We start from the raw sequence: 49,562 nt of genomic DNA on the forward strand, positions 1-49,562 counted from the left end.
CATGTCGCGCATTATGCCTCGCTGCAGATGGGCCGCTTCAAAAACAAATTGACGTACGCCGTCTCTTGCCCCGAAGAAGCCTACGACATCCGGATGCCGAAGATGATTTTGCAGCCTCTAGTGGAGAACAGTATCGTGCACGGGTTGGAAAAGGGGACGGGCTACGGCGAAATTCAAGCGGACATCGAGCTGAGCGATGCCGAGCTGCGCATTCGCGTCATCGACAACGGCAAAGGCTTTACCCCTGAAGAGATCCAAGCGATCCGGCATCGGTACCGGAACCAAAATCCGGTGGAGGAGCAGCGCGTCGGCATCGGCTTGACGAACGTATTGACGCGGCTGCAGCTGTATTACGGCGACTCCTTCGACTGGGACATTCGAAGCGAGCCTTACGCCAGGACGATCGTGACGTTATTCATTCCAAGAAACGGAGAGCCTCATCGATGAAAGTATTGATCGTGGATGACGAAGAGCATGTAAGAGAAGGCGTAGAGCTCGCGATCGACTGGGAAGCCTACGGCATTCGGAGCATTCTCATGGCCGAGGACGGAGTCAGCGCCATGGAGCTCGTCCGACGCGAAGATCCGGACCTTATTATTTGCGATATGAGCATGCCGAGAATGGACGGACCTCGGTTCTTAGAGCTGCTGCGGGAAGAGGGCTGGAACGCCAAGGTGATCGTACTGAGCGGGTATCAGGAGTTTCGCTACGCCAGAGCGACGCTGCTGGCCAGCGGGGTCGACTATTTGCTGAAGCCGTTCAAGATCGACGACTTGGATCGGGTCGTCGCGAAAGCCGTGGAATCGATCAAGGAAAGCCGACATCTCCGGACGGAGGATATCCACAAGAACTATCGGTTGAAGGAAGCCGATTCCCTCTTCAACGAACAGAAGATGGCGGCCTACCTGCAAGCCGACCCGATCCACGAAGAAGGCGTGCTCCAGCTCCTCCATGACGTCGGGCTGACGGAGAGCCCTTTTTTCACGCTCGTATATTTGCCGATCAACGGAAATCACGTCATCGAACGCTATTACCTCGGCGATGAATCGCTCTTCCTGTTTTCCGTAAAAAACGTGCTGCGGGATATCGTACAGCACGTCGGTCCGTATTACGGTTTTTCCTACGATTCGTTCTTCGTCGTGCTGCTCCAGGCCGAGCTCGACGAGGCCGAATTGGAGTTTTATCGCAAGCGCATCGCCGACGCTTGGGAGCAAGCGTTACGGCTGCGCACGATCTCGGGCGTCTCCCGTCAGCCGGGTACGGCGGGACAGCTCCAAACCTCGTTAAAAACGGCAAAGTCGGAAATACTACACGCGAATATATTCGGGCCAACGGAGAAAGCCGGAGAACCGAAGCCGTTCCTAAGCTTCATGGATCACGAGATGCTGCTGCTCGAGGCGATCCGCAATCGCGATAAGGTTCGGATTCGGCAGCTCGTACGTCAATTCGCGGAAACCTTGCGTTCGAAGGAAGTCGTTCCCGTCAAGGAGCTGCAGCATTACTCTGTGGAAGCGAACCTGCTGTTCATGCGCATTCATCATCAATTGCGCGAGCAAGCGCCGCTCGAAGCCATGCCGCTATGGTTGTCGGACCTGCAGGAGTGGGAGCGCACGTTGATCTCGATGTTCCAGAGCATTATCGACAACGCGAACGAGGACGCGTCGACGATACATACGATCTCGGCCGTCAAGCATTACATCGCCGATCATCTGAACGAGGACATTACGCTGTCCTCGCTGGCGGAGCGGTTTCATTTCAGCCCGCAGTACTTATCGAAGCGGTTCAAGGAAATGTACAACGTCACGGTCATCAATTATTTAACGCAATCGAGGATGGAGAAGGCCGCGGCGCTCCTTCGGCATACCGAGCTCCCCGTACAAGACATCGCCAGGACCGTCGGGTACGAGGACGACAATTATTTCGGCAAGGTGTTCCGCAAACACTACGGCGCCTCTCCGACCCAATTCAGGAAGGAGCGTAAATAAAAGATTCAAATTTTACTTATTTACGCGAGGATATCCCCTGTGGTCGGCGTCGGCGAAAAAATATAATAAACCTGTCAATGGCGCATGATACGCCAATACACATCCATTGGGGGTAAGACCATGAAACGATCCAAGAAGTTTATAGGAGCGGTTTCCATCAGCGTTCTCGCGCTTGCGGTAGCCGCATGCGGCGGCAACGGAGGCGGCAACGAAGCGACCGAGCCGAACGGCGGGGCAGCGGGAACCGAGCAGCTCGCGAAAATTTCGTTGTTCCAAAGCAAGGTCGAAATCGCGGAGCCGCTCGAGGCGCTCGCGGAAAAATACAAGGAAGAAACGGGCAACGAAGTCGAGGTATGGGGCTCCGCCGGCGACGCGTACATTACGCAGCTGCAGACGAAGCTGGCCGCGAACGAAGGTCCGACGATTTTCTCCGTCGCGCCGGGCGCGGAAGCCCAGAAGTTCTCCTCGTACTACTACGACATGAGCAACGAGGAGTACGTCAAGAACATCGCGCCGAACATGGCGCTCGAGATCGACGGCAAGGTCGTCGGCGTACCGACGGGCGTCGAAGGCTTCGGCGTCGTCTACAACCAAGATATGGTCGACCCGGCTACGATCACCGACGTCGCGTCCTTCGCCGGCGCGCTGGAGAAGTTCAAAGCCGAAGGCGTCAACGGCTTCAGCCTGTCGCAAGAGGCGTACTTCCTCATCGGCCACATCATCAACACGCCGTTCGCGCTTCAACCGGATCCGGCCGCGTTCCTCGAGCAGCTGAATAAAGGCGAAGTGAAGATGGCCGACACGAAGGAATTCCAAGAGTTCGCGCAAATCATGGAAGCGATTCGCACGCACGCGACGAATCCGATGGAAGTTACGTACGACAGCCAAATGGGCGACCTCGCGACCGGGAAAACCGCGATGGTTCACCAAGGCAACTGGAGCTACGGCATGCTCGCGGATTATGACGACGTGAACGTCGGCATGATGGCGCTGCCGATCGGCGGCAACAAGAAGATCGCAGTCGACATCCCGGCGGGCTGGGTTATCAACAATACGGCTTCCGCCGAACAGATCGAAGCCGCGAACGCGTTCCTGAACTGGATGATCACGAGCGAGACGGGCAAGAACACGATCGTGAACGAATTCGGCTTCATCCCGGCGATCACGACGATCGAAGCGGAAAGCCTCAATCTCGATCCGCTCTCTCAAGTCGTGTACGACGCGACGCAATCGGGCGAGACGATTCCGTGGGCGCTCAACCTGTTCCCGCAAGGCATTATCGTGAACGACTTGGCGCCTGTCACGTCCGCGTTTTTCCTGGACAACAGCATGACGCCTGAGCAATATCTCCAGAATTTAGACCAGGTTTGGGCGAAAGCGGCAAAATAAACGGAATTCGGCATCGGGATCGATAAGGAATACGGAAAGCCTAACTCTATCATGATGTTAGGCTTTCTTCTATATCGGGATCGGGGCTCGATCAGACTAAATCGATAGAAGGTGACCTGCGATGAATAAAAAGATGGATCGAGTGTGGTACGCCGTCTTTACGGTGCCATTGCTCTTAATTTTCATAACCGTTGTCATTATTCCGTTCATCATCGGAATCGCCTATTCCTTCATTAGTTGGGACGGCATTCCGGCCAATCCGAAAGTGTTCGTCGGGTTGGATAACTACGCGACCCTCTTTCAGGACGAACGATTCTTAACGTCCGCTTGGAACACGCTGAAGTTCACGGTGCTGGCGTTAATCTCCGTGAACGTCTTCGGGCTGCTGTTCTCGCTGATCGTGACTGCGGGCTTTAAGACCAGCAATCTGGCCCGGACGTTGATCTTCATGCCGAACTTGATCGGGGGTCTGATTTTAGGTTACATCTGGAAGTTCATCTTCACGGACGGCTTCAAGCAGATCGGGGCCAGCACCGGGATGGATTCCGTCTTCTTTAACTGGCTCATTAACCCCGAATTCGCTTTGTACGCCCTCGTGATCGTCTTCACTTGGCAAATGGCCGGCTACACGATGATTATTTATATCGCAGGCATCAACGGCATTTCGGAAGAGGTGATGGAAGCGGCGAAAGTCGACGGAGCGAATCTGTGGTACCGCCTCACTCGCATCGTGTTCCCTCTCTTGATGCCTTCGTTCACGATTTGCTTGTTCCTGACCCTCTCCGGCGCGTTCAAAATTTACGACGTTAACCTGTCGCTGACGAACGGCGGTCCGATGCATACGACGGAGCTGTTCGCGATGAATATTTTCAATGAAATATTCGGTTACGGCAATTACGGCTTAGGCCAAGCGAAAGCGATCGTCTTCTTTATCGTCGTCGCCGCCGTTACTTTGACGCAAGTCGTTATCACGAAGCGGAAAGAGGTGCAAATGTAATGAAACATACGGCCAAGACGGTTGTTTCCGTATTGATCGCGGTCCTTGCACTAGCTTTCCTGTCGCCGATCTACATTATGCTCGTCAACTCGTTCAAGACGCGGTCGGAGCTGTACGAGAACGCGCTCGCGCTTCCGTCCTCCTTCAGCTTCGAATATTACGCCAGCGCCGTCTCCAAGATGAATTTCTTCACCGTATTCGGCAACTCGCTTTACGTCACCCTGGCCACCGTCGTATTCGTCATCGTGCTGTCTTCGATGACGGCTTGGATGTTAGTTCGGCAGGACCATGCGCTCAGCAAGGTCATCTTCCTGTCGTTCGTCGCTACGATGTTGATTCCGTTCCAGACGTTAATGATGCCCTTAATGCAGGTCATGGACTGGATCCGGACGAACTTGCACATTCCGATGCTGAACACGCACGAGGGCCTGATCTTCATGAATATCGGGTTCCACGCCGGAATCGCCGTATTTTTGTACCACGGCTTTATGAAATCCATCCCGATCGCCTTGGAGGAAGCCGCCATCTTGGACGGCTGCACGAAATTCGGCGTATTCTGGAGAATCGTGTTCCCGCTGCTCAAGACGATCACCGTCACCGTCGCGATTCTGGACGTCATCTCTTCTTGGAACGATTACTTGCTGCCGTCCCTCGTGCTGTCCGATAAGGGCTTGCGCACGATTCAGCTGTCCACCTTCTATTTCTTCGGCGAATTTACGATCGTATGGAACCAAGCGATGGCCGGCTTGACGCTGACGATCGTTCCGATCGTACTGTTCTACGCGTTCGCTCAGAAGTACATTATTAAGGGCATTGCGGCCGGCGCGGTGAAATAAAGATCGGGAAATCAGATTGGGGAAGATCATCATGAACGGACAACAAGCGATCAAAGAAGGACCGTTGTTTTACGTCAGCGACGAACGGGGCGATCTCGTTCCGGATACGGAGCAAGGCCACGGCTTGTACTGGAAGGATACTCGCTTCTTAAGCCGGCTGCAGCTGTCGGTCGATCGCGAACGGCCGGCCCTGTTAGGGACGGATACGAGCAAGAGTTATGTATTGTCCCGAACGTTAATGAAGGAGACGAAGGATCGCGGCGCGATCGAAATCCGAAGAGAATCGTTCCTCTACGAAGGCGTCTTCTACGAACGGCTCGCCGTAACGAATTATTATCTCGAAAACAATCAAGTCGAGCTGTCGTTCCTTCTGGACGCCGACTTTCAAGATATGTTCCTCGTGCGCAAGTATCGGACCGGGGAAGTCGGGCACGCGCTGGAGCCCTTCGTCGAACGTCGATCCGTCGCGCTCCGCTACCTCGGGAAGGACGATCTGCATCGGCGGACGACGCTCGCTTGGGACGACGAGTCCGCCGCCGTTACCGAGAGCGGTAAGCGAGTAAGCTTCTCCTTCGAGCTGGAGCCGCGGCAGACGAAATCCATTCATCTGTATGCGATCCCGGCGATCGGAGAGCAAGCGGCTCCGTCGTTGTATTCGTTCGACGAAGCGCTGCAGAAGCTGGATGCGTCCTACGCGCAATGGAGCGCGAGCAATAGCGCCGCGGCCTCGTCGAACGATCGATTCGACCGTCTCTTCCGCCGCAGCCTGCAGGATTTGCGGATGCTGCAAGACGATATCGGCCACGGCGCCATCCCGGTGGCCGGCTTGCCGTGGTTCGCCACCCCGTTCGGCCGCGACAGCTTGATTACCTCCCTGTTCATGCTGCCGCTCCATCCGTCCCATGCCGTCGGCACGCTGCGGACGCTCGCGGCCTATCAAGGCGCGAAGCACGACCCTTGGCGCGACGAGGAACCGGGGAAAATCATGCATGAAATTCGGTTCGGGGAGCTGGCGAATACGAACCAGTCGCCCTTCTCCCCCTACTATGGCGGAGTCGATTCGACGCCGCTCTTCCTCATTCTGCTCGTCGAGTACGTCCGTTGGACCGGCGACACGTCGATCGTAACGGAGCTGCAAGCTTCGATCGACGCCGCGCTCCGGTGGATCGACGCGCATTCGGCGAGCAGCGAGTCGCGGTTCCTGACCTACCGGCAGGAGGCGAGCGAAGGCTTTCCCAATCAAGGCTGGAAAGATTCCGCCAACTCGATCGTTCACCGGAACGGCCGGTATGCCGCTTCGCCGATCGCGCTGGCGGAAGTGCAAGGGTACGTCTACGCCGCGAAGCGCGGACTTTCCGGCATCTACGAAGCCATGGGCGACGCGGAACGCGCCGGACGGCTGAAATCGGAAGCGGTAAGGCTCCGAGAGCAGTTCGAACGTTGCTTCTGGATGGAAGAAGAAGGGTTCTATTGCATCGCGTTGGACCAGAACGGGAACCAAGTCCGCTCGCTGACGTCCAACCCCGGACATCTGCTGCTGACGGGCATCTTGGACGCCTCTCGCGCGCAAGCCGTGGCCCGGCGGCTGCTAGAAGAGGATATGTTCTCCGGCTACGGCATTCGCACCATGAGTACGTCGTCCACCGGCTATTATCCGATGAGCTATCATAACGGCAGCGTATGGCCGCACGACAACGGCATGATCGTGCTGGGCATGGCCCGGCAAGGCCGTTCCGCGGAAGCGATGCGCGTCGTATCGGGCTTGCTGCAGGCGGCGCGCCAGTTTCCCGGCGATCGCCTTCCGGAGCTGTTCTGCGGCTACGACGCATCGGCGTCGGACGGCGTCGTGCCGTATCCGACGACCTGCTCGCCGCAGGCTTGGTCGGGAGCGACCGCCTTCGTCATGGTGCAGGCGATGCTCGGGCTCGATCCCGATGCCTTAGCCGGCACGCTGCGACTGCGGCCCGTTCTGCCTCCGGAGCTGGACGAGCTGACCGTCCATAACGTAACGGTCGGCCGAGGGACAATAAGCGTTCGTCTCGCCCGCGACGCAGAGGACCCCGCTGCGATTCATGCGGACATTTTGTCCAATACCACCGGTCTGACGACCGAAATATTTTCGCCATCTTGAGGAGTGACGAGCATGTCTTGGTCGATTCGAAGCGCAGAGCTTACGCAGGCGGAGCTCTTAAATAACGAAAGCATCTTCGCGTTAGGAAACGGATATATCGGCGTTCGAGGCAATTTCGAGGAAGGGTACGCGCCCGGGATGAACAGCATCCGCGGGACGTACTTGAACGCGTTCCATGACGTCATTACGATCCCGTACGGGGAGAAGCTGCACGGCTTCCCCGGCACGCAGCAGAAGCTGGTCAACGGCATCGACGCGCAATCCGTCACGATCCTTGTCGGCGACAAGCGGGAGCCGTTCAGTTTGTTTACGGGAACGGTGCGCTCCTTCGAGCGCGCGCTGAACATGGACGCCGGATCCGCCGTCCGTTCGGTGCATTGGGTGTCCCCGGAAGGGCAAGAGCTGAAAGTCTCGTTCACGCGTCTCGTCTCGTTCGCTGTGCGCGAATTGTTCGCGATTCATATCGAGATCGAGCCGATTTCCGTACAGGGTCCGATTACGATTGTTTCTACGATTAACGGCGACGTGGAAAATTATACGGCGGCGAACGACCCGCGCGTCGCGTCGGGCCACGCGAAGCTGCTGCGCACCGTATCGAGCGGCACGGCGCAGGACGTCGACTATGTCGTCGACGAGACGTCCGCGTCGGGGCTGCGAATGAGCTGCGCGACCGCGTATTCGCATTCCGACGCGATCGCGGTCGAGCGCGCGGCGGACGAGCGATCCGTCATGTACACGGCCCGGTTCGACGGCGGCCGGCCGCTCTTCTTCACGAAGCGGAACATCTATACGGATACGCTGCGCCACGGCGCCGATCCGCTGTCGGCCGGCCTTCGCATCGCCTCCGAAGCGGCGAGCGCACCGTTCTCCGAGCAGCTCGCGCGGCAGCGCGCGTACGTCGCCGACTTCTGGAAGCGGTCCGACATCGTCATCGGCGACGACGCCCGCCTGCAGGAGGGCATCCGCTTTAACCTGTACCAATTGCTCCAATCGGCGGGCCAAGACGCGCACAGCAACATCGCCGCCAAGGGGTTGACCGGCGAGGGCTACGAGGGTCATTACTTCTGGGATACGGAAATCTATATGTTCCCGGTCTTCTTAATGACGCAGCCGGCCATCGCGAAGCAGCTGCTGATTTACCGCCATGGGATTCTGGATTTCGCGAGAGCGCGAGCGAGAGAGATGGGACATAAGCAAGGCGCGCTGTACCCGTGGAGAACGATTTCCGGTACGGAATGCTCGTCCTTCTTCCCCTCCGGCACGGCGCAATATCATATCAGCGCGGATATCGCGTACAGTTATTCTCAATATTATATGGCGACGGAAGACAACGATTTCCTATGGCAATACGGCGCGGAAGTGTTGATCGAGACGGCGCGGCTGTGGATCGAGATTGGCCACTACTACGACGGCGCGTTCCATATCGACGAAGTGACCGGTCCGGACGAATACACCTGCTGCGTCGACAACAACTATTACACGAACGCGATGGCGAAACACAATTTGCGCTGGGCCGCTCGAAGCTGCCGGACGCTGTCGCGGTTGGACGCCGATCGATTCGGCGCGTTGGCCGAGAAACTCGGCGTAACCGAAGAGGAAATTCTTGGTTGGGATCGCGCCGCGGAAGCGATGCTGCTCCCGTATGACGAAGCGCTCGACATCAACCCGCAGGACGACACGTTCCTTCGCAAGCAAGTATGGGATTTCGACAATACGCCGGAAGAACATTACCCGCTTCTGCTGCACTACCATCCGTTAACGATTTATCGTTATCAGGTGTGCAAGCAGGCGGATACCGTTCTCGCCCACTTCCTGCTCGAGGACGAGCAGCGCCTCGACACGATCCGCAGCTCGTACGACTACTACGAGAAAATCACGACGCATGATTCGTCGTTGTCCACTTGCATTTTCAGCATTATGGCCTCGAAGGTCGGATACGCGGAGAAAGCCTACGATTACTTCAAGGAAACCGCTCGGCTGGACTTGGACAATACGCATGGAAATACGAAGGACGGCTTGCATCTCGCCAATATGGGCGGAACGTGGATGGCGATCGTGTTCGGCTTCGCCGGGGTACGGATCAAGGACACGCATTTGGCGCTCGCGCCGGCCATCCCTGCCGCGTGGGACCGCTACGAATTTAAGATTCAATACAAAGGCCGAACGATCGACGTCCGCATCACGAAAGCCGAAGCGCAGTTGACGCTTTCGGAAGGGGACGCGCTGCAGGTGCGTCTGTACGATCGAGACATTGCGTTGGAGCCGGGGAAGGCCTACGTGCAAGCGATTCAATCCTAAAGGAGCGGCAAGAACATGAACCCATCGCTGAAAGCCGTCGTCTTCGACTTGGACGGCGTCATTACGGATACGGCGGAGCATCATTACCTCGCGTGGAAGGCGATCGGCGACGAGCTCGGGCTGCCTTTCACGAGATCATTCAACGAGAACTTGAAGGGCGTCTCCCGCATGGAGTCCCTTCGCCTGTTGTTAAGCTTATCGAAGGAGCCGCTGCGCTTTACGGAAGAGCAATTGGAGGCGCTGGCGACGCGCAAGAACGAGCTGTACAAGCGGCTCATCATGGAGATTACGCCGCAGGACGCGCTGCCCGGCATTCCGGAGCTGCTCGACGAGCTGAAGCGGCGCGGCGTAAAGACGGCGATCGCCTCCGCCAGCAAGAACGCCTTCACCGTCATCGACAATTTGCGGATGAACGACCGGTTCGATTGCATCGTGGATGCGGCGCAGATTCGCAACTCGAAGCCGGATCCGGAAGTGTTCCTGAAGGCGGCGGAGCTGTTGGGCGTAGAACCGGAAGCTTGCGTCGGCGTGGAGGATGCGGTCGCCGGCGTGGAGGCGATTCGCGCCGCGAATATGGCGTCGATCGCGATCGGAGACGCCGCGGCGTTCCCCGAGGCCGATCTGGTGCTGCCTTCCACCGGGGAATTGACCGTGGAGCGGGTGCGGGAAGCTTGGGAGCGGAAAAGGAAGGCGTAAAAAGGTTATAGAAAAACAGGACACCACCGAGGTGTCCTGTTTTTCTATAAATTACCTCTTCTCTCCGACACTCTACGCATAAGAGCCTCGACGATATGCCGGAAATCCGGCAGGTCGACCAAATTCCGCTGCTCGGTCGGGTCCTCTTGCAGCGAGAATAGCAAATAGGGGGCGCCCTCCGCGTTTACCGCCAGTTTCCACTCGCTGGTCTGCAGCATCGCTTCGCCGTGAATTTCGACGAGCGCGTCTTCCCTGTGCGTCGATTCCGGCGCTTCTAGAACGGGGACCAACGATTTCCCGCATTGCGGGTAATGCAGTGCCGTCCCGGCCAACTCGCAAAGGGTAGGTCCGACGTCGATCAGCTCGACCAATCCGGGGTAGACGGTTCCCGCATGGCGGCTCTTGCGGATATGAGGCGTCCAGATCAGAAGCGGCACGCGCACGGCGCTGTTTAAGAAGCTTTCCTTATAAATCAGTCCGTGATCCCCGTTCATCTCTCCATGGTCCGAAGTAAACAGGATGACCGTCCGATCGAGAACCCCTCTTGCCTCCAACACCTCGAGAATGCCGCCGATTTGTTCATCGATTAACGTGACGTTCCCTGCATAATTCGCCCTCATGGCCGCGATTTCCTCCGGGGTTGCGGCGGGGGAATGCGCAGGATCTTTGAACAAAAAATCCAAATATCCGTTGGGACGCGCGCCTTCGGCCTCCGTTCTCGGAATGGGAAGCGGCATCTCCGAAGGATCGTACAAACTCGCGTAAGGTTCCGGAGTATCCCAAGGTTCATGCGGACCTCCGAAGCTGACCATGCAAAACCAAGGCTGATCATGCGCATAGTCCCGGAGGTATTCCTTCGCCTTCGTTCCGACGTACACATCGGCATACAGCTCTAATGGCAATACGGACGGTTTAGCCGTATAGGGCTTGTCTGCGAAGCGCTCCTCATAATCCTGAATGTACCGATCCCATTGCCCCGCCTTCTTCCATTCGTCGGTCATTTGGCTTCCGACATGCATACTGGCCCTTGGGCCACCGATTTCGTTCACGTCGTCGAATCCATAGGCATGCATAAAAGATTCGCGGTCCCGAAGGTCCCCCTTATGACGATGAAGATGCGTCTTGCCGATGATAGAAGTTCGATAGCCTTGATTGCGGATGGCTTGCATCCAAGTATCGCTGCGGACGGGGAGGTCGTATTCCATATTTCCCCACACCCCTGTCTGATGCGGGTACAAGCCGGTGGCCAGAGACACTCTTGCGGGAATGCAAACGGGCGCGTTCGTCACGCACCCGCCGAACAGCATCCCCTCCGCCGCAAGCCGATCGAGATTCGGAGTACGCACCCAGCCCCCCGTCTTCCCGAGAGCGTCCGCGCGCAGCTGATCCGTCATAACGAACAAAATATTCGGCTTCATCATGCGTTACCCTTTCACGGCACCGGCGGTCAGTCCATCGATAAAGAACCGCTGCGCCATAAGGAATAAAATCAAAATAGGCGCCGACGCCGCCACGACCCAGGCGAAGATATGACCCCAGTTTTCGCTGTAATCGCCGATCGCCGAGAAGATACCTACAGTAATCGTTCTCGCGCCCGAGCCTTGCAGCAAGTACAACGGCATCAAGAAGTCGTTCCAAATATGCATCCCGACGAATACGACCAACGTCGCCGTACACGGCGTCAGCAACGGGTAGATCACCTGCCAGAAAATCCGGAACGGCTTCGCCCCGTCGATGACCGCCGATTCCTCCAGCTCCGCCGGAATCGTGGAAATAAACTTCATGTACAAGAAGATGGATACGGCCAGCTTGGCGCCGATATAAAACAAGATCATGCCGTACAGCTTCCCGACGAGCTTCATCTGCACGAACATATCGACCAAGGGGATAATGGTCACTTCGTCCGGAATCATGATGCCCGTCATAAAGAAAATCAGCAGCACGGACGTCCACCGCGACGGGCTTCTGGCAATGTAGTACCCCGCCATCGGGGCGAGGAGCAGGATGAAAAACAACGAAATGCCGGTAATCGTAATCGAGTTGCCGTACATCTGGAGAACGTTGTTCTGCGCCCCGAACACGTGTTTAAAATTATCCAACGTAGGTGTCGTGATGCGGAACGGCGTCGAGATAATATCCCCGGAAGATTTCACCGAATTAATGATGACGCTATATAAGGGTACGAGGGTGATCAAAACGAACAAGGTCGTAAAGCTGTGTTTGGCAACGGCCATCGCCCGTCTCATTAGTACTCCACTTCTTTCTTCTTTAGTATCCAATGTTGAAGGATCGTCACTGTGAGGATGCCGAACAACAACACAAAGGAAATCGCCGAAGCATACCCGCTCTCGTTGTAACGGAACGCGTCCTGAATAATCTTAATCGACAGTACCTGGGTCGAGTTGACCGGTCCGCCGCCCGTCAGCACCGCCACGAGATCGTATTGCTTCAAGCTGCCGATCGTCGCCAAAATGACGCTCACCGTCAGTCCTGGCGTCAGAAGCGGGAGCGTTACGGATTTGAACTTCTGCCAAGCGTTGCAGCCATCGATGTCGGATGCTTCGTACAATTCTTTCGGGATCGTCATCAGAGCGGCAAGGATGATCACCATATGAAACCCGGTGTTGCGCCAAATATTAACGATAATGACGGAAAGCAGCGCAAGCTTCGTATCCGTCAACCATCCGATATGCTGCGTGGTAATCTGCAACGCATGAAGCAGGTAATTCAACAGCCCGTCGTAAGAATACATCGATCGCCAGATGAAGGCGACGGCGACCGGGCTGACGACGATCGGCAAGAAGAAGACGCTGCGATACATTCCGGTCAGAGGACCTGCGGCCTTCAGCAGTACGGCGAAGAGGACGGCGAACGCGTTAATGACCAATACGGACGAAATTACGAAGATGAGCGTTACGACGACCGAGTTCCCGACCGTAGGATCTTGAAACAGCCTGACGAAGTTTTTGAAGCCGATAAACTTGACGTCGTCGGAATACCCGTCCCAATCCGTAAAACTGAAATAGAACGCCTTAAGCATCGGAACGATCCGGACAAAGCAGAAGGCGACTAAAGCCGGTAGTATAAACAAAAAAGAGACCTTCCTTGCGATGACCTCCACCCGCTTTCCTATATTCCGGAAGGAGGGTCCGAAGACCCTCGCTACCGGAGTGACGATCGTTTCTATTCACATTCGTTATTCGAGCAATTGTCTAAATTTGTTTTCCAATTGGTCCAGCGATTTTTGCACGTCCGCGCCATAGGCGATTTCCTGCGCGGTGCTGCGGAACGCCTCGGTCGTTCCGGACGGGAACGATTCGATCTTCATGAACGAGGTGAGCGGCTTCAGCTGCGAAGAGATCTCGTTCATGCTCGTCGAAAGATAGTTCTGTTCGTAAGTGATTGCTTCTTTCGTCGTATGCGTCGCGCTCATCGGCGCGATGAGGCTTCGGTATACGTCGCTAGAGAATAAGTACTCGACCAGCTTCCAATCGGCTTCCGGATGCTTCGATTCGGCGCTAACGCCTACATCGTCGCCATACATGACCGGATACGTGTCCGCGGAATTCACCGCCGGGAGCGGGAACCAGCCTACTTCGAAGTTGCTGCCTTCCGCGTATTTCGCGGCGTTGAATTGCCCGTCGACGACCATAGCCGCCGATCCCTTCATGAAAGCTTCTTCCTTCTGCGGCGCCGTGAACGAGAGGGAGCCCTCTTGGTAATACCCTTTGTTCCACAGCTCCTGGAATCTAGTCGCGATCTCTGCGATTTCGGGGCCGTTGAACTTCAGCTCGCCCGAGACGAGCTTCTGCGGATAGTCGTTCGCGATCTCGTTCAACATGACTGTCATCATCGGATTGTGCAGGATATATCCGGAAACGCCTTGCCCCGCTTCGACCATCGGATTCATTCCGTTATCCTTCAGGGTTTGGCAGAGTGCAAGGAATTCCGCCCATGTCTTCGGAGGCGTCAGGTTGTATTTCTTAAAAATTTCCGTGTTATAGAACATATCGAGCATGATGTACTTTGCCGTCGGCAGCGTATACACCTTTCCGTCGCGCTTGGAGAGCGCGTTCTCGTCGAAGAGGGAAACGATATTCTCGGGAACTTCCATAAACACGCCGTCGATCAGTTTGATGTCTTCTAGACCGGCTAACGTCACGTCCGGCAGCTGCCCCGTGGCATACAACGTCTTAATGTAATCGCCTTTCTTCGCGACGTCGGGATAAGACATTCCCTTGATCTTGATGTTCGGATTTTTCGATTCGAAGTCGGCGATCAACTCGTCCCAATACGGCTGCGTGCGCTTATCGTCCATTTGATACAAGAAAGATATTTCGACCTTCTCGTTGGAGTTGCCCGAGTCCGAGCCGCCGTTTCCGCCGGCCGGTTCCGTCCCTCCGCCGCATCCGGCAAGGACTCCTAACGCCAGAATACTGCTTGCTACACCGGTAAGCCACTTCTTCACGTGCGTATCCCCCTTAAGGTGACAACTGTTTTTGACAGCGTTTACAATATTAATTGTAGCGCTTTCGCGATCCGGCTCAAGACAAATAATCCTACTTTTGCTACAACAATTAAACGAATTCCCCATAGTCCTCGCAGCCCTGCGATTTCGGATTGATTCCGCTTCCGATCTCAAGGTACAATGGCTTCAACAAGAACGACCTTGGAGGGACTTATGAGGAACATCTTCGCATTTCGCTTTCCAAGTCGATACTTCAAGAACGCTCTCTTGCTGAAGCTTGTCCTCGTCTACTCCACTATCATGCTCGTCCCGCTGCTGCTCACGATCTATATCATCACGAATCATGTCGACGAACAAATGGTAGAAATCGAAATCGACAGGCAGGACGATCTTACGACCAAGATGAGCGAGTACGTGGACGAGCAATACAGTAAAATCCGGGATATCGTATTTTGGTTTTACAATTCCGGCGCGAACACGCAGCCGGTCGTAGATATGTTAGTCGAGTCGGGGAAAAATGACAGCGCTTTCCAACCGCATATCATTAAAAACCGCATTACCAGTGAATTGAATAAGGTCGTTATGTGGGACAAAGAAATTCTCGATATCGTATTGATCAACTCCAATAAGGACGTCTTCAGCACGTCGAAGCGCTCGGTATCCCTCGGCTACGACTTCGTGGGCAACTTGCCGCTCGGCCGATTGGATGCCTCAGACAAGCGAATGCACAAATACCCAAGCGGCAATCTCGACTATATTCTCGAGGGCGACGTCCCCGTCATCTCGCATGTGGGAAATCTATACGATCTTACCAACTTATTGAACATACGTCATACCGGTCGTTATATTATCAATTTATCCTCCGTCGAGGTGATGAATCATTATCGAAGCTTTGCGGGTACGAGCGACGCAGATTTGTACGTCATGCTCAACGACGGCACCGTCCTGTTCAGCAACGAAACCGACGCGATCGGAAGCACGTACCCTTTTCTCGAACAAGTCTCGAAATTGCCGGCGCACGAAGCGGATTTAGGCGGAGAAACCTACATTCTGAATAAAGCCGACCTTAGCGACTATGGTCTGTCCATCGTCGTCCAGACTCCGAAGAACGCCATCACCTCGAGTACGAAGATGCTCATCCGGCAAATCTTATCGATCTTCGTCGTCGGCGTCGTCATCGTTCTTGCCCTCACGTCTCTATTCTCCACGAACATCGCGAATCGGATCAAGAGGCTGTTATCGGCCATGCGTCAGGTCGAGAAGGGCAATTTCGACGCCCGCGTCCACTACGAGAGCCGGGATGAAATCGGGCAGCTGGCCGCCGCCTTCAATCGGATGTGCGAGCGCTTGAAGGGACATGTCGACATGGTTTACCTTGCGGAAATTAAAACGAAAAGCGCCGAACTTTCCTCCCTGCAGTCCAAGATCAACCCGCACTTTCTGCTCAACACGATCGAATCGATCCGGATGAAGGCCGTGGAGGAAGACTCTCAAGAAATCTCGCATATGCTGTATACGCTAGGGCGATTATTCCATTGGAAGGTCCGATCCACGCAATACATTATCACGGTGGAGGAAGAGCTCGAATATATTTCCTCTTACCTTTATCTCATGCAGTTCCGGTATCAAGATCAATTAGAAGTGAAAATGAACGTCGACGAGGATCTACACGAGCTGGGGATCCCTATCCTGCTGCTGCAGCCGATCATCGAAAACGCCAGCCAACACGCTTTATTCCATAAAGATCAGCGCTCCATATTGTCGATCCGCGGATATCGCGATCAGCATCATATCGTCTTCGATATCGTCGACAACGGCATCGGGATGGACGAGCTGCAGGTGCGAGTGCTCGAGGAGAAGACGAACCATGCGCACGGAGCCTCCCAGATCGGTCTAAGCAACGTGCAGCAACGCATCCGCGTCTTATTCGGCGAGCCTTACGGTCTTTCCATCGCCAGCAAGAAACATTACTGGACCCGAGTCCGAGTCACGATCCCTGCGATGATGAAGAAGGAGATGGACGTCCTTGTACCAGATTTTTATCGTTGACGACGAGATTGCGATCCGCACCGGCATGAAGCGCATCATTCCTTGGGAAGAGTACGGTTTGGAGATTTGCGGAGAAGCTTCGAACGGCCTGGAGGCATTCCGTTACATTACGGAGCATCAGCCGGATCTCGTTGTCTGCGATATCCGCATGCCCGTGATGGACGGCCTCGAGTTGATCCGGCAAGCGCATGCGAAGGGCGTACGCTCCCGGTTTATCGTCTTAAGCGGTCATAACGACTTCGACTATGTGAAGGAAGCGATCCAGTATCATGTAGAGAACTACTTATTAAAGCCGGTAAACGTAGACGAGTTAAAGCAAACCGTTCGCCAGGTGACCAAGAAGCTCGAGACAGAGCAGCTGCGGCACGTCATCGACATCGAAGGAAAAGAGATGATCAAGCATAACGTCTTGAATCGGATCGTCCATCAACAGATCAGCTCATATGAGTTTAAGAATAAACTGGAACTGTTCCAACCGGATATGCGCCTAACCGACGCCGACGCGCAAGTCGCGGTCATCGACTTCTCCTCGGACGATCCTGACGGCCGGTGGATGGCGCCTGAGATGCTTCGCGAGGTCGAACGGATGTGTCTATCGACGATCGATCCCGCACAGGCGATCCCTTTCATCGATTTCGCCGGACGCGTCGTCGTTATCTATATGCTTAGGAACGGCGCGCCCGGCCAAGCGCGAATGCAACGGGATTTGCAGAACGTCTATGACCGCTCCGCGAAGCCCGCCGGAATTCGCTGGATGATGACTGTCGGGAATGCCGTAAGCAGCTATAAGCTGCTGCATGAGTCCTATCGGAACGCTTTGGACGCTCAGCCGGCGCGGCTGTATTACAACGAGCGGGACGTTATCTTTTACGAGGAGGTTCAGCGGAAGCGGACGCCGGACAAGCCGGCCATGTCGATGGACTACCGACTTATCGAAGAGTTGACGCTCGAGTGCAAAGGGGATGAGCTTGTAGCGTACATCCGGGACGGCTTCGATAGGTTCGGCCGGGAAGAGGCGGATCCTCATTCCGTTCGGTTCGTAGCTTTGGAAGTCGTGATTTCCTTGCTCCGGGTTCTTCGCGCCGAAGGGGTCGCGCCGTCGCAGGTGTTTGAAGACGAGCATCGACTGCTGCACCTGGTCAACGAGTTCAATGACATGGAACGGTTGCTTCACTGGCTGCTGCTGAAGACCGATAAGACCGTCCTGGCCATCGAAGCTCGGAAGGCGTCCAGCCTAAGCAAGGTGACGAAGGATTTGCTCGCGTACATCGACCGGTATTATCATGAAAATTTTTCGCTAAAGTCGCTTGCGCAAGAGATGCATTTCAACGCCGTCTACATGGGCCGTCTGTTTCGCAACGAAACCGGCGAGGTGTTCTCCGAATACGTTACCCGGGTCCGAATCGATAAGTCTCTCCACCTGCTGCGAAGCACCAACAAGAAGGTTAACGAAATCGCCAGAGCGCTTGGGTTTAACAACGCGAACTATTACTGCGCCGTGTTCAAGGAGCGGATGGGGGTCACTCCTACGGAATACCGGAATCGCAAAAGGGCCGTCCCAAGGTAGGAATGACTTCCGGGACAGCCCCTAACGGCCTGCGTACGGCTACACCGTCAGCAATATTTTCGCGATCTTCCCCGGCCCCGCGACGAGCTTCTCGAAGCAGCCTCCCCCGTCCTCCAAGGGGGCATGCACGGTCCAAGGCAACAAGCGATTCTTCCCCTCGCCGATCCACTGCAAGGCGAGACGGAAGTCATATGGGGTATACGCGAACGCCCCTCTCATCACGATCTCGTTGCGAATCGCGAGATTGACCGGCAGGCGGCTGTCCGCCTCGTGCAGGCCGGTGAAAACCACCCGGCCTGCCGATTTCACGGCCGTCATGCAGCCGTTCCTCGTGACTTCCATGCCTACGGCGTCTACGGCGGCGTCAAATCCGCCGGGCAGATGCTCCGTCTTCCATGCGTCGATTCCGCCGGCGATCGCGATGCCGCCTAGCTCGCGGGCGATTTCGAGACGTTCCGGGTTGACGTCCGAGATCACGATGTCACGCAAACCGTAACTTTGCGCAGCCTGCAGCGCGAAGAGACCGATCGGCCCCGCTCCGGCGATAAACAGCCGATCCTCCGGCGACAGGCTCAAGAGCCGGCATACGTGAATCGCGCAAGCGAACGGTTCGACGAAGGCGCCCTCGTCGAAACTCATCCCGTCCGGCAGCGGATGTACGTTACGCTCCGGTACGGCAACGCGTTCGGCGAACGCGCCGGGCCGATGAGCCCCCAACAGCTGCCGTTCCCGGCACAGATGCGGCGCGCCCGTCTTGCAATCCATGCATCGTTCGCAAGAAACGAGCGGGTTCGCGACGACGCGATCGCCGATCTTCGTCGCGGTCACGCGTCTTCCGATCTTGCTGACGACGCCCGAGAACTCATGCCCCATCACTAAAGGCGGCTTCCGCAGCGAATTGTGCCCCAGATATCCGCCAAGCTCCGAACCGCATATCCCCACGCGCTTGACATCGACGAGCACCTCATCCTCCCCCGGTTCGGGAATGGGGACGTTCCTCATGTTCATCTGCCGAGGGCCCTCGTAGACCAGCGCTTTCATCGCAGCGATGCTCATCCTACGCCTCCTGACGGGACGGCGCGACGAGTCCCGCCCGCTCGGCTACTCGCATCAATTGGTCGTATTGCCAATCACCCGCGAAGCTCGGTTTCGGCTGCCGGACGTCGTTACCGGCGATGACGCCTCGCTTCACCAAGATCTCCTTCCATACGCAGCGATTCGCCACGTCCTTCTCGTAGGCCGCCAATCGGGAAAACGGCGTAAAATAGGCGACCGCTTCTTCCGCTCGTCCCTCTTGCATAAGGTCCCATGTCGCACGGAACACCTCCGGCATATAACAAGCCGGCATCGTGCCGGTGCACCCGGACTCCATCTCCTCCGGCATGAAGATGCCGCTGTTGCCGCCGAAGATGCCGAGGAACGGCTGGCCTTCCGCCTTCAACAGCTGCTGCGCTTTATAATTGATATTGCCCGACTCCAGCTTCATATATCGCACCCGCGGCCACTTCTTCGCCAAGTCGACCAAGTACGATACCGGCAACTGAATGTCGCTGAGGACGTGGTCCTGCACGACGATCGGAATCGTAACGGCATCGTTCAACGCGCCGAAGAAGCGGGAGATTTCGTCGGGACCTGCCCTCCATCTGCCGAAGAACGGGGGCATCGCCATGACGGCCGCCGCGCCGTTCGTTTCGGCGAAACGAGCGAACTCCGCCGCCGCTTTAGCCGAAGGATGGTTGACGGTTACGATGACCGGCACCCGACCGGCGATCGTCTCCATGCAAAAGACAAGCAGATCCCGCTTCTCCTGATCGGAGAGCAGATGGCCTTCCGATGCGTTCGCCATTAAAACCAAGCCGTGAACGCCGCCTTCGATACAAAACTCGATCAAACTGCGCTGACTGTCATAATCGATCTCGTCGTCGGCGCCGAAGCACGTCGCCAAGATCGGATATACGCCTTGCAGAAGCTTCGTCTCTTGAATCGTCATGAGGAAGTCCTCCCTATAAGTATTGGAAAATGGAGCCGCGTCCCGCTACGTCCACTTGCTGGTCAATGAAAGTCCGCCGTCCGTCAGAACGACGCTGCCGGTCATATTTCGATTTCGCGGATCGCATAGCTGAGCGACCTGCCATGCGACTTCCTCCGGCTCGATCCAGCCGCCGACCGGAATCTTGGCCCGGATAAGCTCCTCGCCCATCGACTGCAAATTCCCCGAGGATAATCCTGCGTTCACGGCTCCGGGAGCCACCTCGTTTACGGTAATGCCGTGTTCGGCCAGCTCGAGAGCCATCACCTGGCCCAACATGCGCAGCGCGGCCTTGGACGCGCAGTACGCGGGAATTTTGGGATTCGGCCGATGCGCCGCCCAGCTTCCGACGAGGACGATCCTCCCGGTCAATCCCTCGCGAATCATCCGCTGCGCAGCCGATCGGCACATGGATAAGGCTCCGACGACGTTGACCGCGAACTCGTTATTCCACTGTTCGACCGAGATCGTCAAGAACGACTCCCGCGTCGCAATGCCGGCATTGGATATGACCAGGGTAGGTATGCCGATCGAATCGGCCGTGCGATGGATCCATGCCTCCACCGCAGTCGGTTCGCGAAGATCCGCCTGCGTATAAATCGCCTTGCAGCCTTCGCTTTCAAGCCGTTCCAAGAACGCCTCCGCCTCGTTCGGCGTCTTCACGTCCGCAAGCGACAGGCTTACGCCTTGTTTCGCAAGCTCCAGCGCGATCGCGCGGCCGATATCCCCGAGCCCGCCGCTGATGATCGCCGTTCGTCCTTTGCAGTTCATGCCTTCACGCCCTCATGCCAGAATCGTTGTACCGCCGAATGGACGCTTCGTCGATGTCCACGCCTAATCCGGGAAGTTCCGGTACCTTGAGCGTCCCGTTCGTAACCGTCCATGGCTTGCGCTGAAACCGGTTTGCCATCTCGAACATCGCCGGATTCATTTCGAGCCAAAGTAAATTCGGGACGGCGGTCGCGACATGCGCCGATGCCGCCACATAGACGCATTGCCCGATCGCCATATGAAGCGCGGCGGGAATGTTGAATGTCTCGGCCAGCGTCAAGATCCGTTTCCCTTCCGAGATGCCGGTTCGTCCGATGTCCGGTTGAATGACGTCCAATGCCCTTTCTTTTAAGTAAGGGAGGAACTGATACCGGGTTCGCTCGGTCTCCCCTTGCGCTACGGCTAAGGACAGCGACCGCGTCAGATCGACGTGCCCCGGGACGTCCTCCATGACGGTGGGGGCTTCCAACAGCGCGACGCCCAACTTCTCCAGTTCGACGCCGAGCCGGATCGCGTCATGAACGCTGTACATCCACAGCGCGTCCGCGAGCAGCGTGATCTCGTCCCCCACCCCTTCTCGAACGGCCCGCATGACGGCGACGTCCGCCTGTATCCCCTTGCCGATATAGATCTTGATTGCTCGATACCCTTGCTGCACCGCATCTTGCGCGGAGGCGACCTTCTCTTCGATCGAGTTGCCCGACAAGCCGGATTGGTAGAGCGGGATCGCGTCGCGGAACGAGCCGCCCAGCAGCTTGTAGACTGGCTGGTCGTAATATTTGCCGGCGATGTCCCATAACGCCGTGTCGACGGCCGCTATGGCATCCATCATGAAGCTGTCCCGGTGTCCCCTGCCGCGTAAACTGTTGTACATGCGGTACCACAATACTTCCGTCTGGAGCGGATCCTCGTTTAGAAGAAGAGGCGATAACACTTGACGAACCAACGCCTCGGGCGCTTCAGGGCCGACAGGGACTTGAGCCTCGCCCCATCCCGCGATGCCGGCGTCGGTCGTGATTTTCACTAGCAGGCTTTCGATTTTCTTGGAGTACAAGGAAGAATATTCTTTCGTCCATCCGTAGTCGGAGTCGACGGCCGACGACACGAACGTCCCCGGCGTTCCCGCCGTCCCGCTGAAACTTTGCAACTTCCGATCGACCTTCACGACGATCGCTTCTATGCTCATAATTTTCAGAACGGCACCTTCTTCCGGCAAAGTCGCATCACAATTTCGTTTGAAATGATGCATCATGCATGATATATTGTTAACTGTAAAACGCTTTCATGTTTTTGTCAATTTCTTTTCCTGCGATTTCCGAATTGATGAAATAAGGAGTGGTGGCCGTGTGGTAAAGTTGGATCTCCAAATCAGCAACAACGAACGAAGCACAAGTCAGAAGGTCGCAGAGACGCTGAGGAAAGCGATCTTCCGCGGGGATTTGAAGCTTGGAGAGCGGCTCGTGGAAGCGAACGTAGCCAAGACGTTAAATGTAAGCATCACCCCCGTTCGTCAAGCGTTCGGTCAGCTTGCTACCGAGGGACTTATTAACGTAGTCCCCTACAAGGGCACCAACGTCGTCAACATTACGCCGGCCTTCATCGAAGAGGTGTACAGCATCCGCAGCAAGCTCGAACTGATGGCTGTGGAGCTCGCCTTCCCGAACCTGCAACCATCCGATTGGGATAAGCTCGAGGCATATGCCCGGAAGATGGAGCTGCTGACGCAGGCCGGGGATTATCAAGAAGCCGCCGAGGTCGATATCGATTTCCATCGTATGTTTTACGAACGCAGCGAACACGGGCTGCTGCTCGAGATGTGGAGCATGCTGCAGTCCCGCATCCAACTATTCCAATCCTATGGAAGAATCTATTCTCCCCCTTCCGAGAAGGGCGAAGCGGAAAACCGTCATCTTGCGATCGTCGACGCCGTTCGGCAAGGCGACCGGATGCTGCTGCTCCGATTGACCGAGCAGCATATCGAAGCAGGGAAGCGGATGGTGATGCACCCTTACGCCAAACGGGATGAGTAGATGGAGACGTACGTATTTCTGTTCGCCGTCATCCTGCTGTCGTCCGCGTTGCAAACCGGTACGGGCTTCGGCTTTTCGATTGTAACCGTACCGTTTCTACTATTCGCCTTCGACGCCCGGGATGCCGTTCAAATCAACATCCTTCTTTCGCTTTTGTTGTCCTTGCTGATGTTCGCCAAAGTCCGCAAGGACATCGACCGCGGATTGCTGAAGCGGCTGCTTACTGGCAGTCTCGTCTTCATGACCCCGGGATTGCTGGTGTTCTTATACATGCCTTTCGGCAGGTTAAAGTTGATCGTCAGCCTGTTCATCCTATTATTCACGGTTCTGCTGGCGTTTCGGTTCCGAATGACGCAAACCCCGGCGAAGGATCGAGCCGTCGGCGGCCTCTCCGGCTTTCTCTCCGCCGCCGTGGGCATCCCGGGACCGCCGTTGCTCGCCTATTTTTCGGCGGTCGACTTGGATAAGGATGTCTCTCGAAGCACCACGCTGGCCTTCTATATTTTCATCTATGGGGTCAGCGCGGCGCTGCAGCTTCTTTTCGCCCCGACGTCCGGGGAAGCGTGGCTGTCTGCCGGCGCCTCCGTTCCGTTCGTACTCCTCGGTATGTGGATCGGGCAACGGTTGTTTCGTTACGTCAATCAACGCTCGTTCCAACGCATCTGCATTGTGATCTTGTTCTTCACCGGCATCCAACTTTTGTATTCCAGCATATAACGCTCACGATTAGGGAGGAATTCGCATGGAACAGCAATCATTCTTGGAAGACGTACTGCAGGAGACGCAACAACCGCTTCGGCCCGGCGTACCGGGCAAGAGTCCGTTCTGGAACAAGTACGCCAAGCGGTTCGTCTACGCGCCGGCGTTCGATCTCCCGCTCGTACCCGGGGCATCCGCATATCGCTTTACTGTCGTCGGGAGAGACGGCCTCTCCCGTTCGTTTCATGCGGATGTGCCATGGGCCCCGCTTTCCCCTGTATGGAACGACATTCCGCACGGACTTACGAAGCTGACGGTCGAAGGCGTCGACGCTTCGCGGGAGAACGCGGTCGCGAACTCCGGGGAAATCGATTTTTACCGCGCTCCCGTCTTTCACGGCCCTTACCACGAACCGCCGCCGATCCCGTACGCGGAAGCGGGGAAACGGGGGCTGCGGGGATTATTTCTGCATTCCCGCTTCCAGCATTGGCTGACGGAAGGAAGGCCCGATCCGTACATGTTCCTGAACTGCTTCGCGTCGAAGGAGATCGGCGCTTCGATCCGAGCTATGGCCGCTTATTCGAAGCTCACGGAGACGAAGCAGGAAGTGGAGGACGCGATCACGATCGCGCGCCGCATGGCGGACTTCTTGATCGAGAAGGCCGAGCCGCCGGGCGCGCCTTTGGAGCACTTCACCCCGGTGTACTGGGTCAATCCCGAGAACAAGATCGACGATTGGCACTTTCGAGTCGCCGTGGACAACGTGGATAAGATGATGATCAGCGAACCGGTCCGAGCCGGCTTCGGATTATTGGACTTATACGACGTTACTGGAGATGCGACCTATTTGGAAGCGGCGTCTCGCATGGCGCGAACGTACGTCAAGATTCGTCGCGAAGACGGCACATGGCCTCTGATTATCGAACGGGAAACCGGCGCCGTGCTCGAACCGAAGCCGGTCGTTCCGACCTGGATTCTTTTCTTCTTCGAACGGTTAGGAAAGCAATACGGACTCGCCGAGTTCGCGGACATTCCCGGTCAGATCGCGCAGTGGCTGCTCGAGCATCCGGTCGAAGGCTTTCATTGGGATTCGCAATTCGAGGATGTGAAGATCAAGGTTCCATATCGGAAAATGGCCTACGAACAAGCTGCCGATACCGCCTTGTATTTGCTGTACAACCATGGAGGGGACAGCGAAAAAGTCCGGACCGCCGAAGAGCTGCTTCGATTCGTGGAGGATCAATTCGTCGTGTGGGAGAAGCCGAACGAAGGATGGAAGACCCTGAAGTTCCCTGGCGGACCGACCAAATATTCGCAATACGACGTCGACACCTGGTTCGCTCCCGCCGTCATTGAACAGTTCGGATTCGTCATCGTCGCGAGAGCTACCGCGGTTGTGATGAGGGTGTATGCGAAAGCGTACGAAGTTACGGGAAATGCGATCTATCTCGCCAAGGCGCGCTCCTTGGCTAATACGCTCGTGAAGACGCAGCAATTTCACGGCGGCGGCGAAATCCCGAGTTTCCCGATGTCGTCGAAACAAATCACTTGGACGAACAACAGCGTATATATCGCGCTCTTCCTCCTCGAGCTCGGAAGCCGCGTGGACGCGAATCCGGCCGTAAACAACCTCGAACTATCTCTTACCGGATCGATCTAATCGCCGAACCGCCGAACGGATTACCAGTCGGCGGTTTTTTCTTTTCCTCGCTTTAGGTGGCTGGGAGCTACGCCGAGGACGGCCTTGAATTGCTTAGAGAAGGCGAACGGATCGGTGAAGCCTAAAGCCGACGCCACGTCCTTCACCTTGTCGTCCGTCTCGAGGAGCAGTTCCATCGCCCGCTTCATGCGAAGCTCCGTCATATAATCATAGGGATTTTTACCGAATCGCTTCTTGAACATCGTTCGGAAATAATTGACGCTCAACCCGCTGCGCGCAGCCAATTGTTTCACGGAAGCCGGCCGATCGACGTGCTCATGCATCCATCGGATCGCTTTCTCCATTCGGAAATCTCCGAGTACGTCGGCGTCTCCCGCAGCGACCAGCTCCGCGTAAATTTCGATCAACAGCTGTACGATCAAGCTTCCGTACATGGCTTGCGTCAACTCCGAGTTCGGAGGTCGACGGGCCAACGATCCGAACAAGGAATGAAACACGGCGCCGTTCCTCGGTTCGAAAGCGAAGGCGAAAGGGGGTATCGTCCATTCTAAAGGAGCTTGGGAATCGTTGCGAACGAGACTGAACCGCACGAGCGACATGCTCGGCGGCTTCAACGGATTCAAGTGCCGACTGTGGCGGTACCCCGGGCTAACGAAGAACACCTTCCCGCGCGTCAGCTTCTCCACCCGGTCTCCGAATTCGTAAGATCCGTCCCCGGAGCGAACGTAGGCCATATGGAAATTGATATTGACCCGATCCCGGAACCCCCAGTTCGGCGGAAGGATGAAATCGTTCGTCACATCCAACCGCACGTGACATTCGATAGGCACCCGGGCCGCTATCGAGGAGATGCGTGCCGCATAACCTTCGGCCGACAGAGTGTTTTTCGACATGCTTTCACACTCCTGCACATGGAGTCGCTTACATATCAAGCATATAATATAATCAAAATTAATGCTATTATCCATATCCCGAACCGAGGTGCGAAGCGAAATGAAGCAACCGAACATCGTAATGATTTTGATCGACGATATGGGTTGGAAGGATTTAAGTTGTTACGGCAGCGATTTCTATGAAACGCCGAACCTCGACCGATTCGCGGAAGACGGCGTCCGTTTCACCGACGCATACGCTTCGTGTCCGGTTTGTTCCCCCACACGAGCCAGCGTTATGACCGGCCGGTATCCGGCGTCGGTCGGCGTCACCGATTGGATCGACTTCGGAAGCGGGATTCACCCCTGCAGAGGGAAATTGGTGGACGTTCCCTATTTGAAGTACCTACCGTTGGAAGAACGCACGATCGCATCCGTGCTGAAAGAAGCAGGGTATCGAACCTGGCATGTCGGCAAATGGCATCTAGGCGGGGAAGCGTATTCCCCTGACAAACACGGCTTCGACGCGAACGTCGGCGGTTGTCACTGGGGCATGCCGATCAACGGATTTTTCAGCCCCTACGGCATCCCCACGCTGGATGAAGGACCTGAGGGCGAATATTTGACCGATCGGCTCACGGACGAGGCGATCCAACTCATTCTTCAGAAGGATGACCGTCCCTTCTTCCTTAATCTTTGGCATTATGCGGTCCATACGCCCATACAAGCGAAGCCGGAGGATATTGAACGGTTCGCGAGGAAAGCCGAAGCGATGGGACTGGATTCTGTCGATCCGTTCGAGGTAGGCGAGTCTTTCCCCATGGAACACAAGAGGCATCTGAACGTCATCCGGAGAAAGCTGCAGTCCGATCCGGTATACGCCGCTATGGTGTATAACTTGGATTGGAACATCGGCAGACTGCTGAACGCGTTGGAACAAGCCGGGGCAGCGGAAAACACTTTGATCGTCTTCACCTCGGACAACGGCGGTTTAGCGACCTCCGAGGGATCGCCGACGTGTAACTTTCCCCTCCAAGAAGGGAAAGGTTGGATGTACGAAGGCGGCGTGCGCGAACCGCTGCTGATTCGCTGGCCAAGCGTCGCGAAGGGGGGAAGCGTATGTTCGGAGCCCGTCACCACCCCTGATTTGTTTCCGACGTTCTTGCAGGCGGCCGGAATCAAGTTCGTACCGGAGCCCGATCGACCGATCGACGGCGTAAGTCTCGTGCCGCTGCTGCAAGGCGGAGCGCTGGAGCGGGAAGCGATCTACTGGCACTACCCGCACTACGGCAACCAAGGCGGCACGCCGGGCTCGTCCATTCGCATGGGAACATACAAGCTAATCGAGTTCTTCGAGGATGGCCGATTGGAGCTGTACCATCTCGGCGAGGATGTGGAGGAGAAGCACAACCTCGTTACAGAGCGGCCTGACATTGCCGCACGCATGCACCGTCTGTTAACTTCATGGAGAGAATCCGTGGAAGCCAAAATTCCGCAAGTCGCGAATTCCTGAAAAACGAACAAGAGGGCTGGACGCACCAGCCCTCTACCTGTTCGTTTATCTATCGTAGCGGACTACCCCCGCTTCTTGCGCGTCATGACGTCGAAGATGACCGCCGCCGCCAAGACGCCGCCGCGAATCATGTACTGGTACGAAATTCCGACGCCCAGCAGGTTCATGCCGCTGGAGAGCGACGCCATGACGATCGCGCCGATAATGGCGCCCGTCACCTTGCCGACGCCGCCGGCGGAGGAGACGCCGCCGACGTATGCGGCCGCGACCGCGTCCAGCTCGAACAGCGTGCCGGCCGTCGTCGTCGCCGATTGCAGGCGGGACGTAAACAAGATGCCGCACAGCGCGGAGAGCATGCCCATCGAACCGAAGACGATATAGGTAATCTTCTTGACGTTAATGCCGCTCAGATGCGCGGCTTCCGGATTGCTGCCCACCGCGTAAATATGGCGGCCCGTGACCGTCTTCGTCGTGAAGAAGTGATAGACGACGACGACCAGCAGCATAATCATAACCGTCCAAGAAAATCCGTTGTAGCCTGCGAGAATCCAAGTAATATACGCGATGATGGCCGATACGAACGCGACCTTCAGCACGAAGATCGGCTTGGAGACGACTTCGAATTGGTACTTCAGCTTATTTCGGCGATTCGATACTTCGCTCCACACATACAATGCGATACCCGCCAGTCCCAAAATGAGCGAGAGCAGGTGCAGCCCGTTCACGACCATCAGCGACGGAATGAAGCCGTTGCCGATCGCGTTGAACGCTTCGTCTTTAATGATGATCGTGCCCGACTTCTCGGTAATTTGCAGCAAGGCCCCCCGATAGAAGAGCCATCCGGCCAACGTCGCCACGAACGCCGGGATGCCGATCTTCGCCACGAGCACCCCGTTGATCAAGCCGAGGACGACGCCCAGGACGAGAATGATCGGAATCGTGACCGCCACCGGCACGCCCATCTGCGTCAGGAGAATCGCCGCGATCGCGCCCATGAATCCGGCCGCGAAGCCGACGGACAAGTCGATGTGGCGGATGACGATGACGAGCGTCATGCCGACGGCCAGCACGGCGATATACCCCGTCGAATCAAGCAGGTTGCTTATATTTCGGGAGGACATGAACAGTCCGTCCGTAAGAACCGTAAATGTGAGCATAATAACGAACAAGGCGATGTACATGCCGTAGTCGCGAATATTCGTACGAATCAACGTCCGGGCTTCTTGGAAGAAGCCTGCCGGCGTTCCGGCCCTGACGGCCTCCGGCGCGCGATTCAATTCCATGGGGGATCCCTCCTATTGCGTCGCAAGCTGCATGATTTTTTCTTGATCGGCGTCGGCGATCGCCAGTTCCCCTTTGATCTCGCCTTCGGCCATGACGTATACGCGATCGCTCATTCCGAGCACTTCGGGCAGCTCCGACGATATCATGATGATGCTCATGCCTTCCCGAATCAGCTTGTTCATGATCGAATAGATTTCGAATTTAGCCCCGACGTCGATGCCCCGCGTCGGTTCGTCCAAGATCAGCAGCTTCGGCCCGACGAACAGCCACTTGCCGAGCGACACCTTCTGCTGGTTGCCGCCGCTTAATTTTCCGACCAATTGCACTACGGACGGCGCCTTGATATACATCGAGTTCTTGTATTCCGTCGCGACTTTCACTTCTTCGTTCTCGTTGATGATGCCGTTCGAGGCGATGCCGTACAGGTTCGCCGCGGAGATGTTGCTCTTAATGTCCTGGGCCAGGAACAGCCCGTTCCCCTTGCGATCTTCGGTGACGTACGCGATGCCCGCGCGAATCGCGTCGCTCGTATGCGCGAAGGCGCTCGGTTTGCCGTCGAGCAGCAGCTCGCCTTGCAGCTTGTATTCTTTGGGATTTCCGAAAATGCTCAGCGCCAACTCCGTCCGGCCCGAGCCCATCAAGCCCGCGATCCCGACGATCTCGCCTTTGCGTACGTGCAGGTCGACGTTCTTCGCGACCTTCCGGCCCAGCCCCGGATCGTATGCGCTCCAGTTCCGCAGCTCCAGAATTTTGTCGCCGAATTTCGAATCCGTCCGCTTGGGGTAGATGTCCTCGATTTCGCGGCCGACCATGTTTTTAATGATCGCGTTCTCCGTAATCTCGCCCTTGGCGCCGTCCAACGTGCAGATCGTCCGCCCGTCGCGAAGCACCGTCGCGGAATCCGCGATCGAGATCACTTCCTTCAACTTGTGGGAAATCATAATGCATGTGATGCCTTGCTGCTTCAGCTCCCGCAGCAGCTGCAGCAGATTTTCGCTGTCGTCCTCGTTCAACGCCGCCGTCGGCTCGTCCAAGATGAGCAGCTTTACGTCCTTGCTGAGCGCCTTCGCGATTTCGACGAGCTGCTGCTTGCCGACGCCGAGATCCTTCACGAGCGTCTCCGGATTGACGTTCAGCTTCACCTTCCGGAGCATCTCCTTCGCTTGAACGACCGTCCGGTTCCAGTCGACGAGCTTGCCTCGCTTCACCTCGTTGCCGGCGAAGATGTTTTCGTATACCGTCAGATCGGGGAACAACGCCAACTCCTGATAGATGATCGCGACGCCCGCCTTCACGCTGTCCGTAATTTGATGGAACTGCTGCACGGCGCCTTCGAACACGATATCCCCTTCATACGTGCCGTAGGGATAGACGCCGCTGAGCACTTTCATCAGCGTCGATTTGCCCGCGCCGTTTTCCCCGACCAAGCAATGAATTTCGCCCTTCCTCACTTTGAAATTCACGTCGGCCAGCGCCTTCACTCCCGGAAATTCCTTGGAAATCTGTCGCATCTCCAATATCGATTCGCTCATGGTTCGCCGAACCCCCTCTCCCCTGCCGCTTTCGCAAGAGCGGAATAGCGATAGAAGTAAGGCTCTACCGCTATTCCGTGCAGCGCTATAGTATTACAACCCGGTGAACTCGCTTGCTTCGTAATATTCGGAATCGATCAGTTCGCTCTTTACGTTCGCTTTGTCGACGACGATGACGTCGGTTTGCTTCGCTTTCACTTCGACGACGCCGTTGTCGTAGGAGCCCGTCGTCTCCGGCGTATTGCCGTCGAGGATCGTCACCGCCATGCCCATCGCGTCTTTCACGAGCGTCCGTACGTCCTTAAATACCGTCATCGATTGCTTCTCGTCGATGATATATTGGATGGACGCCTTCTCCGCGTCTTGACCCGTCACGACGAAGCTGGATACTGCGCTGTCGGAACCGAATACGTCGGCGATCGAACGAGCCGTGCCGTCGTTCGGCGCAAGAATCGCGACATCGCCCTTCAGTGCCGCGCTTGCCGCCGTCAAGTGCGTTTGCGCTTTGTTTTTCGCTTCGCTCGGATCCCAGTTCGTCGTCACTTGGCCGATGATCTTGCTCATCTCGTCGCGGGACAACTCGGCCTTCTCCTTAAGCGCTTCCGCTTCGCTCGAGTTGGCGATCTTGAACGTGCCGTCGGCGAGCTTCGGCTGGAGCACGCTCCATGCGCCTTCGAAGAACAAGAACGCGTTATTGTCGGATGCCGCGCCCGCATACAAGTACAGCGGTACGCCGGAGCCTTGCGCGTTGTCGATCAAGTATTGCCCCTGCGCCGCGCCGACCGCGACGCTATCGAACGTAACGTAGTAGTCCACCGCGTCCGTGTCGGTGATCAAGCGGTCGTACGCGATGACCGTAACGCCTTCCTTCTTCGCCGCTTCGACGGCCGCCGCCGCGGCCGCGCCGTCCTGCGGGCAGATGATCAAGACGTCGATGCCTTTATTGAGCAGCGTCTCGACGTTTTCCTTCTCCTTCGCGGACGAGCCTTGGCTGAACAAAATTTCGGTCGTGTACTCCGTGCCGGACAGCGCTTCCTTGAAGCGTTGTTCGTCCTGCACCCAACGCGGTTCGTCTTTCGTCGGCAGCACGATGCCTACGCTTACGTTGCCGCTCCCGCTTTGCCCGCACGCCGCGACGAGCGCGGAAACCACCATCACGAGTAACAATAATGCCACTGGTTTCATAAATCTTTTCATTCGACTTACCCCTCTCGGTCTAGTTCTTTTGTGTTGCTACACCGTAACTATATCACCGGGCGAGGGGGTTGAAAGCGCTGTCGTATAGCACTCTTTTAATATCGTCTTCACTTTTTTAACCTGGGCTCGACGGCGAAGGCGGCAGCAGTCGGAGTTGCTCCGACTGCTGCGGGTTGAGCGGCCGGCTGCGGCCCATTAGTCGGAGTTTCTCCGACTGCAGCAGGCCGAACGGCCGGCCAAGGCCCATTAGTCGGAGTTGCTCCGACTGCAGAGGGCCGAACGGCCGGCCAAGGCCCTTTAGTCGGAGTTGCTCCGACTGCGGCAGGCCGAACGGCCGGCCAAGGCCCATTAGTCGGAGTTGCTCCGACTGCAGCAGGCCGAACGGCCGGCCAAGGCCCATTAGTCGGAGTTGCTCCGACTGCAGCGGGCCGAACGGCCGGCCAAGGCCCATTAGTCGGAGTTGCTCCGACTGCAGCCGGCCGAACGGCCGGCCAAGGCCCATTAGTCGGAGTTGCTCCGACTGCAGCGGGCCGAACGGCCGGCCAAGGCCCATTAGTCGGAGTTGCTCCGACTGCAGCGGGCTCGACCGCTACAGTTCATAAAAAAACAGCGCCGGATTCGAAAACCCGACGCTGTGCGCTTCGTAAGCCGTCATTCTTTTACGTTCTTATACACGTCTTCCCTCGAATGAAAGCCGTCCGCGATGATCGTGTCGTCGATCGTCGCCCGGTCGACGGCGATCGGCGCCAGCAGGAGCGCCGGCACGTCGGCCTTCCCGTTCGGGATCGACCGGTTCGCCGTCACGGCGGCGCCCGACGCCAGCTTAACCGCCAGTTCTGCGGCCGCCTGCGCCAACGACTGGATCGGCTTGTAGACCGTCATCGTCTGGGTGCCTTCGACGATATGCTGCGCCGCGGTCAAATCCGCGTCCTGGCCGGCGACCGGAACCTTGCCCGCCAGCCCGCGCGTCGCGAGCGCCTCGATGACGGCGTCCGCCGTCGCGTCGTTCGCGGCGATGACCGCGTCGATGGCGTTGCCGTTCGCTTCCAAAGCGGCTTGCATATTCTCGAACGCGTTCGCCGGCTCCCAGTTTTCCGTCCATTGGTCATACACGATTCGAATGTCCCCGCTGTCGATCCGCGGCTGCAGTACGTTGAACACGCCCTGCTTCAACAGGCGCGCGTTATTATCCGTCTCCGCGCCCCCAATGTACGCGTAATTCCCCCGCGGCGCCAGCTTCGTGATCGCTTCCGCCTGCAGCTCTCCGACCCGTACGTTGTCGAACGACACGTACATATCGACGTTCGCGTTGCGCACCAACCGGTCGTACGCCAGCACCTTCACGTCGGCGGCATGAGCTTTCTGCACGATCGTCGCCATCGCCTCGGCGTTGTGCGGCACGATGACGAGCAGGTCGACGCCGCGGCTGATCAGCGTCTCCGCCTGCGCGATCTGCAGCGCGTCGTCCCCATCCGCCGCCAGAATGTCCACTTCCGCGCCAAGCGCCTCCGCCGCCGCTTTGAACAAATCCCGGTCCTTCCGCCAACGCTCCTCCAGCAGCGTATCCATCGAGAAGCCGATCTTTACCGGGCCGTCGGCCGGCGGGCTTTCGCCGTCCGTCGGACGCTCCGCGGTCGGCGCCGGCTCCGAAGCGGCACCGCCGTCTCCGTTCTCTTCGCAGGAGACGAAGAGACAGGCCGACGCAAGCAGGAGCAGCGCAAGCCACGCCGTCCCGCCGCGAACGCGAGAACGATTCACGGTCCGGCCCCCTTTCATTCTTTCGTCCCCTGCAGCAGCGCCTTCCGATATTCGGTGGGCGACAGCTCGCATAGCTTCTTGAACACCTTGCTGAAATAATTCGGATCGTGATACCCGACCTCGAACGTAATTTCCTTCAGGCTCTTCTCGGGGTCGGCCATCAGCTTCTTCGCCTTCTCGATGCGGCATTCCGTCAAGTAGTCGATGTAGTTGACGCCGAGCTGCTCCTTGAACATCTTGCTGATATAAAACGGGCTGAGTCCGACCCGCCTGCCGATCGCCTCCAGCGAAATATCCTCGTGGGAATGCTCCTCGATATACTGCTTGATCCGATAGATCGTATCCGGCGCTAAGCGATTATAATGCTCCGCATACGCCTTCTTCATTCGTTCCAGCAGGTGTCCGGTTTCGGCGCGAAGTTGCCGGAAATCTTGCGCTTGGAACGTATACGTCGGCGCTTCCGCCTCGATGCCGAGATCGTTCAGCGTGCGAGACGCGATCCACAGCAGCTCCAGCATGCGCTGCTGCGTCAGCACCAAATTCGCGCCTTCCCGCTCGTACCGTCCGATGACCTCCATTACGTTCTCCTGAACGGTATCCCAGTGCCCGAGCCGGATAGAGTCGAGCAGCTGCCTCTCCCGCTGCTTCGCGGCCTGACCGACGGAGAGACTGGCCGTTCCCTGCGCCGGAATGTCTTCATAGAATCGGTATTTAACGGCCATCGACGGGTCCATCGATGCGAGCAGCGATTCCTGATACGACTGGCGGATTTGGCCGAGCGAAGCGTACGGATTGCCGATCCCGACGAACCATCCCGATCCGGCGCCCGACGCGGCCGTCAACAGGCTCCGCGCCAAGGACATCGCCTGCGAGCGGAACGACCGATCGCTCTCGCGAAAGACGATGATCGGGATGCGCCTGCCGTTCATCGCGCCGACCCAGCCGCTGCCCGCTTGCCGCACCTTCTCCTTCACAGCCGAATACGACGATTCGGAGCCAGGGGGCAGCAGCACGCTCATGACGAACATCTCGTTCGCGGTCCGAATGTCCAGAAGACCGAGCAGCTCCTCCAGATGCACTTCGTGCACATGATCGAACAGCAGCTGCGTCACGACGTCGGTTTCGACGAGCGGCATCGCCTTCCTCAGCGCCGCCTGCTGCTTCTCGTTCCGTTCGAGCGACTTCCGCTCCTCTTCGATCTGCTTCCTCGCCTTGTCGACCGTCTCCACGATTTCGCGCGCCTTGCTAGGCTTAAGCAAGTAATCCTTCACGCCGAGCTTGATCGCTTGACGGGCGTAATCGAACGTATCGAACGCCGTCACCATAATAAACCGAATGTCGGGAAAGTCGGCCGCGATCCGCTCCACCGCCTCGAGACCGTTCATCCCCGGCATCTTGATATCCATTAAAATCAAGTCCGGCCGGAACGCCGCCGCCCGCTCCACCGCGATCTTCCCGTTCGACGCTTCCTCGATCTCGAGATCGGGACAGCCGTTCGATAAGATCGCGCGCAGCCCTTCCCGTTCGATCCGCTCGTCATCCACGATCAGGACCTTGAACATACGCTTCGCTTCTCCTTGTTTTCGGTAATTTCAAGACGATTTTCGTTCCCGCTCCGACGCCGCTCTCGATGTCCAGCACGTCCTCGACCGCATAAAACAGGCGCAGCCGCTTGACGACGTTGGCGAACCCGATGCCGGTCGAATGGCTTTCCGCTTCCGGCGACAGTCCTTCCAGCATTCTTTCCACGACGGACGGGGCGATGCCCGGCCCGTCGTCCTCGATCTCGACCGTTACCCGCTCCGGGCCGTCGGCGACCCGGAACCATATGACGCCCCCGTCCTCCCGGGGCTCGACCGCATGAATGACGGCGTTCTCCACGATCGGCTGCAGCGTCAGCCCCGGAAGCTGCACGTGCAGGCACGAGTCGTCGATGTCCGTATGAAATCGCAGCCGCTCCGAAAACCTCGCCTTCTGAATCTCGATATACTGCTGCAGCACGCGCACCTCGTCGTATAACGTCACCGAGCGATCCAATCGCTTCAGATTGTAACGCAGCAGGCTGGCGACGTTGACGAGCAGATCGCTCGTCTCCTCCGAGCCTTCCAAGTAGGCTTTCTTGGAGATCGTATCCAGCGTGTTGAACAAGAAGTGCGGGTTGATTTGGCTTTGCAGACTGCGCAATTGGCTTTCTTGAAGCAGCAGCTTGCTTTGCTGGAGTTCCTTTTCCAATTGAGCCTTCTCTTGGATTTCTAGAAACAGATGGTTGATGTTGATCCGCATGCGATCGAACATCTTGGCGAGGAACGACATCTCGTCGTTCGACGCTACCTCGATCTTGAGGTCGAACCGTCCCCTGGACAGCTCCTTGGCCGCTTGGATCAAAGTGAATACCGGCTTCGTGATGCTGGACGAAAACCAATACGCGAACAGCGCCAGCGAAAACGTGATCAGCAGAAGCAGCCACAGACCTAGCCGCTTTAGCGCCTCCGACTGCTCGATAATCCCGCGGTAGAACCGTTCGTACGTCTTCAACTCCTTGTCGATCAAGGCGAGCGTCATCTCCGAAATATACTTCGAGATGCGCGTCGCCTCCGAGAACGTCCGACCCGACGCTTCCGCGTCCTTCAGATCGTGGAACAACAACGTTCGATCCGTCGTCTCGACGAGACTGTCGATCAGATGGAGATAACTGCTCATCTCGAAATCGTTGTCCGCGTTGCGGAGACGGCTCGCTTCGGACTTCGCCCGGAGCATGGCGTCTCGGCCCGCCTGCAGCTGCGCCAAGCGATCCGTCGTCGGCGACAACAAATAGTTGTTTAACGAAGCGACCAGCTGCTGACTCGCGACCGTCGCTTCGTTCATGCGCAGGTAGCGCTGCAAAATGTCGTTGTAACGGTCCTGCGTCTTCTGGTTGTAATAGGTCAGCGCGCCCCAGATGACCGCCATGATCGTAAGGACGACCGAGGCGAGAATCCATATTTTTTTCTGTATGCTCGTCGTCATGGGGCGTCCGTCGCCTTCCGCATGCGAACGTCGGTGAAATAGCCGTTCGTATCGAGCGGCACCGTCTCGCCGTCCAGCCAGCGCACCATCAGTTCGACGCTGCGACTCCCCATCGCTTCGGGCGACTGCTCGATCATGCCGTCCAGCTTCCCTTCCTTCAGGAGCGATGCCGATTCCGGGCCGTCGTCGAACGTATAGATATGATAAGGCTCGATTCGCGAGCGCTTCCCGATTTCCTGTATCATGCTCTCGGCGATATTGGCGTTGAGCGCGACGAAGGCGTCCGCCTCGGGGTGCCGGTTCATGACGTCTCGCGTAGCGGCGATGACCTGCTCCCTCGGATCGGCCGTCTCCGTATACACCGTGACGATCTCAGGGTATTCGTGAAGCGCGTTCAGAACGCCGTCCAACCGCTGCTTCTGGTAATGCTGCTGCCGGCTGCCGCCGAGCAGGACGACCGTCCCTTCCGGCCCCATGTCGGCCGCCAGCTCCCGGCCGATCATCCGCCCTGCCGCATAATGATCGGACCCGACGTACGTCCTTCTTAGGCTTTCCTGCATCGGCACGTCGTTCGCCACCGTAATGACCGGGATGCCGTACAGACCCGCTTGGATTTTCGTCAGCGCCTTGAACTCCGCCGTGTCTAATCCTTGTACGATGATGCCGTCGACCTTCGAGGCGATGGCGAGTTCGATCCGCTTCAGGAAATCGTCTTCGTTCTTGCCGTAGCTTCCCCATACCTGCAGGCCGACGTCGTCCTGCGCCGCCCGCTCCAGCGCTCCTGCGCCGACGCGATCCCAGAACGGGGTCTCGAGCTCTTGCGTAATGAGCAGCAGACGATAACGAGCTTGCTGCTCGTCCAAGGCGCGCGGCAGCGGCCAGCCGGCGCGGAACGCCTGTCCCGCCGAGACGAACGTAAAATAGCATAGGACGAAACCGATCAATCCCAACAGGATGACAGCGGTTTTGCGCAAAGCGACGCCCTCCTTCGACTGGATGACTTAGCTTCATCATATCATCTTCGGACGAATTCTCAATTCGATACGAAGGACACGTCTTCCCGTGTGGGAAAACGTGCCCTTCGGTGCGTGCGCCCGCCCGACCTCGAAACCGTTACGGCTGCGGAGGCGTCGGCCGCTCGCCTAGAGAAGGTCGGCGGCCGCCGCCGCCGAATCCGCCGGGTCCGCCGGACTGGGCTTCCGTCGCGCCCGTCTCGTTCAACCAAGTGACGGACTGCGAAACTTCGAAAGATACGATCTCGCTGCCCCCCGAATAGAGAATGTAACTTTCGCCTAGCTTCATCTCCGGCGAACTGACGATGATCGTCCGGAACTCCTTCGTCGGCGCGACCGCCGCGATCTCGTTGCCTGCGGCGTCCTCCAGACGAACCGTCGTACCGGCGGCTTGCGTCTGCGGGAACGTCATAAGAATGGACGCTTGCGTCGAAACGTCGGACGGCGCCGAAGCCATGCCCGAGCTTCCCGCGGCGACTAACGTGCCGCCCTTCAGCTCGAAGGAGCCGTTATAGTCCAAGGCTCCGTTGCCGGCGGAGGTCGGGCCGTATACGACGACGGCGCCGCCGCTCATCTCGATCGAGCCGTTCGAATCCAAACCGTCCCCTTCCGCATCCACGATCAAAGCACCGCCCGTAATGACGAGCTTGTAGTCTCCGGTCTCGGCGAACGTATCTACTCCCGGACGCCCGCCGGCCGAAGAACCGTCGTTACCGCCCGCGACGTTCACGCCGTCGTCGTCGGCCGCGACGCGAACGTCGCCGCCGGCGATCGCGACGACCGCGCTCTCGATTCCCTCGTAGCTCTTCGCGATGACGAGGCTCCCGCCTTCGATAACGATCGAGGCGTCGGCATGGAGCCCGTCGTCGCCGGAGGAGACGCTCAGCTCCCCGCCGCCGATCGCGATCGTTCCGTTGCTGTGGATCGCGTCGTCGGCCGAATCGATCGAGAACGTACCGGCGGTCGCCACGATATGGGACGCCGCTTTGATCCCCTTCATACTTACGGCGTCCGTTGCGGTCGCGGACGGCGCCGCCGATTCGGCCGGCTGTCGAGCTCCCATTCCTTTGCCCCAGGCTTGATCATCCGTATGCGCCTCGCCGTTCGCGCTGCCGCCCCCGGAGACGATGTCGAACGAGCCGCCGTCGACCCTTACCGACGCGGCCGCCTGCAGCCCGTCGCCGCCGGCGTCGATGACGAACGCGCCGCCTTCGATCGCGATATTCCCTCTTCCTTCTTCCGCATCGTTCGTCGACTTCAGCCCGTCGCCTCCCGCTTCGACCGTCAGCGAGCCGTCTTTGACCGCCAACACATCGCGTCCTACGACGCCGTCGTCGGCTGCGTGCACTTCGATCGCGCCGCTAACGATTTTCAAGTCGTCTCGGCTCGATAAGCCGTCCTTGTAATTGCCCTGTACGACGAGCGATCCGGTCCCGTTCACGACGAGATCCGCCTTGCTGTACACGGCGGCGTTCGGCGCGTCTTCGGCCATATCGGCATACGTCTCGCCGTCCGACACGACGTTCTCCGTCCCTTCTTGTAACGTCAAGAACACCTTCTCTGCCTCTACGATCCGGATCGCCGCGCCGTTCTCGTTATGAATGTCCGCGCCGTTCAAGACGAGCCGCACCTTCTCTTCGTTCGAAACCTCGACGACGATGCCGCCGTCGCTTAGCTTTCCGCTTAACGCGTACGTCCCTGCGGCCGTAATTCGCACCGGCCCCGCTTCGGCATTCAAGTCGATCGCAGTCGGGCTTTCCGCGCTCCAATCCGCGGCGAGATCTTCTTCCTCGTATGCCGCCTGGGCGGGCAGATCCGCAGCGACGACCGCCGACGTTTCGGCGCTCCCGTTCGCTTGCGCCGCCGCGGTCTCCGCAACCGCGGCCGCAGCCGACGTCGACGTCGGATCCTCGTCGCCGCCGCACGCGGACAACGCCGTGGCGAAACATAAGAGTAAAGCCCATAGCTTGAACCGTTTATTTTCCATTTTCATATCGTTCGTCCTCTTTTCGTATCGATTTAGATTTCGTTCGCCGTCGGCGTCATCGTCAACGTAATGTCCAAATTCCCGTTCCGGCACCGGATAGCGTCCAGAAACTCTTTCTGATTCGTTGCCTGGTCCATCGCGACGGCGTACACCAACTCGTATAAGCTGCCTAACTCGGTCGTCCGGACTTTCCTCAGTTCATAGGCGATGCCGAACGTGCGGAACACTTCGGCGAACGCCTCTTCGTATCCCAAATCCTCCGGGATCGTCACCTTCAAGAGTCGTTGCGTCGTCTTTCGTTCGCCGAACTTGAAGAAACTCAGAAGGAACATTAAAGCGCAGAGCAGCACGGTAAACAGAACGGCGTAACCGAAGCTGCCTACGCCGACGGCGAGACCGGCCGCCATCGTGAACAACACGTACGCGATGTCCTTCGGGTCTCCCGGCGCGCTTCGGAACCGGATGATGGAGAACGCGCCGGCCAGACTGAACGCTCTGGCGATATTGCTGCCGATGAGCAGGATAATAATCGCGACGATCGCAGGCAGCAGCATCATGGTCAGCGTGAAATTCGGCGAGTAGGCGTTGCGGTTGCTGGTCTTCATGTACGTAAAGCTGATCGCGCCTCCTAGTAAGATAGACACCAGAATCGTAGTCAACGCATGGGACAACGTCAGCGCCGGCGTCGTCGCGGCGGCGGCGGACGAGAATAGGGATTCGATAGATTCAAGCATAAATGGCGGCCTCCTTAACGATCTTTCCGTTCGCTGCGTATTTCTTGTATTCGTTGCCGTATTTCGAGAAGCTTGTCCGGAACATCCGATGCTCGGACAACATCCGCGACAGCCACATCGGAATCGTCTTCTCCGCTTTCACTTCCATCAACCAACGTCCCGGTTCGAGCAGCGGCTCGCCGTAATCCCCGTCCTCGAGCCTCAGGTCGTACCGGCGCGACCGAATATTCGTGTCGAACGTAATGCGCAGATCTCGGTTGCCGATGCAGAACATCGCCTTCCGTTCGTAGGCCAGATACACCTTCGGCTCAAGCTCGTATCGCTGCAAGAAATAATGAATCTCGTGCAGCACTTGCGTATTCATGTAATCCTTGTGCTCCGGCTCGACGCCCGTGCGTACGAATTCGAACGCTTCGTCGAGCGTTAAAGACGTCCTTCGCTTGTTGACTAAGCCGAACACCTTCTTCTTAAGCTCCAAGTAACCCTTGGCGCCCGGCCTCGGGACGCCGTAAGCCCGGAGTCGAAGCTTCTCCTTGTACTTCGGTTTGGAGAGGCTCTTGCGAATCAGCGCGTCGTTCGAGGTGTCGAAATAGATGTTGCCGATCGAATAATACGGATGCCGCTTGTTATATTCGTCGAGCTCCATATATTCGAGCAGCCGATCGTACACGCGCCGATAGGCCGCGTCGTCCAGCAAATATTTGTTTTCGTACCGGTTAAACACTTCGATCGCCATCTTGGGCTGCACTCCTTCGTTTCATTTACATAACGGATTGTAGCCCCCTTGCCTGAATCGACCCTGAACCTTAGTTGAACGTAAGCTGAACGTTTGAAGCGCTCATTCGCGATGTAGCCGCGACGATGCCAAGGCGCGCGAGAACGCAAAAAAGCGGGGTTCGCATCGACGCGAATCCCGCCCTCTTTTCGAAGTGCCGTATATTTCATAATGAATTCCATAACATAACGTTAACCTATCGACATGATACACATTCCAACATCGGGAGAGACCGCAATGAAGACAGCAACGATCGATCGAACCGATACGCGAACGAAAAAGCTCACCGCTGCGGAAGCATCCGCTCTTTGGCTCCAATACCTAGGCGATAGCATGTCGGTATGCATGTATAAGTATTTTATGCAAATCGTCGACAACCAAGAGATCAAACCGATTTTGTCGTTCGCCCTGCAGTTGTCCGAAGACCATATCAAGAAAATTAGCGCATTTCTGGAGGGATCGAACTTCCAAGTTCCCCTCGGATTCACCGAGAAAGACGTCAATCTTGAGGCCCCGCGTCTCTTTTCCGACCAATTTTTACTTTTTTACTCCTACATCATGACGATCCATGGATTGACCGCCTATAGCTTAGCCTTAACAAGCTCCGAGCGGGAGGATCTCCAAAACTACTTTTTCGAATGTACCGTAACGGCGAAACAATTGTTTCAAAAAATCATGAAGGCATCGACTTCTCAGCCGCTGTATTCGGGATTTCCTTCGATCCCTTCGCCTTCAGGAATCGAATTTATCGAAACGACGGGGATCGTCGCGAATTTATTCGGGGATAAGAGACCGCTCAATTCCTCCGAAATCAGCAACCTCTTTTTCAATTCCAAGAAAACCGGCTTCGTCCGGTCGTTAAGCAAAGCGTTCAGCCAAGTGGCGGAGCATGACGACGTTCGCCAATTTATGTTGAAAAACGTGAAATTAGCGGGGAAGGATGCCGACAGCTTCGACGAAATCCTTAAGCAAGACGGCCTGCCGATTCCCAAGAAATGGGATGGGGAAATCACGGACTCCACGGTCAGCCCGTTTTCGGACAAGCTGATGATGTTTCATGCAGCCTTCTTAGTAAATACGGCGCTTACCTATTATGGAGCGGCCATCGGCGCCAGCTTGCGATCGGATATGATCTTAAACTACAAGCAAGTTTTTAACCACGCGATGCAAGCCGGCGCTCTTTGCTACAACCTCATGGTCAAACACGAATGGTTAGAAAAACAACCGGAAGCGACGGGCGAGTAATCCCCTGCGAAGCGAGGAGTCAGGACGGCGTTAAGAAAGACAGCTTCGAGACGACGCCTTCGTCGACAAGGAGTGCCTCATGAACGCTTGCTTCGCGGTTCGCATCTGTTGCGCGGAGGGCTGGCGGAAGAACGCGTCCGTCCGGTAAAGCTCCGCCAGCGCATCCTTCGCAGCCTCGGCCGCCGACGCTTCGTCCCCCAACAGGTACATCGCAATCCGGTACCCGTACACCTCGTACTGCTTCAGCACGTCCGCTTTCGCGGGCAACGCTTCTGTTCTCGTGATCGAGTCCCTCCTTCCTCTCCTCGGTCATACGATAAACCGGTACCCTGATCCCCATACCGTCCCGATATATTGGGGTTTGGAAGGGTTGTCTTCGATCTTCTCCCGGATTCGGGCGATGTGAACGGTAACCGTCGACGCATCGCCGAGCGCATCCATGCCCCACACCCGTTCGAACAGCGCTTCCTTGTCGAACACGCGGTTCGCATGCTGGAGAAGAAACAACAGCAGCTCGTATTCCTTCTGCGCCATCGCGACTTCCTTCCCGTTCACGAACACTCTTCTGGCTTCCTTATGAATTTCGAGTCCTCGCACCGTCAGCTTGGCGCCTTCTCGTTCTTTCCCGAACCGTTCCTTCATTCGCTCGTACTTATTCAAGTGTGCGTTCACCCGCGCCACAAGCTCGCCGGAACTGAACGGCTTTGTAATATAATCGTCGGCGCCGAGACCGAGCCCGTTCACTTTATAAATTTCTTCCGCTCTGGCCGAGACGAGGAGGACGGGAATGTCCTCCTTCTCCCGAACCGCCTTCAGCACCTCGAAGCCGCCGACGCCGGGCAGCATAATGTCCAGCACGATCAGATCGAACCGTTCCCGTTCCATGAGCGCCAATCCGTCCGTTCCGTTATCGGCGATCGTGACGGAATACCCGCTTAGTTCCAAATAATCCTTCTGCAAATTCGCGATACTCGGATCGTCTTCTACGATCAAGATTCGTTTCACGATCATCACCGGCCTCGTTATAACATTCTAAGCGATATCATGACGCGGGTGCCTTCCCCGACGTTGCTTCGAGCCCATATTTTCCCTTCGTGCCCCTCGACGATCTGCTTCGCGATCGCGAGACCGAGCCCGCTGCCTTCCGCGCTTTTCCTGGACGGGTCGGCTCGATAAAACCTCTCGAAAATGTGCGGCACGTCTTCCTCCGGAATGCCTTGCCCGTTGTCGCGAATTTCCACGACCGCGGACGACGACGTCGCTCGCAGCACGATCGTTACGGCTCCGTCGCCCTTCTTCATATACTTCTTCGCATTGTCGAGGATGTTCTGAACGACCCGCTTCATCCGTTCGCGATCGATAAACACGAGCACCTGTCCATTCAGCTCGCTTCGCAGCGTCAGTCGCAGGTTCGCCTGTTCGTATTCGTAACGGTGATCCTCGACGCAATCCGTGAAATACCGTTCGAGGTCCGTTCGTTCCATGTGGTAGGGCAGCTGATTCAGGTCCAGTCTGGAATAGAGAAGCAAATCGTCGATCATGGCGTTCACCTGCAGCGCCTTCGAACGGGCCGTCTCCAAGTAATCCCGTACCTTATCGGGCGTATGCGCGACCCCATCTAGAATTCCCTCGATATACCCGCGAATGGAAGTGACGGGCGTCTTCAAATCATGCGAAATGCTCGACACGAGAAAGCTTCGATTCTCGTCATATTTGTGCTGAATGTAAATCGATTCCTTCAGCTTGATTCGCATCAGTTCCAGCGTCCTGCACAGCTCTCTGACTTCCCCTTCGCCCTCCTCCGCGATGCCCCCGTCCAAATCTCCTTCGCTGATTTTCACGGCGGCGTCCCTCAGACGAGAGACCGGCTCGATCACGCCGCGCGAGAACCGGTAGGAAACCCACAGATTCAACAGCAGGAACGTCAGGAAGAAGACGCCGAGCGTCACGACGCCTAGGAAAAGGTAGAAGTTCGACTTCAGCTTCATCGGGGCGAGCAACAGCAGAACGCCATCTTCCCCCGAGGCAAGCTTGTATTCGGCTTTCGCGAACATATACGTCGTTCCGGCAAGCTCCAGCGTATCCAGCCCCCCGGCATGCTCCGACAACAACAAGCTCCGCTCGACGTCGACGGCGCTCATCGGTCCCGTCGCGTACAACACCGTTCGATTGCGGACGATGACCGCGTTCGCTCCGAGCATCTCGACGCGGTCCGTCAGCTGTTGCAAATATCGTTCCTCGAGCAGCCGATCGAAATCCATCGATGCCGCTTCGTTCTTGATTTCTCCGATTCCCGCGCGGGTCTCGAATATTCGCTGCATGTCGTTCAGGTTCGCCTCCGGGCCTACCGCTCTCGTATACACCGCGACGAAGATGACGGCGGAGAGGAAGGCGAAAGCGAACGCTCCCAGCATCGCTAGGGCATTCATCGCGAAAAACCGTTTGGTTACCTGCATTCGGACGACCTTCCTATAAGTCTTTACGGTCGAATAACGTATACCCCGCGGTAAACAGCATAACGCCGAACCCCGTCATAATCAAACCTTGCCGAACGATCTTAAAGACGTTGATGTTCTCCGAAATCCACAGCGCGTGCCAATCGAACATGGACGTGATGAGGAAGCTGGAAGCATTCGGAAAGACGACGCTTAAGAACAGGAAGCCGAGAAACAGAAGCACCGATAGGAAGAAGACGGCTAAACCTCCCCGAATAACGTTCGACAGCAATACGACGAGCAACGAAAACACGAAGACGGGAAGGAACGTTACGCCGTAAGACAACATCACTCTCGCTACCCCGCCCCAACCCGCGGTCGACGGATTGAAGAGGAGCCCCGCAGCCAAGGAAAGCGCCATAACGAACAGCAGACTCGCCGCAATGAAGACGGCGACGGTAGCCGCCTTCGCGCTGAACGCCCCGAGGCGGGATACCGGTCTCGCGAGCGTAATCTTCATCGTGTTGGACGAGAATTCGCCGTTAAACATATCGATCGCGACGAACGTCGCGAATAACGGCAAGAGCGTATAGGAAAAGGCGGACAACACGACCAACGGAAATTCGGTCCCTCCCGCGATCCGCAGCCCGAGTCCGTGCTTCGCCGCGGTCACCGCGATTTGCCCGATTACGACGGCAAGGATGGCCAAGATCGCCGCCGCGTTCATCTTCTTTCGCTTGAACAGCTTGAACATTTCGTTGCGGAAAGCGGCTTTAAACCCTTCCATGTCGCTCCACCTCGCTTACGAAGTAATGTTCAAGCGAGGCGTAATCGCTTAGAATGTTCTTCGTGTAATCCTCGTTCACGAGCTTTCCGCCGTAGACGACGCCGATCCGGGTGCAGGTCAGCTCCACGTCGTGAATCAAGTGGCTAGAGATGAAGAACGTCGTGCCTTCCTCCTCCGAGAGCCGCTTGATCAATCTCCGCATATCCAGCATCCCCTCGACGTCCAAGCCGTTCAGCGGCTCGTCCAGAATCAACACCTTCGGGTTGGACAAGATCGCGGCCGCGACTCCGAGCCGCTGCTTCATCCCGAGCGAGAATTTCCGAGATTTTTCGTTCTTATATTTCAGCATGCCGGTGATTTCCAGGCACTCGTCGATTCTTCGTTGATCTACATGAGAATAAAATCGGGCGAATACCTTCAAGTTTTCGTTCGCCGTTAAGTAAGGGTACGATTCCGCGGTTTCGATAATACAGCCCACGTGCTTCATCGCTTGGACATAGTCCGTCTGCACGCTCGTTCCGAAAATTTTCGCTTCGCCGCTGTCCGGCTTCATTAACCCCGTCATCATCTTCATGGCGGTCGTCTTCCCGGAACCGTTCGGTCCCAGAAACCCGAATATGTCCCCTTCGTCGATCGATAGGTGTAAATCGCGCATGCCCCGGCCGTTCGGATACATCTTCGTCAGACCGATCATTTCGATCGCTTTCGCTTTCCTCATCGTTGGCCACATCTCCCGAAACGTTGACATGGCTGTCCCTGCGACGCGCAGCGCCGCTGGGACAGCCTCTATTTTCTACTCTTCGAACACCCGGTTGAACTCTCCGTTGAAATGCGGTTTATCGTTGGAACGGTACGAGCTGTCGTCTATGATTTCGATCTGCAAGTTGAGATAAAGCTTGCCCGCGCCTCCCGGAGACAACTGGCCGTACTCTTGCTCGCCTTGCGCGTTGGCGTACGTGAAGAACGACATCGGCTTGGAACCGTCCGGCTCGTATTCGAACGTGAAGTCGTACGGTTCGCCGTACTCCGACTCGAATCCGGGCTTGACCGTTTCGGAATACTTGCCCGATACTTTATCTCCGTCCACGCCCGTGATCTCGAGCGTTCTTTCGCCGATCTTCAGGAACTTGCCGTCCTTCTCCATGACGATGTCGTTCCGGTAGGTTCCTACATACATTTCCGTAATGCCCGATTTGCCGACCTTCTCGAACGCCGCATTCCGAAGATCCGGCGCCTCGACCGATGTCGTCCCTACGTCCGTCAAGGATACGATCACGCTCATCGTCATATCGTGAACGGCGCCGGAGGCGTCTTTCCCGGACAAGATCACTTCGCCCGTCGCCTGCTCCAACAAGCCCGTCTCGCTCTCTACCGCCGTTCCGGTTACCTTCTTCACGAAGACGTCGCTGGTCAACTCGGGCAGACGCTGATTTTCGCCCCTATACCCTTGCTCGTTCACCAGCTGCATGACCCCGAAAGAAGCCACGGCATTGACGACGGCAGGCACCTGCGCCTCGGTTAAGCTGCCCGAATACGTTACGGCTCCGTTCGTCGACTCTTCGACCTGCACCTGATCCTTCAAATTGCCGACCAAGGCGTCCACGATGCGTTCGAATTCGGCGGCCCCGCGTTGGTTGAACGGATTCTTATACGAGCTCTGCTCCTGAAGGTATTCCTCCGGGTAATCCATGACGTAATATTTCTCTTCCGTGTCGTATTTCCAAATCGAACGTTCCCGATCGGTATACGAATACCTCGTCGTCGTCGGTTCGCCGGCGCCGTTCTGCGTCGAAGAAGTTTCTTCCGACGCTTGCTTCACCATGTCGATCTTGTTCACAGTGGACGAGTGCAGCAGGATCCGGTCGTTATCCTTCAATGTGTAGGACGTTTGGAGCGTGAAATTGTTCGTCCCCGACTCCAACTGCGCGGCCGTATGCTTCGTCGCGTCTTTGAGCCGGTCGTAGCCGGTGCCGAGCGCCATATCCGCGAGCGCCGTCGATACGAAGACACAGGCGCCGAGCGCGAAGGCGACGACAGGGATCGCTTTCTTGCTGACTTTCATGGGATCTCTCCTTAAGTAACGGCTTGTTTAGGGGAAACGTTTCCTCTTGTTATTCATTATAGTCAACGCCCATTGAATCCTTCTAAAGGAACTATTAACAGTTTATTAACTCGTAGAATGCAAAAAAAGAGCCAAGCTCGTCGGCTTGACCCTTTTTCCATATATAAGTATCGGGACGACACGATTCGAACATGCGACCCCCTGGTCCCAAACCAGGTGCTCTACCAAGCTGAGCTACGTCCCGTTGTTTTTACATGTGGAGCGGACGATGGGATTCGAACCCACGACCCTCGCCTTGGCAAGGCGATGCTCTACCACTGAGCCACGTCCGCTTATGTAGGGAATGCGGTTGAGAGGACTCGAACCTCCACGAGCGTACGCCCACTACCCCCTCAAGATAGCGTGTCTGCCATTCCACCACAACCGCATAAGAAACAAAGTGAGCCATGAAGGACTCGAACCTTCGACACCCTGATTAAAAGTCAGGTGCTCTACCGACTGAGCTAATGGCTCGTATTCATAATGGCGTGCCCTAAGAGATTCGAACTCCTGACCTTTTGATTCGTAGTCAAACGCTCTATCCGGCTGAGCTAAGGGCACGCGTCGTTTGGAGCGGACGATGGGATTCGAACCCACGACCCTCGCCTTGGCAAGGCGATGCTCTACCACTGAGCCACGTCCGCGAATCGTAATGGTGGGGGATGATGGATTCGAACCACCGAACTCGTAAGAGAAGAGATTTACAGTCTCCCGCGTTTGGCCACTTCGCTAATCCCCCATGGGACAAATCGATGTTGCTTGGAAAATGGTGGCTTGGGACGGAATCGAACCGCCGACACATGGATTTTCAGTCCATTGCTCTACCGACTGAGCTACCAAGCCGTAAAAATGGCGGAGCCGACGGGATTCGAACCCGCGGTCTCCTGCGTGACAGGCAGGCATGTTAGGCCTCTACACCACGGCTCCGCGATGAAGAATTGGTTGCGGGGGCAGGATTTGAACCTACGACCTTCGGGTTATGAGCCCGACGAGCTACCGGACTGCTCCACCCCGCGACGATATAAAAACTTATGGTGGGCGCTGACGGGATCGAACCGCCGACCCTCTGCTTGTAAGGCAGATGCTCTCCCGGCTGAGCTAAGCGCCCCTATTTGTAGGGTGTATCATGGTGACCCGTAGGGGATTCGAACCCCTGTTACCTCCGTGAAAGGGAGGTGTCTTAACCCCTTGACCAACGGGCCGTATATATTATGGCAGAGAAAGAGGGATTCGAACCCTCGAGACGCTTTAGACGTCTACACGATTTCCAATCGTGCTCCTTCGACCGCTCGGACACTTCTCTATTGAAACATGGTGGGCCTTAGTGGACTCGAACCACCGACCTCACCCTTATCAGGGGTGCGCTCTAACCAGCTGAGCTAAAGGCCCTCGCAAAAAAACGGATTATGCTGATGAAGGGATTCGAACCCCCGACCTACGCATTACGAATGCGTTGCTCTACCAGCTGAGCTACATCAGCATGCGTTGTTTCCGCCAAGAAACAACAATATGTTGCGTTCAAGGAGTCTTGCCCCCTGAAAACTGGATGCGAAACAATTGTACACTCCGAATATGTTGGATAAGTCCTCGACCGATTAGTATTCGTCAGCTCCACGCGTTGCCGCGCTTCCACCCCGAACCTATCAACCACGTCGTCTACATGGGGTCTTCAAGCAGGGAAATCTCATCTTGAGGGGGGCTTCACGCTTAGATGCTTT

General features: G+C 56.8%; 40 protein-coding genes, 15 tRNA genes and 1 rRNA gene (1 of these 56 only partly in view). 15 read left to right on the forward strand and 41 right to left on the reverse strand.

Going from position 1 to position 49,562, the window contains the following annotated elements; translation table 11 throughout:
• The 8 genes from FE782_RS27070 to pgmB form a co-directional block, all read left to right on the forward strand.
• Positions 1–447, forward strand: partial view of a sensor histidine kinase gene (locus FE782_RS27070; RefSeq protein WP_158299573.1) — the 3' end only. 1,326 nt of this gene lie to the left of the window's left edge; the window shows 447 of its 1,773 coding nt (coding positions 1,327–1,773); its start codon lies off the left edge, out of view; its stop codon occupies positions 445–447.
• Positions 444–1,985, forward strand: a complete 1,542-nt coding sequence (locus tag FE782_RS27075) for a response regulator (protein ID WP_138197488.1) — start codon at positions 444–446, stop codon at positions 1,983–1,985. The genes FE782_RS27070 and FE782_RS27075 overlap by 4 nt, the downstream gene beginning before the upstream one ends.
• A 120-nt stretch (positions 1,986–2,105) precedes the next feature.
• On the forward strand, positions 2,106–3,374 hold the full coding sequence (locus FE782_RS27080) for a sugar ABC transporter substrate-binding protein (protein WP_138197489.1): 1,269 nt from the start codon (positions 2,106–2,108) through the stop codon (positions 3,372–3,374).
• 121 nt (positions 3,375–3,495) lie between these two features.
• The gene (locus FE782_RS27085) at positions 3,496–4,371 is read left to right on the forward strand and encodes a carbohydrate ABC transporter permease (protein ID WP_138197490.1); all 876 of its coding nucleotides are present in this window, start codon (positions 3,496–3,498) and stop codon (positions 4,369–4,371) included.
• Entirely contained in the window at positions 4,371–5,207 is an 837-nt protein-coding gene (locus FE782_RS27090; protein WP_138197491.1) for a carbohydrate ABC transporter permease, read from the forward strand. Before FE782_RS27085 ends, FE782_RS27090 begins: the two co-directional genes overlap by 1 nt.
• Positions 5,208–5,238: 31 nt before the next feature.
• Positions 5,239–7,338 (forward strand): amylo-alpha-1,6-glucosidase, encoded by a 2,100-nt coding sequence (locus FE782_RS27095; RefSeq protein WP_138197492.1) that lies wholly within the window; start codon positions 5,239–5,241, stop codon positions 7,336–7,338.
• Positions 7,339–7,350: 12 nt separating this feature from the next.
• Positions 7,351–9,636 carry a glycoside hydrolase family 65 protein gene (locus tag FE782_RS27100; protein ID WP_138197493.1) on the forward strand — a complete coding sequence of 762 codons (2,286 nt, stop codon included), beginning with the start codon at positions 7,351–7,353 and terminating at the stop codon, positions 9,634–9,636.
• 15 nt (positions 9,637–9,651) lie between these two features.
• Positions 9,652–10,332, forward strand: a complete 681-nt coding sequence (pgmB, locus tag FE782_RS27105) for a beta-phosphoglucomutase (RefSeq protein WP_138197494.1) — start codon at positions 9,652–9,654, stop codon at positions 10,330–10,332.
• 44 nt (positions 10,333–10,376) lie between these two features.
• On the opposite strand, the gene FE782_RS27110 is transcribed toward pgmB, so the two are convergent.
• The 4 genes from FE782_RS27110 to FE782_RS27125 form a co-directional block, all read right to left on the reverse strand.
• A complete protein-coding gene (locus FE782_RS27110) occupies positions 10,377–11,753 on the reverse strand; it encodes a sulfatase family protein (RefSeq protein WP_138197495.1) in 1,377 nt (458 codons plus the stop codon).
• 3 nt (positions 11,754–11,756) lie between these two features.
• Entirely contained in the window at positions 11,757–12,578 is an 822-nt protein-coding gene (locus tag FE782_RS27115) for a carbohydrate ABC transporter permease (RefSeq protein ID WP_138197496.1), read from the reverse strand.
• Positions 12,578–13,423, reverse strand: coding sequence for a carbohydrate ABC transporter permease (locus FE782_RS27120; protein ID WP_138197497.1), 846 nt, complete (start codon positions 13,421–13,423; stop codon positions 12,578–12,580). The genes FE782_RS27115 and FE782_RS27120 overlap by 1 nt, the downstream gene beginning before the upstream one ends.
• Positions 13,424–13,528: 105 nt before the next feature.
• Positions 13,529–14,800 (reverse strand): ABC transporter substrate-binding protein, encoded by a 1,272-nt coding sequence (locus tag FE782_RS27125; RefSeq protein WP_158299574.1) that lies wholly within the window; start codon positions 14,798–14,800, stop codon positions 13,529–13,531.
• Between the two features lie 213 nt (positions 14,801–15,013).
• Between FE782_RS27125 and FE782_RS27130 the strand changes: the two genes are divergently transcribed.
• The gene (locus tag FE782_RS27130; protein ID WP_158299575.1) at positions 15,014–16,849 is read left to right on the forward strand and encodes a sensor histidine kinase; all 1,836 of its coding nucleotides are present in this window, start codon (positions 15,014–15,016) and stop codon (positions 16,847–16,849) included.
• The gene (locus tag FE782_RS27135) at positions 16,827–18,416 is read left to right on the forward strand and encodes a response regulator transcription factor (protein WP_138197500.1); all 1,590 of its coding nucleotides are present in this window, start codon (positions 16,827–16,829) and stop codon (positions 18,414–18,416) included. The genes FE782_RS27130 and FE782_RS27135 overlap by 23 nt, the downstream gene beginning before the upstream one ends.
• A 39-nt stretch (positions 18,417–18,455) precedes the next feature.
• On the opposite strand, the gene FE782_RS27140 is transcribed toward FE782_RS27135, so the two are convergent.
• Genes FE782_RS27140 through FE782_RS27155 form a run of 4 tightly spaced genes read right to left on the reverse strand, consistent with a single transcriptional unit; the run spans position 18,456 to position 22,402 of the window.
• The gene (locus FE782_RS27140) at positions 18,456–19,472 is read right to left on the reverse strand and encodes a galactitol-1-phosphate 5-dehydrogenase (protein WP_238392677.1); all 1,017 of its coding nucleotides are present in this window, start codon (positions 19,470–19,472) and stop codon (positions 18,456–18,458) included.
• 1 nt (position 19,473) lies between these two features.
• Positions 19,474–20,406, reverse strand: coding sequence for a dihydrodipicolinate synthase family protein (locus FE782_RS27145; RefSeq protein ID WP_138197501.1), 933 nt, complete (start codon positions 20,404–20,406; stop codon positions 19,474–19,476).
• 45 nt (positions 20,407–20,451) lie between these two features.
• A complete protein-coding gene (locus tag FE782_RS27150) occupies positions 20,452–21,216 on the reverse strand; it encodes an SDR family NAD(P)-dependent oxidoreductase (protein ID WP_138197502.1) in 765 nt (254 codons plus the stop codon).
• 4 nt (positions 21,217–21,220) lie between these two features.
• Positions 21,221–22,402 carry a mandelate racemase/muconate lactonizing enzyme family protein gene (locus FE782_RS27155; protein ID WP_158299576.1) on the reverse strand — a complete coding sequence of 394 codons (1,182 nt, stop codon included), beginning with the start codon at positions 22,400–22,402 and terminating at the stop codon, positions 21,221–21,223.
• 160 nt (positions 22,403–22,562) lie between these two features.
• Here FE782_RS27155 and FE782_RS27160 point away from each other — a divergent pair, with 160 nt between their 5' ends.
• Genes FE782_RS27160 through FE782_RS27170 form a run of 3 tightly spaced genes read left to right on the forward strand, consistent with a single transcriptional unit; the run spans position 22,563 to position 25,605 of the window.
• A complete protein-coding gene (locus FE782_RS27160; protein WP_158299577.1) occupies positions 22,563–23,246 on the forward strand; it encodes a GntR family transcriptional regulator in 684 nt (227 codons plus the stop codon).
• Positions 23,247–23,963, forward strand: a complete 717-nt coding sequence (locus FE782_RS27165; RefSeq protein WP_138197505.1) for a sulfite exporter TauE/SafE family protein — start codon at positions 23,247–23,249, stop codon at positions 23,961–23,963. It begins immediately after the preceding gene.
• Between the two features lie 25 nt (positions 23,964–23,988).
• Positions 23,989–25,605 carry a hypothetical protein gene (locus FE782_RS27170; RefSeq protein ID WP_138197506.1) on the forward strand — a complete coding sequence of 539 codons (1,617 nt, stop codon included), beginning with the start codon at positions 23,989–23,991 and terminating at the stop codon, positions 25,603–25,605.
• A 20-nt stretch (positions 25,606–25,625) separates the two neighbouring features.
• Here FE782_RS27170 and FE782_RS27175 read toward each other — a convergent pair whose 3' ends face one another.
• On the reverse strand, positions 25,626–26,498 hold the full coding sequence (locus FE782_RS27175; protein ID WP_158299578.1) for a helix-turn-helix domain-containing protein: 873 nt from the start codon (positions 26,496–26,498) through the stop codon (positions 25,626–25,628).
• 100 nt (positions 26,499–26,598) lie between these two features.
• Here FE782_RS27175 and FE782_RS27180 point away from each other — a divergent pair, with 100 nt between their 5' ends.
• Positions 26,599–27,990, forward strand: coding sequence for a sulfatase (locus tag FE782_RS27180; protein ID WP_138197508.1), 1,392 nt, complete (start codon positions 26,599–26,601; stop codon positions 27,988–27,990).
• Positions 27,991–28,052: 62 nt separating this feature from the next.
• On the opposite strand, the gene FE782_RS27185 is transcribed toward FE782_RS27180, so the two are convergent.
• The 10 genes from FE782_RS27185 to FE782_RS27230 all read right to left on the reverse strand — a co-directional run bounded on the left by FE782_RS27185 (position 28,053) and on the right by FE782_RS27230 (position 41,237).
• On the reverse strand, positions 28,053–29,273 hold the full coding sequence (locus tag FE782_RS27185) for a sugar ABC transporter permease (protein WP_138197509.1): 1,221 nt from the start codon (positions 29,271–29,273) through the stop codon (positions 28,053–28,055).
• A 12-nt stretch (positions 29,274–29,285) separates the two neighbouring features.
• Positions 29,286–30,806, reverse strand: coding sequence for an ATP-binding cassette domain-containing protein (locus FE782_RS27190; RefSeq protein WP_138197510.1), 1,521 nt, complete (start codon positions 30,804–30,806; stop codon positions 29,286–29,288).
• A gap of 93 nt (positions 30,807–30,899) precedes the next feature.
• Positions 30,900–32,003, reverse strand: coding sequence for a sugar ABC transporter substrate-binding protein (locus FE782_RS27195; protein ID WP_138197511.1), 1,104 nt, complete (start codon positions 32,001–32,003; stop codon positions 30,900–30,902).
• 651 nt (positions 32,004–32,654) lie between these two features.
• The gene (locus FE782_RS27200) at positions 32,655–33,761 is read right to left on the reverse strand and encodes a sugar ABC transporter substrate-binding protein (protein WP_439116461.1); all 1,107 of its coding nucleotides are present in this window, start codon (positions 33,759–33,761) and stop codon (positions 32,655–32,657) included.
• Positions 33,762–33,775: 14 nt separating this feature from the next.
• Positions 33,776–35,323 (reverse strand): response regulator, encoded by a 1,548-nt coding sequence (locus FE782_RS27205; RefSeq protein WP_138197513.1) that lies wholly within the window; start codon positions 35,321–35,323, stop codon positions 33,776–33,778.
• On the reverse strand, positions 35,298–36,767 hold the full coding sequence (locus tag FE782_RS27210) for a sensor histidine kinase (protein WP_138197514.1): 1,470 nt from the start codon (positions 36,765–36,767) through the stop codon (positions 35,298–35,300). Before FE782_RS27210 ends, FE782_RS27205 begins: the two co-directional genes overlap by 26 nt.
• Positions 36,764–37,741, reverse strand: coding sequence for a sugar ABC transporter substrate-binding protein (locus FE782_RS27215; protein WP_138197515.1), 978 nt, complete (start codon positions 37,739–37,741; stop codon positions 36,764–36,766). Before FE782_RS27215 ends, FE782_RS27210 begins: the two co-directional genes overlap by 4 nt.
• Positions 37,742–37,880: 139 nt before the next feature.
• Positions 37,881–39,773 carry a carbohydrate-binding domain-containing protein gene (locus FE782_RS27220; RefSeq protein ID WP_238392678.1) on the reverse strand — a complete coding sequence of 631 codons (1,893 nt, stop codon included), beginning with the start codon at positions 39,771–39,773 and terminating at the stop codon, positions 37,881–37,883.
• A 26-nt stretch (positions 39,774–39,799) separates the two neighbouring features.
• Positions 39,800–40,501: a DUF4956 domain-containing protein gene (locus tag FE782_RS27225; protein WP_138197516.1), complete on the reverse strand. Its 702-nt coding sequence runs from the start codon at positions 40,499–40,501 to the stop codon at positions 39,800–39,802.
• On the reverse strand, positions 40,494–41,237 hold the full coding sequence (locus FE782_RS27230) for a polyphosphate polymerase domain-containing protein (RefSeq protein ID WP_138197517.1): 744 nt from the start codon (positions 41,235–41,237) through the stop codon (positions 40,494–40,496). The genes FE782_RS27225 and FE782_RS27230 overlap by 8 nt, the downstream gene beginning before the upstream one ends.
• Before the next feature lie 276 nt (positions 41,238–41,513).
• On the opposite strand from FE782_RS27230, the gene FE782_RS27235 reads away from it, so the two are divergent.
• A complete protein-coding gene (locus FE782_RS27235) occupies positions 41,514–42,521 on the forward strand; it encodes a DUF3231 family protein (RefSeq protein WP_138197518.1) in 1,008 nt (335 codons plus the stop codon).
• A gap of 30 nt (positions 42,522–42,551) precedes the next feature.
• Here the strand turns inward: FE782_RS27235 and FE782_RS27240 are convergent, their stop codons facing one another.
• The 22 genes from FE782_RS27240 to FE782_RS27345 all read right to left on the reverse strand — a co-directional run.
• On the reverse strand, positions 42,552–42,788 hold the full coding sequence (locus FE782_RS27240; protein WP_138197519.1) for a hypothetical protein: 237 nt from the start codon (positions 42,786–42,788) through the stop codon (positions 42,552–42,554).
• Positions 42,789–42,830: 42 nt separating this feature from the next.
• The gene (locus FE782_RS27245; RefSeq protein ID WP_138197530.1) at positions 42,831–43,526 is read right to left on the reverse strand and encodes a response regulator transcription factor; all 696 of its coding nucleotides are present in this window, start codon (positions 43,524–43,526) and stop codon (positions 42,831–42,833) included.
• Positions 43,527–43,543: 17 nt separating this feature from the next.
• Positions 43,544–44,977, reverse strand: coding sequence for a sensor histidine kinase (locus FE782_RS27250; RefSeq protein WP_138197520.1), 1,434 nt, complete (start codon positions 44,975–44,977; stop codon positions 43,544–43,546).
• Positions 44,978–44,990: 13 nt separating this feature from the next.
• Complete coding sequence (locus FE782_RS27255) at positions 44,991–45,743, reverse strand: ABC transporter permease (RefSeq protein WP_138197521.1); 753 nt, start codon at positions 45,741–45,743, stop codon at positions 44,991–44,993.
• A complete protein-coding gene (locus tag FE782_RS27260; protein ID WP_138197522.1) occupies positions 45,730–46,461 on the reverse strand; it encodes an ABC transporter ATP-binding protein in 732 nt (243 codons plus the stop codon). The genes FE782_RS27255 and FE782_RS27260 overlap by 14 nt, the downstream gene beginning before the upstream one ends.
• Positions 46,462–46,536: 75 nt before the next feature.
• On the reverse strand, positions 46,537–47,805 hold the full coding sequence (locus tag FE782_RS27265) for a hypothetical protein (RefSeq protein WP_138197523.1): 1,269 nt from the start codon (positions 47,803–47,805) through the stop codon (positions 46,537–46,539).
• A gap of 170 nt (positions 47,806–47,975) precedes the next feature.
• A tRNA-Pro gene (locus FE782_RS27270) sits at positions 47,976–48,049 on the reverse strand.
• Between the two features lie 13 nt (positions 48,050–48,062).
• Positions 48,063–48,137, reverse strand: a tRNA-Gly gene (locus FE782_RS27275).
• Positions 48,138–48,149: 12 nt separating this feature from the next.
• Positions 48,150–48,232: transfer RNA gene (locus tag FE782_RS27280), tRNA-Leu, on the reverse strand.
• A gap of 13 nt (positions 48,233–48,245) precedes the next feature.
• Positions 48,246–48,318: transfer RNA gene (locus FE782_RS27285), tRNA-Lys, on the reverse strand.
• A 10-nt stretch (positions 48,319–48,328) separates the two neighbouring features.
• Positions 48,329–48,405, reverse strand: a tRNA-Arg gene (locus tag FE782_RS27290).
• Positions 48,406–48,413: 8 nt separating this feature from the next.
• A tRNA-Gly gene (locus FE782_RS27295) sits at positions 48,414–48,488 on the reverse strand.
• A gap of 9 nt (positions 48,489–48,497) precedes the next feature.
• Positions 48,498–48,583, reverse strand: a tRNA-Tyr gene (locus tag FE782_RS27300).
• Between the two features lie 28 nt (positions 48,584–48,611).
• Positions 48,612–48,687: transfer RNA gene (locus FE782_RS27305), tRNA-Phe, on the reverse strand.
• A 7-nt stretch (positions 48,688–48,694) separates the two neighbouring features.
• Positions 48,695–48,771, reverse strand: a tRNA-Asp gene (locus tag FE782_RS27310).
• Positions 48,772–48,783: 12 nt separating this feature from the next.
• Positions 48,784–48,860 (reverse strand) — tRNA-Met (locus FE782_RS27315).
• Between the two features lie 16 nt (positions 48,861–48,876).
• Positions 48,877–48,952 (reverse strand) — tRNA-Val (locus FE782_RS27320).
• A gap of 19 nt (positions 48,953–48,971) precedes the next feature.
• Positions 48,972–49,046, reverse strand: a tRNA-Glu gene (locus FE782_RS27325).
• 10 nt (positions 49,047–49,056) lie between these two features.
• A tRNA-Ser gene (locus FE782_RS27330) sits at positions 49,057–49,147 on the reverse strand.
• A 9-nt stretch (positions 49,148–49,156) separates the two neighbouring features.
• Positions 49,157–49,233, reverse strand: a tRNA-Ile gene (locus FE782_RS27335).
• 18 nt (positions 49,234–49,251) lie between these two features.
• Positions 49,252–49,324, reverse strand: a tRNA-Thr gene (locus FE782_RS27340).
• Positions 49,325–49,419: 95 nt separating this feature from the next.
• Positions 49,420–49,562, reverse strand: a 23S ribosomal RNA gene (locus tag FE782_RS27345); the annotation flags it as partial.

This window comes from Paenibacillus antri, assembly GCF_005765165.1.
Lineage (GTDB): Bacteria > Bacillota > Bacilli > Paenibacillales > YIM-B00363 > Paenibacillus_AE > Paenibacillus_AE antri.

Bases quoted from the DNA above. Each gene is read 5' to 3' on its own strand.
- FE782_RS27250 (WP_138197520.1), bottom strand. From the start codon at position 44,977: ATGCAGGTAACCAAACGGTTTTTCGCGATGAATGCCCTAGCGATGCTG.
- FE782_RS27115 (WP_138197496.1), bottom strand. From the start codon at position 12,578: ATGAGACGGGCGATGGCCGTTGCCAAACACAGCTTTACGACCTTGTTC.
- FE782_RS27155 (WP_158299576.1), bottom strand. From the start codon at position 22,402: ATGAGCATAGAAGCGATCGTCGTGAAGGTCGATCGGAAGTTGCAAAGT.
- FE782_RS27175 (WP_158299578.1), bottom strand. From the start codon at position 26,498: ATGTCGAAAAACACTCTGTCGGCCGAAGGTTATGCGGCACGCATCTCC.
- FE782_RS27260 (WP_138197522.1), bottom strand. From the start codon at position 46,461: ATGAGGAAAGCGAAAGCGATCGAAATGATCGGTCTGACGAAGATGTAT.
- FE782_RS27220 (WP_238392678.1), bottom strand. From the start codon at position 39,773: ATGAAAATGGAAAATAAACGGTTCAAGCTATGGGCTTTACTCTTATGT.
- FE782_RS27075 (WP_138197488.1), top strand. From the start codon at position 444: ATGAAAGTATTGATCGTGGATGACGAAGAGCATGTAAGAGAAGGCGTA.
- FE782_RS27100 (WP_138197493.1), top strand. From the start codon at position 7,351: ATGTCTTGGTCGATTCGAAGCGCAGAGCTTACGCAGGCGGAGCTCTTA.
- pgmB (WP_138197494.1), top strand. From the start codon at position 9,652: ATGAACCCATCGCTGAAAGCCGTCGTCTTCGACTTGGACGGCGTCATT.
- FE782_RS27255 (WP_138197521.1), bottom strand. From the start codon at position 45,743: ATGGAAGGGTTTAAAGCCGCTTTCCGCAACGAAATGTTCAAGCTGTTC.
- FE782_RS27165 (WP_138197505.1), top strand. From the start codon at position 23,247: ATGGAGACGTACGTATTTCTGTTCGCCGTCATCCTGCTGTCGTCCGCG.
- FE782_RS27130 (WP_158299575.1), top strand. From the start codon at position 15,014: ATGAGGAACATCTTCGCATTTCGCTTTCCAAGTCGATACTTCAAGAAC.
- FE782_RS27080 (WP_138197489.1), top strand. From the start codon at position 2,106: ATGAAACGATCCAAGAAGTTTATAGGAGCGGTTTCCATCAGCGTTCTC.
- FE782_RS27170 (WP_138197506.1), top strand. From the start codon at position 23,989: ATGGAACAGCAATCATTCTTGGAAGACGTACTGCAGGAGACGCAACAA.
- FE782_RS27095 (WP_138197492.1), top strand. From the start codon at position 5,239: ATGAACGGACAACAAGCGATCAAAGAAGGACCGTTGTTTTACGTCAGC.
- FE782_RS27205 (WP_138197513.1), bottom strand. From the start codon at position 35,323: ATGTTCAAGGTCCTGATCGTGGATGACGAGCGGATCGAACGGGAAGGG.
- FE782_RS27265 (WP_138197523.1), bottom strand. From the start codon at position 47,805: ATGAAAGTCAGCAAGAAAGCGATCCCTGTCGTCGCCTTCGCGCTCGGC.
- FE782_RS27150 (WP_138197502.1), bottom strand. From the start codon at position 21,216: ATGAACTGCAAAGGACGAACGGCGATCATCAGCGGCGGGCTCGGGGAT.
- FE782_RS27185 (WP_138197509.1), bottom strand. From the start codon at position 29,273: ATGGAATTGAATCGCGCGCCGGAGGCCGTCAGGGCCGGAACGCCGGCA.
- FE782_RS27140 (WP_238392677.1), bottom strand. From the start codon at position 19,472: ATGAGCATCGCTGCGATGAAAGCGCTGGTCTACGAGGGCCCTCGGCAG.
- FE782_RS27195 (WP_138197511.1), bottom strand. From the start codon at position 32,003: ATGAAAAGATTTATGAAACCAGTGGCATTATTGTTACTCGTGATGGTG.
- FE782_RS27230 (WP_138197517.1), bottom strand. From the start codon at position 41,237: ATGGCGATCGAAGTGTTTAACCGGTACGAAAACAAATATTTGCTGGAC.
- FE782_RS27145 (WP_138197501.1), bottom strand. From the start codon at position 20,406: ATGACGATTCAAGAGACGAAGCTTCTGCAAGGCGTATATCCGATCTTG.
- FE782_RS27090 (WP_138197491.1), top strand. From the start codon at position 4,371: ATGAAACATACGGCCAAGACGGTTGTTTCCGTATTGATCGCGGTCCTT.
- FE782_RS27235 (WP_138197518.1), top strand. From the start codon at position 41,514: ATGAAGACAGCAACGATCGATCGAACCGATACGCGAACGAAAAAGCTC.
- FE782_RS27110 (WP_138197495.1), bottom strand. From the start codon at position 11,753: ATGATGAAGCCGAATATTTTGTTCGTTATGACGGATCAGCTGCGCGCG.
- FE782_RS27085 (WP_138197490.1), top strand. From the start codon at position 3,496: ATGAATAAAAAGATGGATCGAGTGTGGTACGCCGTCTTTACGGTGCCA.
- FE782_RS27190 (WP_138197510.1), bottom strand. From the start codon at position 30,806: ATGAGCGAATCGATATTGGAGATGCGACAGATTTCCAAGGAATTTCCG.
- FE782_RS27180 (WP_138197508.1), top strand. From the start codon at position 26,599: ATGAAGCAACCGAACATCGTAATGATTTTGATCGACGATATGGGTTGG.
- FE782_RS27225 (WP_138197516.1), bottom strand. From the start codon at position 40,501: ATGCTTGAATCTATCGAATCCCTATTCTCGTCCGCCGCCGCCGCGACG.
- FE782_RS27210 (WP_138197514.1), bottom strand. From the start codon at position 36,767: ATGACGACGAGCATACAGAAAAAAATATGGATTCTCGCCTCGGTCGTC.